The organism is Acinetobacter sp. (genome assembly GCF_045628685.1).
Classification (GTDB): Bacteria; Pseudomonadota; Gammaproteobacteria; order Pseudomonadales; family Moraxellaceae; genus Acinetobacter.
Genome location: NZ_JAZQPV010000013.1, coordinates 1 through 57,671 on the forward strand (window position 1 = coordinate 1; position 57,671 = coordinate 57,671).

Here is a 57,671-nt window from a genome sequence, read left to right on the forward strand (position 1 = left end):
AAATTTCGGAAAATAGAAAGTAACTTAGACCAGTGTTGATTATTCAGCATTGTACGAGGCATAGCGAGAGTAAAATTGGGTTTGGCGATTTAATTTTACTACCTCGCTATTTTTTTAAGCAACAAATGTCAACAGACCCTAGTTTTTTAATTACGTATCCTTTCTGTTAAAAAAATATTTGTAAGTTTTTTACCATTGATCAAAAATATGAAATGCATTTAAAATGCTAATCTTCCCCCCTTTAAGATGATGCATGGCTTATGAAATCTAGCCTAATCAAGCATTCCATAAGACTTTCACTTTATGGGCTACTTTAAGTAGAAGAAATCATCATGAATCTTAAAAATAAAAAATTTCCGGTACAAATTTTTCGTGCTTATGATATTCGCGGAAAAATATCATTTTTGACTCCTGAAATTGTAAAAGCGATTGCCTATGGATTGGTGACCCAATATCACAAGGTCGGACAGACTCAACTTGCCATTGGTTATGATGCGCGTTTAACAAGTCCGGAATATGCAGAAATCATTAGACAGGTATGTGAAGAAAAAGGCTTGAGTGCAACGATCATCGGATGCTGTTCAACGCCATTATTATATTTTATTGCGCGTCAATTTGATGGTAACGGGATCATGCTCACGGCAAGTCATAATCCAAAAACCGATAATGGAATTAAATGGATTATTCAAGGCGAACCCCCTTGTCCTGAGATGATTCAACAAGTCGGTATCACCGCATGTAGCGCTTTAGATCCATTAGAAAAAATAGTGATTGAACCTGTGCAGCATGAAGTGGTTACTCAATATTGTCTCGAATATCAGCATGCACTTTTAAAAGATATCCAGTTAAAACGTCCTTTTAAAGTGGTACTCGATGCTTTAAATGGTTCGGCAGGTCGTTGTGCTGTAGGGGTGTTGAAAAAATTAGGCTGTGAGATTACCCCTATTCGCTGTGAGGCGAATGGCGATTTTCCCGATCATGCACCAGATCCTTCACAAGAAAAACATCTTGTCGAATTACGAAAAACTGTCCTTGAACAGCAAGCCGATATCGGTATCGCACTGGATGGTGATGGTGATCGTCTGGTGTTAATAGATGAACATGGTACGACTATTTCAGCAGATCGATTACTGGCTTTATTTTCCGAGATATGTTTGAAAACGCATCCCGGCCATGAAATCGTTTACGATGTGAAATGTTCGACCATGGTGAAAAATACCGTTCATCACTTAGGTGGACAGGCGAAAATGATTCGTACAGGCAGTTCTTTTTTGCGTAGTTACATGTCGCAATCTAAAGGCAAAGCAGTCTTTGGCGGAGAATATGCAGGTCATTATGTTTTTAATGACGGACGTGGTTTTGGCTATGATGATGGTCTATATGCGGCTTTGCGTGTACTCGAATATTTGGATCAAAAACCGGATTTAACCCTATCTAAAGCATTACTTGCTTACCCTGAGCGTAGTTGTACTGAAGATCTTTACATTAGTACTCATAGTGAAGAACCGAAAGCGGTATTACATGATGTTGAAATCAAAAGTCATGCTTTGGGGGCCAAATTAAGTAAAATTGATGGGGTACGACTTGATTTTAAAGATGGATTTGGCATTATTCGAGCATCGAATACCGGTGAATATTTTACAGTACGCTTTGACGCAGACAATCCTGTAAGATTAAACGCGATTCGACACACATTTGTTTCCATGTTAAGTGACCGATATCCTAGAATCGCACAAGACATTTTAGATGCTCAATAAGGAGAGGCGAATGCCACATCAGCATACTGGCATCGACAAAGCACAAATTTTGACTGAAGCTTTGCCGTACATTCAACGTTTTGCGGGTAAGACGCTAGTAGTGAAATATGGTGGCAACGCAATGACTGATCCAGAGCTGGAAAGCTCGTTCGCACGTGACATTGTATTGTTGAAAACTGTCGGTTTAAATCCAATCGTGGTGCATGGCGGTGGTCCACAAGTGGATTCCTTCTTGAAGCAGCTTGGTCGTGAATCTGACCGTATTGATGGCATGCGTGTAACTGATCCTGCAACCATGGAAGTGGTTGAAATGGTTTTGGGCGGCAGCGTGAACAAATCTATCGTCAACCTCATCAACCAGCATGGCGGGCGTGCCATTGGTTTAACCGGCAAGGATGGCAATTTGCTGCGTGCACAAAAGTTGCTGATGGAAAAGACCGCTGAAGATGGCACAGTACAACAGATTGATCTTGGCTTGGTCGGCGAAGTTGTTGGTGTGAAGACTGACGTATTGGAAATGTTCACTAATAGCGATTTCATTCCGGTGATTGCTCCGCTTGGCGTAGATGACGAAGGTAATACTTACAACATCAATGCCGATTTAGTCGCAGGCAAAGTGGCTGAAGCTTTAGGTGCAGAAAAACTTATTCTTCTGACCAATATTTCTGGTGTTCTAGATGAAAATAAAAATTTGCTCACAGGTTTAACTACTCAAGAAGTCGACCGTTTGATTGAAACCGGTGTGATTTATGGTGGCATGATTCCTAAAGTGGGTTGTGCACTGGATGCGGTGAAAGGTGGCGTAGTCAGTGCGCATATCGTAGATGGCCGAGTTCCACATGCCACTTTACTGGAAATTTTTACAGATCATGGTGTAGGGACTCTTATTACCAACCGTGCCAAGCATTAAATCAGTCATTTTAAAAAGCCTCCTTGTGAGGCTTTTTTATTGTCTTGTTAAAATTTTTTAAACTAAATTTTTAATAAAATAAAGTATTTACCCCGAATTATTGAACTAATGCAGAAAAGAGTGAGGGGGTATTGTAAATTGAGATTTGCAACGCCTAGCCCAGTCATGCAAAATAGAAAAATCCTGTATTTTCTGTTTGATCAAGACTATGTGTCAGTTGCTCGGAATGAATTGTGCTACGCCAACGGATGTGACTTTCTCATTTCGTGGTTTTTCTCAACGCGCGGGCATTACATCCGACCATTGTGACGGTTTTGGCATTGCCTTTTTTGAAGATAAAGCCTGCCGACTGTTTGTCGATAATCAATCAGCGGTTGAGTCTCCGATTGCTGAACTGGTGCGTAATTATCCTATTAAATCACGTAATGTGATTGCCCATATTCGTAAAGCAACCCAAGGCAAGATCAATTTAGAAAACTCGCATCCATTCAGCCGTGAATTATGGGGCCGTCAGTGGATTTTTGCCCATAATGGCGATTTGCATGACTATAACCCCACTTTATCAGGTCGGTTTATCCCTGTGGGAAATACTGATAGTGAACGGGCATTTTGTTTTTTACTCGATCAGCTGGTGCATAAATTTGGTTATCATGAACCAAAGCTGAATCAAATTTTTGATCTGTTGGCTGAAGCCTCTCCCCAAATAGCCGAATATGGGACATTTAATTTTTGCCTATCGAATGGGCAGGCTCTATTCACTTATGCCATCACCAAATTGCATTGGCTGGTACGAGAATATCCATTTAAACCGGCGCAATTGATTGATCTGGATGTAGAGGTTGATTTCAGTCAGGTGACCACACCTGAAGATCGTGTTGCGGTAATTACCACCGAACCTTTAACGCAAAATGAACTGTGGACAGCCTTTGAACCTGGAGAAATGATTTTATTTCAGGAAGGGCGTCCCATTCGAACACAACAGACGTATATAGAACGCTTAGAACGTGAAAAATTAAATCCGGAATTAAAAAGAATAACCAGAGCAGATCAATATTAGTCAATAAAAAATTAAATAATATAAATCTATAAAATTATTCGAGCAAATAACTTTATAGATTTTTATCTTGTGAATGGAATATTTTAATTTTTTTGCTTTTATATTTTAATCAGCCTAAAAATTTAATAATTTTCTTAATTATAAAAATGTGTTTATCATTTTTTTTGAATCATCTCCATTCATATTATTTTTTTAGCTGGAATTTAATTTAAGTATTTTATTTTTTAAATAAATTTTTGAGAATTAAAGTTCAATTTAAGTTTTTAATAATCCAATTAATAGATTATTTTGGTTAAAAAATACTTTATTCTTTTGGTTGGTGTTTTATTAAAAAACATTATATATCAATTGTTTATGTTTTTTTTATGGTTTTTTATTTAAAACCAACCATTTTGGTTGATTTTTATTTGTTAAAAATCAATATATTATGAATTTATGTGATGAATCGTATATATTTTATAGGTGGTCGTAATGAAAATGAAATGGGTTCCAGAATATAATACTGGTATCGATGTGATTGACGATCAACACAAACGAATTCTTGATTATATCAATGAAATTGATGATGTCTCAGAACATACGGATCGTTCCCGTATTAAACAAATTCTTGAAAATATTATTGATTATACACAATCGCATTTTACCTTTGAAGAGTCCTTGCAAGAAGAAGCGGGTTATAAATACCGTGTACCGCATAAACGTGTTCACGATTTATTTATTAAAAAGATTGAATCTTACCGTGACCGTTTTGAAATGGGTCAAGCTATTGAAGGTGAACTCCATGAAGTGCTTTCAAAATGGTTAATTAATCATATTCAGCACGATGATGCGGATTATGTAGGGGCCGTGAAAGAAAATATGATGGGGATTATTAAGGAAAAAGAAAAGAAAACAGGTAAAAATTGGTTTGCTCGTTTCTTTTCATAAAGAAAAATAAGCCAGATAACAACTAATAAAAGTCATAATAATCTTGCGCAGCAAATCATCAATCGTGGTGGTTTGCTTTTTCTTTTTGATTTTCCCCTATGACAAAGGCAAAATAGCGAAAGACTTTTTTAAGGAACGCATCATGCAGGACAATGCTATGTCACGATGGCTATCACCGCTGATAGCATTTTGTTTATCTTTTATCATCATTGCCACATTAGCACCGATAGTCGGGATTCAAGTTGAGCGTCAACTTGATTTTTGGTTGTTATGGTTAGGTACTATGCTTATTTTGGCATTACCGATCTGTTATTTAGAAATTGCCTTGGCGAAGCGCTCAAAAACCACAGCGTTAAATGCATTGTCTAGCTTGACGCGTGATGCAGATGCATCGCAGAAATGGCGTCTGGTGGGTTGGTTAGCGGTTGTCTTTATTCCTTTCCTGACAGGCGGTATGCTGTCTAATGCAAGCCATTTATTGGGGCACTTTGCCTTTAATGACATTGCGCCAAATCTGTTGTTTGTTGGCTTGGCGATTGTTGCAATTGCACTTTCATTTGCGCCGCGAAAGATTATTGTTATCTTAAGTGTGGTGGGTGTTTTAGCGTCCTTAATTTTAGCGAATGTGATGGGCACGGCTTTGCCTGCTTGGCAAGTGACGCCTGTTGAATTTAGCGAATGGGGCAGTGCGACTGTATTGGCACTCGTGGCTAGCGGTTTAGGCATGGGCTTATACTGGCAAAGTAGTTTAGCTGCAGTAAAACAACAAGATGTTGCAACCAAAACAGCCTTGCCAATCTGGATTGCGCAATTGTTGGCAGTAGTTGCTTTTGGCTTTTTTGCCGCTGATGCTCAAATTCCAGCGTTTGTAGTTGCTGTAGTCAGTGCATCGGCACTTTTAATCAATATGGCACGTGAACAATTGATACAGCGTCAGTTGAATATCGCGGTTCAATGGCTTGTGATTTTGGTGGCTGTATTGATTTGGGTCATTCCTGCAATGAACCTAATTTTTAATACGGTACTCATGCTTTGGGGCCTAATCATTTGCTTGATCTATGCAATTTTTGCCGGATGGATTATGAAAATTAGCCATTTACGTAAATCCATGAATTTTAATAATGAGCTGTTTTATAACTTGTGGCGTATTGCAGTGCGTGTCGTGCTTCCTGTATCGATCATTGTGGCAATGATTGCAATTATTGGACAATTGGTCTAATGAGTGAGATACAACAGGTTTGGGTAGCGTATGCGGCTCAGGATCAACAGTTTTATCTGGCTGTCCCTTTTCAACCCGGCATGACGGCTTTAGATGCAATTGAACAAAGTGGTATTCGGGGACAAATTACTTTACCCGAATCACTTGCATTGGGGATCTTTGGGATGCGATTACAAGATCCAAATCAAATATTACAAGCAGGTGATCGTGTCGAGATTTATCGTGCATTAACGGTCAATCCGAAGGATATTCGCCGAAAACGTGCTGCAGAAAATCCGGTTGGACTTTATTGCCGCGGAAATCGCTTTAAACAATTGAAGTGATAAGAAAAACCCCTCATTGAGGGGTTTATTTTTATTTTAAAGCGGCTATAGTGGTGGCGCATTGAGAATCGCTTCTTTTGATCCTGGTAAGCCGGGTTGAGATTCTGGAATGGTTTCCAAACCTTCAATCTTGATGACAGTCCCTGTTTGATCGAAGTAAATTCTTAAATGTTGACCGTGAGCAGCCGGGATTTTGGCTTTTTTAGCATAGGTTCCTGGTGTATAGTTGTAGATGTAGTCCCAACGTAAAGGATTCATTGGATCTGAAACAGTAGGGCTACCTAACAAAAAGCGAACTTGTTGGTGACTCATACCGACCTGAATTTTTGAAGCTTGTGCTTGAGTTAATGGCGTCCCTTGCGGAATATCAACTTTATAAACGCCCAAGGTCGAACAGCCTGCGAGCAGTGAAGTGACGAACAACGTCAACATGATTTTTTGCATTTTGCTACACTATCCCAAATTAATTATGATGCATTTGATCCACGGATAGATCATACTGCATCTAAACTTTGTTGCATATTCCAACTTTAAATTTGTTGAGAGACCTTTTTACATGCCTATTTCAAATCAAGATTTACGCAAAGCTGGACTTAAAGTTACGCTTCCACGAATAAAAATATTGGAATTACTAGAAAATTCAAGACAACACCATTTAAGCGCAGAAGACATTTATAAAACTTTACTGGAACAAGGTGAAGATGTCGGTTTAGCAACTGTGTACCGCGTGTTAACACAGTTTGAAGCTGCGGGGATTATTCAACGTCATCATTTTGAAAATAATCATTCCGTTTTCGAAATTATGCAAGAAGATCACCATGATCATATTGTTTGCCTGAATTGCAACAAAGTCGTTGAATTTACAAATGATGTGATTGAAACTCAGCAACATGAAGTGGCTGAAAAATATGGCTTTACTTTGACGGGTCACTCTTTAAATCTTTATGGTTATTGTGATGCATCTGAATGCCAGGATGCTTTACGTAAAAAATAATACTGACTTAGAATTAGTTAAAAAAACAGGCTTCTTTTGAAGCCTGTTTTTTTTGCATTTAACGTTGAACGTTAAGCCTGACCATCGAAGGTGATATTGGAACTTGCATGCAATAAGCGATCGCCTCCTTCTTCGGATAACTTGATTTGCAGACGCAGGTCGTTGGGTGAGTCTGCGTGCTTCAAGGCATCTTTATAGGTAATCTGTTTGGCTTTATACAAGTCAAACAAGGCCTGGTCAAAGGTTTGCATCCCGAGTTCACGTGAACGCTTCATTAATTCTTTAATTTCATGAACATCCCCCTTACGGATCATGTCTGCAATTAAAGGTGAATTGATCAGAATTTCGATCGCTGCGCGACGAGACTGGCCATCTACAGAGGGAATGAGTTGTTGCGCAACCACGGCCTTTAAATTGAGTGACAAGTCCATAAATAATTGATTATGACGGTCCGCATCAAAGAAGTGAATAATCCGGTCAATGGCCTGGTTGGCATTGTTGGCATGCAGCGTGGCAAATACCAAGTGCCCTGTTTCGGCAAAAGCAATCGCATAATCCATAGTTTCGCGTGAACGGATCTCCCCAATCAAAATAACATCCGGTGCCTGACGCAGGGTATTTTTCAAGGCAATTTCAAAAGAGTCGGTATCAATCCCGACTTCACGCTGGGTAATAATACAGCCCGCATGTTCATGAATAAATTCAATCGGGTCTTCAATGGTAATGATATGGCCTTTTGAATTCTGGTTACGATAGCCAATAATGGAAGCCAAAGAGGTCGATTTACCGGTACCTGTTGCGCCCACAAACATAATGATGCCGCGCTTGGTCATGGCCAATTCTTTTAAAATAGGCGGTAACTTCAGCTCATCCATGGTTGGAATAATGGTTTCGATACGACGCAATACCATACCGGGTTCATCGCGCTGTTGAAATGCACTGACACGGAAACGGGCAGTCTTGTCGCGGTTACTGATGGCAAAGTTACATTCGCGCGTTTCAGCAAATTCTTTACGCTGCTTTTCACTCATAATCGAGTTTAAAAGTTGCCCGACAATTTCGCCAGTCAGCTTGGTCTTTGCGATTGGAACAATCTGACCATTAATTTTCATGGACGGTTCAACATCAGCAGTAATAAACAAGTCGGATGCCTGCTGTTGAATCATCAAATTCAGTAAGTCGTTAAAATCCATAATAAGATCCTAAATCCGTTTAAACTTATAAGAATGATTCTGGTTGTTTTGCCATGGTACGCGCAGTTTGTGGGCTGATAATGCCTTTAGCGACCAGAGTTTTCAGGCTTTGATCCAGCGTAGTCATACCGTAGTTGGCACCGGTTTGAATGGCAGAATACATTTGAGCTACTTTGTTTTCACGGATTAGGTTACGGATGGCAGGAATACCAATCATGATTTCATGTGCTGCGACACGACCGCCCCCATTTTTCTTCAATAAAGTCTGAGAAATTACGGCTTGCAATGATTCAGACAACATGGCACGAACCATGTCTTTTTCTTCTGCCGGGAATACGTCAATCACACGGTCAATGGTTTTTGCCGCAGAGGTGGTATGTAGTGTACCAAAGACCAAGTGGCCCGTTTCAGCGGCAGTCAATGCCAAACGGATGGTTTCAAGGTCACGCATCTCACCGACCAGAATGATGTCAGGGTCTTCACGCAGAGCAGAACGTAAGGCTTCGTTAAAGCCATGCGTATCGCGGTGGACTTCACGCTGGTTGACCAGACATTTTTTTGATTCGTGTACAAACTCAATCGGGTCTTCTACAGTCAAAATATGATCATAACGGTTGTCATTAATGTAATCGACCATCGCAGCCAAGGTGGTTGATTTGCCCGAACCTGTTGGGCCTGTAACCAGTACAATTCCACGCGGGAAATTACAAATATCTTTAAAGATTTGGCCCATGCCCAGATCTTCAATGGTCAGAACTTTTGAGGGAATGGTACGGAATACTGCACCTGCACCGCGGTTCTGGTTGAATGCGTTAACACGGAAACGCGCTACCCCTGGTACTTCAAAAGAGAAGTCAGTTTCAAGTTTTTCTTCGAAATCACGACGCTGTTTATCGTTCATGATGTCATACACAAGTTTGTGTACTTCTTTATGTTCTAAAGCCGGTAAATTAATACGGCGAACTTCGCCATCGACACGGATGAGTGGTGGCATACCTGCTGATAAGTGTAAGTCCGACGCCCCATTTTTAGCAGAAAAGGCTAAAAGTTCAGTGATGTCCATAATTTCCCCGAGATCATTTAAATGTTATTTATTTTGTTAGAATAATAAGGCTTTCCCAGAGCTTAACCAACAGTTAGTTTAAAGGAAAAGTAAAAAAGATGAATGAAAATGAGAACCTTGTCAATGAATAGTCTTCAAGCGTCACGAAATCAAGTTTTACAGCAAATAGAAGATGCCTGTAAACAGGCCCAGCGTGAGCCGGAAACCGTACAGTTACTGGCTGTTTCGAAGACTCAGCCAAGTGAGTCCTTACGTGAAATGTACCAGGCCGGGCAGCGCGCCTTTGGTGAAAATTATTTGCAAGAGGCTTTGGATAAAATTGAAAATTTAAATGATTTAGACATCGAATGGCATTTCATTGGCCATGTGCAGCGCAATAAAACCAAACATCTGGCATCAAGCTTTGCCTGGGTGCATGGGGTGGATCGTTTGATTATTGCCGAGCGTTTATCCAGTCAGCGTGAAGTATCTCAGCCACCGCTGAATATCTGTTTACAGGTCAATATTGATGCCCAAGACACCAAAGACGGCTGTCAGCCAAATGAAGTGGCGGAACTGGTTAAAAAGATTAGTCAACTTCCACACTTAAAATTGCGTGGCTTGATGGTAATTCCTGCACCGAATAATACCCAGGCTTTTAGCGATGCCAAGCAGTTGTTTGAACAAGTAAAATCTGAACATGCACATCCTGAAGACTGGGATACCTTAAGTATGGGCATGTCAGGGGATATGACTGAGGCGATTGCCGCAGGTTCAACCATGGTTCGGGTGGGAACGGCATTATTCGGAGCGCGGGATTATTCCAAGTAAACCATACTCACATTCATTTTGACCGTTTTGAAAACTGAACTTTAGGGTTCAGTTTTTGTTTTAGAAATTGAACTTTCCACTAAAGTTGAGTACAAGAAGAACCAGCTAAAGGAATAATCTGTATAAAAACCATTGATTCGACCAAGGAAATAGGCAAGTTTATGGCGGCATATTATCAACTCATCGGGCGAGATACGGATACCACCGGAAAAGTCACGGCGCATTACCGCTCAACGCTACTGGCCCAAGGCGCATGGAATGAACATGAACAGCATATGGCACCCGCGACCGGAATTATCTGTGCGGAATTGGACCAATTTTCACCGCGTAGTGATATGCGCATTGGCCGGGTCAGTTTGGATATTTTAGGTCTGATTCCTGCGGGTGAGTTTAGTATCACCACCCAAGTGATTCGCCCGGGCAAGACCATTGAGCTGATTGAGTCAGAAATGATAGCCGGGGGTAAAACCTGTGTGGTCGCAAGAACCTGGCGCATGATCACCCAAAATAGCCAGTTGATAAAAGGTCTGGAAGATGCAGATGCGGCTGGCCCTGAAAATGCCCCGATCTGGGAAGGGATTCGTCAGTGGCCGGGTGGATATATTCAGTCCATCGAAGCAAGAAGTCATGAGCGTTGTGCAGGCAAGGGCATTGTCTGGTTGCGAACGCCGCATGATATGGTTGAAGGTGAACCGACCAGCGATTTTGTTCGCTTAATGGGCATGGTGGATACAGCCAATGGTATTGTGCCACGTCAAGAAGTACCCTTTAGTTGGGGCTTTCCTAATCTGGATTTACAGATCCATATGCACCGTTTACCGCAAGGTCAGTGGCTGGGCTTGGAAACTGTGCAGCAGTATGGGGAAGATGGCATTGGCCTGACCAGCTCTGTGTTGCATGATCTTTCTGGATCATTCGGGCGCAGTGAACAGATTCTGACCCTGCGTCCTATGACATAAATCATAGATTGTTTGCTAATAAAAAAGCCTAGGGGCATTTTTCTAGGCTTTTTTATTAAGTCTGGATTTTTAATTAACCCACCACCTGAATGGTACTGGCACCTGCACCCAACGGTTTCACCTGAATTTGTACCGGAATACGTTCGTGCATTTCCTGAATATGAGAGATCAGCACTACTTTGCGCCCTTGGCTTTGTAATTGATCCAAGGCATTCATCACCATATATAAAGAAGATGCATCTAAAGTTCCAAAACCTTCATCAATAAATAGCGATTCGATTTTCATTGAACCTGACGCCATATTGGCAATGGCCAAAGACAAGGCCAGGGCAGTCAGGAAGGATTCACCGCCAGAAAGAGAGGAGACTGAACGGGTTTCACCATCCATGTCATGATCAACAATCGCGAGGCTTAACGAGTGATCCAGACGCTTGAGGGTATAACGCTGCGACAACAGGGTAAGTTGCTGATTGGCATGTTCAACCAGAATATCGAGATTATATTGCTGTGCATAATCACGAAAATCTTTGCCTTTTGCATCCCCGATCAGGCCTGAAATTTTGCCCCAGCGGTGTTCCTGTTGCTGAATATTTTTAATCTGATCGGCATATTTTTGCAGTTTGTGCACATTTTGCTGATGCACTTCGAGTTTTAAATTGAGTTGGTCATAAACATCTCGTTGGGCTTTTAATATCGTGAGATGCTGCTCTAATCGCTGTTGTAATGCGGTGAAATCGCAGTCAGGCTGTAATTTTAAATGTTCAGCAAGTTGTCCATGCATGGTTTTTAAAGCCGACGATGCTTCATTCAGCATTCGTTCGGCTTGCTGGAGTTGCTGACGAATCTGTTGCTCTTGAGTGCTATCAATGAGCAGTAATTGGGTTAACTGATCCGCTTCAAAATCAGGATGCAGCGTTAACCATTGCTGAATTCCAGTATCCGATTTTTCTTGAGCCTCTATATACTGTTGTTGTTGAACTTTAAGCTGGTTTAACAGGTTCTTTTGCGTTTCAAAATTTTGACGTAATTGTTCAAAATGTTGTTTCAATTGAGCATAAGTGGCTTGCTGTTGCTGACGTTTTTGATCATGCGCTTTGAGCCATTCATTCGGCTTGTCTTGCTGTGTGCCTGTCATATCAAAAATAAGCGAACAGGCAATTTTACTGTTTTGTTGTCCTTTTTCAGAAAGTTCATTTACGACTTGTTGAGTCTCCTCAAGCTGTTTTAACAGATAGCCAAGATCGGACTGTGCTTTTTGCAGTCCCTGTTGTTGTGCGCTTAAATCTGTATCGAGCTGTTGTAACTGTTGCAGCTGTTTAAAGCGCTGCTGCAAATCCTGTTGAATTTGCTGCGCCGTATGAATGGTGTTCTGTTGCCATGCTTGTTGTTGGACTGGACTTAGGCAAGAAAAAACATCATTCACTTGAGTTTGCAAGGTCTGAGCAGATTCAAGCAAATGCTGTTGCTCCTGAATCTGAGTAGATAATGACTGTTGATCTTTAGAGGCTTGAAGCAAGTTTGAAATCTGTTGTTCAGCCTGCTTTAAAGTCAGTTTGATTTGGGTTTGAGCTGCCAAAAATCCTTCATTCAGACGTGGCTGCGACTGTTCTAAATCAAGCTGTAATGCAGCAAGTTTAAACAGCTGTTCTAATGCGACTTTTGTCGCTTCAAGTTTTGTTGTTAATTGCGTGATTGTAGTTTCAGTCTGGGTATGTTCAGTCTGTAATTGAGTTAAACGGAGTTGCTGCTCTTGCCATATTTTAAATGTCGCTTGCTCAAGTTCAATCGCGGGTTGTTCTTGTTGCTGTTGTAGATTAAACAGCGTTTTAGAAATAATGCTTTGATCTTCTTTATAAGGATGATGGGTACTGCCACAGACCAGACACGCTTCCCCAGATTGCAAGTCGTTGCGCAGCTGTTCAATATTTTCTGTATGCAGCAAACGTTGTTGTTGTAAAAACTGCTGCAGTTTTTCACGTTCTAATTTTGCTGCTAGATAATTCTGTTCTGCCTGCTGGGTCTGATGTTGCAGTTGTTGCACGCTGACGGTTAAAGTGTCTAATTGTGATTGAGCGGCGGTTTTTTCATGATGATCTGAAAACCACTGAGCGAGTTTTTGCTCAATCAAACTGAACTGATTCTGTTGAGCCAGTTTTTGTTCACGCTGTTGACGTATTTCTGCTAATTGGTGTTCTAGTGCTGCCATATTTCCAAACTGTGAAATATGTTGTTCAAGCTGCTGTTGTTGCAGTACAAAATTTTGTTGGGCAGTCGCAAGATTACCTAAACTATTTTCAATATTTTGATAGTGTTGAATAAAACGTTGTAATTGCCCAAGATGAACATCTAAACCGTGGTCTAAAGCTGAAAACTGTTGGCTGTGTTGCAGTTGTTGCGTGATAGCAGCTTGGTTGTGTTCAAGCTGTTGAGCCTGTTGCAAGGTTACGTTGAGTTGCTGTTCTAAAGGCAGCTTTTGAAGTTTCAGCTCATCCAGTTTGGCATAGGCTTTACGAAATTCCTGCCCAATAAATTCACGTTCCAGAATACAGTGACGAACCTGCTGTAAGGCATGGTCATGTTGCTGTTCAAATTCTTGGGTATTTTTGAGGGCAGTTTCAGCCTCTAGATAAATCTTTTTTTGGGCTTCGAATTGGTTTTCCAGCACTAAAAACTGCTGTTCAGACTGTGAGATTTGCGGGGCAAGTTGCTGTTGTGCCTGAATGCTCTGCTGCTGTTGGAATACTACAGGACGAATACTGGAAAATATTTCTAAGCGCTGTAACTGCTCACGTTCTTTTGATAGCTGCTGATGGCTAAACTGCTGTACATCAAAATACTGTTGTTTAACGATAATCTCTTGCTCAAGTTTATGTTTATGTTCAAACCATTGCTGTTGTAATTCAAGTCGGGTTTTTTTCTGTTCAAGTTGAGTGAGCTGTTGTTTTATTTGCAGATGTTGCTGTTGTATATCAGTGAGTTCTTGCTCCGAAATAAGATCAATATGCCCTAACATTTCTTCGAGTTTTTTACGTTCTTTTTCGATATCTGCCGTTTTACGAAAAGCAATTTCACCAATTTTGGCAAAAATATTGGAGTTGGTTAAATATTCAAGTAAAGCACCACGTTCATTGTCACGTGCTTTTAAAAATGCAGTCACTTCAGATTGAGCCAGTAAAACTGCCCGAGTAAACTGCTCAAAACTGAGTTGAGTAATTTTGAGCATATTGGCATCCACTGCCTTGGCTTTATCCGCAATCACCACACCATCGGTTAAGCATTTTAAATGGCGTTGCACACTTTGTAATTTACCTGTGGCACTTTCACGCGCACGTTTAATCTCCCAACGCGCGAGATAATGTTTCTGATCTTGTGCCACAAAGACCAGTTCGGCAAAACCATGCCCTGTACCGCGGCGAAGCACGGTTAAAGGGGAGTTTGTCAGTAATTCTGAACCATCCACATCCACCAGTTTGCCATCGCTGCCTTTTAGACGAGGCACCTGGTTAAACAGTGCCAGACACATGGCATCAAGAATCGTTGATTTGCCTGCACCGGTTTTGCCAATAATGGCAATTAAACCGGCATTGGCTAAAGGTTCACTTTCGAAATCAATAAAGTGTTCACCAGCAAGAGATGCCAGATTTTTTATACGTATAGATAAAATTTTCACGGCAGATCCTTAAAGCGTGTTTTTATTTTCAAGTGAATGATGAGCTTCTTGAACCAGGCTTTGAAAATCTTTTAACACGGCATCATCTTGCACATAACCTTTATTCTTCCAAATTTGTTCAAACAGTTTTTCTGGTGTTGGCGGTTCAAGCTGAATTTTTGCAGTGCTATTTTGTATTTCAAGATTTTTGTATTGACGTGAAATTTTCACCAGACGATAGCGGTTTTTAGGCAAGGCATCTTCAAACTGTTGTCTTAAATTGGGCAATGGAGGTGTATCGGTATGATATTCAATATCGATATATTCACGTTGATCAATATTGGTAATTTCGCCACTCACCATGGCTTTAAGCTGGGCAAACACCTCATTCAGTTCACCTCGAATCCGGTGCAGTTGAATACTGCGTGGAATGGGCAATGCTTCAAATTGAAAAGTAGTTTCATCCGCTTTGGATGGCTCAATTTTGACTTCAACCACTTGGTGCTTGTAGTTGATTTCACTGAATGAAAGTGGAATGGGTGAGCCACTATAGCGAATATGCGGATGCTGAACTTTTTGTGGTTTATGCAAATGCCCAAGCGCCACATAATCAATCACATCATCAAATAATGCGGTAGACAGCGCTTCTTCATTGCCAATAATAATCGGACGTTCAGAGTCGGAAGTTTCACCGCCTTGCATATGCGCATGTGACATTAAAATCAGCGCTTGATCATATGTTTTTCTTTTTTTGGCTTCACTAATCAGTTGCTGGTGCAAATAGGCAATCGCATTTTGGCTATTGGTGGTGTGCTCATTAAAACCGGTAATTTCCGCAGCACGTAAAAAGGGCAGGCTTAAACACCACGCCACAATATTTTTATCCAAGTCATAAATCGGCAGCAGTAAACGATCGAGATCTAAAGTCTTGTCTTCCTTCCAGCGCACCACACCAACCGTTCTGGCATTATATTTTTCCAGTAAGGGTTCGACCTGTTCAATGCGATAACCTGAATCATGATTACCTGCGATCATCAGCGTTTGCATATATGGGGCAAGTTCATGTGCATCGGCTAAAAATTGGTAGAGCTGTTTTTGTGCGGCAGATGCAGGATTGATCACATCAAAAATATCGCCTGCAATGAGTAGGGCATTCGGTTGTTTTTGTTTGATTTGTTCAAGCAACCAATTTAAAAACTGTTCATGTTCATACTGGCGTGAATGGTTATAAAAGAATTGCCCCAAATGCCAATCTGATGTATGAAAAAAATGAACCGCCATATCGATGTACAATCCCTAAAATTTGCCTCGCATATACTATAGGCAAAACAGCAGTTTAATTACAGGGGAGTTTGCAAAACTTCTTTTTCATATTCTGCTATTTAACCCCAAATATACTGCAAGTAATTTATCTGTTATCAGTTGGATAAACTGAAAATCAATATCCATAACAAAGCCCCGCTGAACTCGGACAGGGCTGTTAGGTGTTTACTTTTACATCAATCTTTAAAATGTACAGGAATCCATTGATAGCTTTTTCCATCTTTAGAATAAATATGTCCAATGCCCGGGAATGGTAAATGCGGCGCAGCTACCGTCTGTCCATTTCTAGCCAATCGTGCAAACTGGGCTAAACGTGTTTCTACAGCTTTTTTCGGATCTACATCAAAATCAATGGCAGTTTCAGGGTGGTCAAACTGAATGGTATGCGAGTGGACAATATCACCGACAAATACGATTTTTTCATCACTAGAATTGAATGCAAAACTAAAATGTCCCGGTGTATGACCCGCCGTACTTATCACATCAAAACCTTTAATGTTGTCACCTAATTTAAAGGTTTTAAAACGTTTTGTGGCTTGGTAGGGTTGAACAGCTTGCTGAATCTTCTCTACAGTTTGTTTGAATCTGGCTTGTTTCTCTTGGGGTAGCTTTGATACTTGCTTTGGATTGAGCCAATAATTTGCTTCAGTATCGGCAACATAAACTGTGGCATTCGGAAAGCTGGCAGTTCCTTTCTCACTGATGCCGCAGACATGATCCGGATGTAAATGAGTCAGTAAAATAGTATCCACTTGCTCTGGCTTGTAACCTGCCGCGATAAGATTTTTGTGTACCGAGCCAAAATCTGGACCGTTACAGCGTGATGCGCCACTATCCACTAAAATCAGCGATGAACCGGTATTGACCAGAAAAGCATTCACCGAGGTTTGCACACCTTTGGCCTGGTCGGCATAGTATTTATTTAAAATATTAGTTTTTTCTGTGTCGCTTAAGCCTTTAAACATGGCAGGGTTTAGGTAGTTTGTGCCATCGAGTAGGGCAGTGATTTGGGTATTGCCCAATTGATGTTGATAGTAACCTGCTACCTGTTTTTGTGGTTGGATGGTTTGTGGTTCAGCAGCTTGAATAGTGGTGAGGGTTGCTGTGCTAAAGGTAAGAGCGAGGAAAAGTGGTTTTAAAGTTTTCATGGGATATTTATAAGTTTTAGGAAGATAAATATTTTTAACACATTGTCTAAATTTTTTCTTGTTTATAAAATATACAATTATTAAATAAGAGCAGTGTATGATCGAACCAAAGTATTCAGGAAAACCTTTAGCTTATTTAGATCAGAATATTCTAGATGGACTCATTGATTGTATTGATAACGATTCTCTTTTTGTTGAAGGCTTTGTTGATCGTTACCAAGAGGTCTATTCAGATATTTCATTTCAGGAAATCTATAAAGCGGGGAAAAAAGATAAAAAATATTCTGATGCATTCCTAAGTTTATTAAATCGCTTACATGCTATTTATCTTAAACCAGTCATGGATGAACAGTTTAGATTTACGGGACAGATGAGGCTTTTGTCAGATTCAACCATTGAACTTTATGAAGAATATATTAGTGAAAGTTTGAAATATGATGAATTTATAAATCCACTTCAGAAAAATATTTTTGCAATGTATGGTGGTATTCAAGATTATAAAAGTATGGCAGATTCACAAATTGAGACACAATATAAATTATTAGAATTTCTTGATCATCAAATAAATATTTTAAAAAATGAAAAAATTGAACATCCACTATTTAATTTATTCATTAAGCAAAAAGAAGATGAATTGGATGATTTAAAAAAACATATGCCCGCATTTGAAGAAACTGTGCGAAAAAATGCTGATTGTATGAAGCACGCTAACAGTGAAAAAGATGCTCATTTAGCTTACAGAAAAGAACTAAAACTCAATATTGATGAAATTAATCAACATCAGTTCCCAAATATTCTAATGAAAATTTGGGAAACTCTTAAAGCAAATAATTCCTCATTAGATGGATTAGAGTTAGATGCTTTTTTAGGAATTAAAAATGTAGAGCACAACTTTGAAAAGATACATGCAATTTATAGCAATTTAAATTTAAGTGGGTACAGACCTGAAAAGAAAGTTAAAAACGAAAAAAAGTTTATCAGTGCACAGGCTGATATTTCACATGTAGCCTATGCAAGTTATTGTCACTACTTCATTACAAATGATGGACGTTTAGCAGATAAAAGTTTGGTTATTTATGAATATTTAAAAATTAATACTGAGATATTGAGTATTCCAAAGTTTTTAACAAAGTAGAAATTAGATTGATGTTCTGGCGACAGGGATGTCGCCGTTGGCTTGTGATACATGGAAGTATCATCAAGCGAACAAAAGATTTTTGTTACTTTTGATCTTTCAAAAGTAAAGCAATAATTTATTAACCTCTCCCTAACCCTCTCCTTTAAAAAAGGAGAGGGAATTTAAAGGCATAAAAAAGCCCCTACAATGTAGAGGCTTGTTCTTATCTTTCGATCTAAATCTTAAGAAACTTTATCACCCGGTTTAGCACCAGATTCAGGTGAAATCACCCAAACCCCGTCGCCATTCCCCGCCGCAAGTACCATCCCGTTAGAAATACCAAAACGCATCTTACGTGGCGCAAGGTTAGCAACCATCACCACCAGTTTACCTTTCAGGTCTTCTGGTTGGTAGAACTCGCGGATACCGCTGAACACATTACGTGGCTCAGCTTCACCTACATTTAAAGTCAATTGAAGAAGCTTGTCAGAACCTTCCACATGTGCAGCATCTAAAACTTCAGCAACACGAAGGTCAATCTTCATGAAATCTTCGATACCGATGATTTCAGCTTCACCGACTTTAGGTTCAGGCTTTTTCTCAGCTTTCTTCTCTTTTTTCTTTTCGGCTTTTGCAGGTTCAGCAGCAGGTGCAGCCAAAGAGTCTTTAGATGCATCCACCATGGCAGCAACAGCTTTCGGGTCTACACGTTGCATAAGTGGTTGGAACAATGCAATTTCATGACCTACCAGGATTTCTGTACGCGAAGTGAAATCGAAAGATTCCAATTGCAAGAAATCTTGAACTTGTTTTGCCAAAGTAGGCAACACAGGCGCTAAATAAACTGCCAATTGACGGAACAAGTTGATACCGACTGAACACACGTCATGAACTTGCTGTTCTTGACCTTCCTGCTTTGCAAGCGCCCAAGGTTTTTTCTCATCAATGTATTGATTCGCACGGTCAGCAAGCGCCATGATTTCACGAATCGCAGCAGAGAATTCACGTGCTTCATAGTTTTGTGCAATTGAAGCGCCCGCATCGATAAAACTTTGCACCAGTTCAGGCTCAGCACAAGTTGCTGATAATTTATTGTCAAACTTGGTGTTGATGAATTTTGCACAACGACTGGCAATGTTGACTACTTTACCAACCAAGTCAGAATTCACTTTTTGCACGAAGTCATCCAGATTCAAGTCCGAATCTTCAACTTTGTCAGAAAGTTTAGAAGCAAAGTAATAACGTAAATATTCTGGGTTTAAATGCTCTAAATAGGTTTCAGCTTTAATGAAGGTACCACGAGATTTCGACATCTTCTGACCATTTACAGTCAAGAAACCATTTACGAACAAGCCAGATGGCGTACGGTAGTTTGCACCTTCAAGCATTGCAGGCCAGAACAATGCATGGAAATACACGATGTCTTTACCAATGAAGTGATACACCTCATTTTTAGAATCTTTTTTCCAGTAATCATCAAAGCTAAGCTCAGGACGTTTGGTTTTAATGTAGTTCTCAAAACTAGACATATAACCAATTGGCGCATCTACCCAAACGTAGAAATATTTGTTTGGCGCATCTGGAATTTCAAAACCGAAATACGGTGCATCACGAGAGATATCCCAGTCATTTAAGCCGGCTTCAAACCATTCATCTAACTTGTTGGCAATAGATACAGGCAGACGACCTTCATCACGTGTCCATTTTTGCAGGTATTCAGCAAAATTTGGAAGTTTGAAGAAGTAGTGATCTGATGATTTCTCAACAGGTGCAGCACCACTTAAAGTCGATTTTGGATTCAACAATTCTGTTGCATTATAGGTCGCGCCGCAAACTTCACATGAGTCGCCGTATTGATCTTCAGCTTTACATTTCGGGCATGTACCTTTGATGAAACGATCTGACAAGAACATGCCTTTTTCAGGATCAAATAACTGTTTTACAGGACGAACTGCGATGTTGTCTGCTTCACGGTTTTTGATGTAAATCTCAGACGAGCGATTTTTGTTTTCTTCGCTGTTGGTCGAATCATAATGGTCAAAATGAACACCGAAACCATCAAAGTCACGGATATGTTCTTTTTGCACATTGGCAATCTGTTGTTCCGGTGCAATACCATTGGCTTCAGCACGCAGCATGATGGCTGTGCCGTGAGCATCATCCGCACAGACATACGTCACGTCATGACCCATTGCACGCATGGCACGAACCCAGATATCTGCCTGGATATAACCGAGTAAATGACCCATATGGATGGGGCCATTGGCGTAAGGAAGGGCATTGGTGACTAGGATTTTACGCACGGATTCACTCTCTCATTCGTATTCATTATGCAATGGGCCATAATTTTACATGATGCAGAGGGGATTACAAAGAAATGCTTTAGCTGAAGCACACCCAATAAAGCGACCGGAATATTCAAATACAAAATTCGATATCATCCGATGAGCGACTATTAAACAATTGATCAAGTTACCTTCATGCAATTTCCTGCAAGCAATAGCAACAACATGTACAGCCTTTGTTTCAGTTTGCTTAATTCGCCCACTTCTTTACATGCTTTGTGCTAAAAAATTGTCTGATAAGTTTTATACACCTCAGGGAGGGTACTCATGACTCAGATCAGAATAACCAGACAAGGTATTTCAAAGCAGAACCAAGATAAAGAACAACAGGCACGTGAACTGCATGACAAGATTGAAAAAGAGCAAAAGCAGAACGAAATCGATAAACAGCACAAGCAAGAATATCAGGAAATACTAGAAGCCCAGAAGAACCATACTGATGAAAAGTCTGACGCTAAGCAAAGCGCTCAGCCAAATGGCGAACATGCAGACCAGCAAGACAATTCTGATCATACTCAAGAAGCTCAGTCAGGCAAGTCAGATCAAAAAACTGAAACCATCAAGATGGATGACTTAAAGGCGAAGGCAATCGCCATTGGTGAAGAACTACTGAAAAAAGGCGAAAAGATTCTGAATGAGCTAAAAAATAGCAACTCAAACAGTCAGCAGAATAATGCGCAGGGTTCAGATTTGAAAAATGCTAAATCTGATCAAGATAAGTCGGTACAGTCAGATAAACAGAATTCTAAAGAGGGTCAGGATGGCCAGCAGGACCTTATGGCAAATTTAAAAGATGAGGCGCTGCATAAGTTTGAAGATACCAAACAGAAGATTACTGAGTTAGTGAGTGAAGCCAGTGTCAAATTCGGTGAACTCAGACAGATGGCGGCTGACACAATGAGCAAAATGAAGAAAGATGATCAAGCTCAGTCAGATGAATCAAAAAAGCAGGATCAGGATTCTTCATCGAAGGACAAGAACTCAGATCAAACTCATCTGAAAGATGATTCCAACAAGGATCATGATAAAAATGCTCAGTCTGGGCAACACAAATCTGACCACAAAAATCATAAATAATGGTTTCAACTAAAAAGCCCCTTCAATCAGGGCATGATTGAAGGGGCTAGAAAGTCCGAAAAGTTCAAGATCGTTCCGATACCATCAAAACATGGCCCATCTGCATATCAGGCAATATCTAAATCAAGCGAACTGTTATTTAGTGGGTATGTCGTTGATTGAATCTCGCTTGGGATTCAATCGTTTGTTCTGGTATTTATTTTATAGCGCTATGTGCTGTATTGAATACCTGTGATAATAGCCGCTTAAAGCAATGTGCCAAGAGTGAAACCATGATTGATGAAGACGATTTTGATTACGACCAGCCGGTGACCCGAATTCCACAAAATCAGAATGCTCAGAACAAACTCGGGAAAGGCATTTTGCAAAACGCCGAGCAATATCTTCAGGAAATGTCTGCCGGTGAACATACCCATTTAATGCAAGCATTACGTCAATATGCTCAAGTAGAAGCTTATTTTGATGTCCTTGCCGATGATCTGGATCAACCGGCCGATGCAAAATTTGCCAATGATGCTTTAAACCTGATTCATGTCTGGAGCTTGATCAATCAACATCAAGATGATGTGGCAAGCTTCGATCTTTTAGATGTGATCAATACCGGTTATTTCCAGACTGAAGTGCTTGAAGCCTTTGATGCTTTAGAGATTGATGCCGGAAATAAAGCGCAGCGCCGTTTAGTGATTCAAGAAGCGTTTAAACTGTATGATATGCAGTGTTTTGCAGGCTGCATCCCGCTTTTGTATGCTCAACTGGAAGGTTTATTGACCGATGTCCTGATTGAACGTGGTTTCTTAAAACAGAATCAGACCAAATTTGTCGATGTCTACAAAATTGTTCCGGGTTTAAAAGGGCATGAGATAAAGAGCTTGTGGCATAAATCTAAAATTGCCTGTGAAATGAATGTTTATTTTGCAGAATTGGCAGCCTATAAGATGGACAGTAGCTCAACCGTGACCATGACTCGCCATAATATTTTGCATGGCACTGATGTCAGTCATTTCAGCAAAGAACGCAGTTTTGTCTTATTTGTTTGGCTGTTTTCGGTGGTGAGTTTTATGAGGACGCTTAGAAAATAATAAAATAAATATCATTAAGTTGAATTCTGTGGCTTTGAAACAAACTTATTTAAATACAGCTCTGAAATAATCCCAGTAACTACGCCATCCAAACACAGGATGGTGTATTTATTTAGAGATAAGCTTTGTTAAAGTCATGTTTAATCTGCTCTATTTTTAGGTATAAAAGACATGAAAAGAACAATAAATATTGAATGAATGATTAAGCGGATCTTTATTTCTTGAACGAGCGGTGGGATCTATAAACAAGGCTGATAAATTCAAATTTTTCGTCGAATGAATGAGAAATAGAGAACTCTGTCAGCTTGGCAGTTTTGAATCACCGCGAGATAGAAACTTAAAAATAAAAGAGTTGATTAAGCAGAGAAAACTGTTCTGGTGCTATTAAGAATAACCACACTAAAACTTGGTGGATTTATTTTAACAAATTGAAACTGTATGATCTTAATATCGAGACTGGGGAATTGCATTCAAATATAGATCATACAATACAGGCTTTTATACGTGAAAAATTTTGGATCAAATTTTATAGTTCGCGCCATACTTCATTTCTATCATTTAAAGAAACGGTAAAATTAAAGTTTGAATCATCCGATACAAGCAGACCGGTAGGCGTATGCATTACCACTTTTAAAATAGTCCCTTGTTCAAAAACTAAAGGATTACAATTTTCTTTTTTTAGAACGACTGGTTTTAATAATTCGATGACTGAATTGTCCATTTTTCTTCCCCGAGCTTTTTCAATAATCTAATGAAATAATAGCATAATTCGATAGATGTTTAACCAATTTTATCAGCATTGTGAATTAAATCAAAAAAAATCAGACAGAATTTTTATGTGATATGCACATTAAATAAAAAATCATGAATATTTTAAAAATTATTCGCTGAGCAATAACGTAAAACTCATGAGTTGATTGAATAGTTTTTCTCATATTGTTTTAAGATGGATTTAATGAAGGGAGGCTAGTCTAGGAAGTTATCAAGAGGATCGGTCATGGTTCAGGTTGGAAACCCGTTCTGGTATCTTAAAATAGATCAGAGCAGATCGCTTAACATGCTTGGGCTTAACCTTCACCAACTTCATGCAGATCGCATAAAGCTGATCTTCTTTTGAGATTAGTATTCTTAATGAAGGGAAATAATGAAAATATCATCGATAGGTGGATTTAAAAATACATATTGTTTATGGAAGTGTCGGGCTATCGAAGTCGACTCACGCGAAAAAACATTTCACAAACAGTGAATAAGTTGTTACAAAGATGAAAATACTAGAATAATGGCGGATTCATCCATAGAGACTAAAAATATATTTAGTTTGATTGGATGGCTTAGGTTGTACATTAAAAAATAAAGGAATACCCATACGCAATGTTTAGATCTTTTTTTCCGAACCCCAAGTGGTTCTTTTTGTCATTGTTGCTTTGGTTTTTAATCAATGTAGCTTTGTGGTATTCAGGTGGAAGTAGTTGGGGAACATTTTTAGGTTTTGCACCCGGATATCATGAGGCGGAATTGCCTATTGGTGTGAGCCGTTTCTGGACTCCTTCATTTTTATGGTTTTATCTGTGGTTCCTGGTTTCAACGGTTATTTTTGCCCTGTTCTGGCGGTTTAAATCCAGTAACCCATGGCAAGGATGGTCGGTCTGGGGTTCTGCCTTTATTCTGTTTAATATCTGGTTTTCAGTGCAGGTCAATGTCGTCGTGAATGCGTGGTATAGCCCGTTTTATGACCTGATTCAGAAAATGCTTGGCAGTGGCGGTGGAAATGTCAATTTACTCTACAGTGAAACCATGACTTTCCTATATGTCGCAATGGTTTATGTCACTATTGCGGTATTTAACCTGTTCTTTGTCAGTCATTATATTTTCCGCTGGCGTACAGCGATGAATGACTATTATACCGCTCATTGGGAACAGTTACGGCATATTGAAGGAGCTTCGCAGCGTATTCAGGAAGATACCATGCGATTTGCCAAAACCACGGAAAGTCTGGGGGTGAGTTTCATTCAAGCATTGATGACTTTAATGGCATTTTTACCCGTGCTATTGCAGTTGTCATCGCATGTGAAACAATTACCAGTGATTGGTGAAATTCCGTATGCACTGGTTTGGGCAGCCATTAGCTGGGCGGTTTTTGGTACAGTGGTGCTGATGGTAGTGGGTTATAAGTTACCGGGTTTAGAGTTTAATAACCAAAAGGTGGAAGCCGCGTACCGTAAAGAACTGGTTTATGGTGAAGATTATGCAGAACGTGCCGACCCACTGACTTTAAAAGAGTTATTTAGCAGGGTTCGTTTTAATTATTTCCGTTTATATTTCCATTATGCTTATTTCAACTTGGTACGGATTTGGTATATGCAACTGGATAATCTGTACGGTTTATTTGTGTTATTCCCAAGCATTGCTGCAGGAACGATTACCTTAGGTCTAATGATGCAGATTGCCAATGTATTCGGTAAGGTGCGTGAGTCATTTCAGTATTTGATTGAGTCATGGCCAACGATTATTGAACTACTTTCAATTTATAAGCGTTTAAAAGCGTTTGAGTCGACTTTGCATAAATAGTCTGAATTGAAATAAAAGACGGCATAGTGCCAGTCAGTCAAGAAATTTACTGATTTTTTATTTTAAATTGATTAGGTTATTTGATAGATGGAAGTCTTATTCACAACCGTTTGAGGTCGGGTTAAGTTAAAAAGTTACGGCTTCTGCGATAGATTTACTACTCCATGGTAGTGAATGAGTTTTGCCGCCCAAAGACTTTAAATAAAGTATTTAAAGTCTTTGCAAGAGGCTTCTCTTGCGAAGCTTCGCTTCTCATGGGAGAAAAATCAAATCTAAATATCTGCTTTAAAAATAAGATTTCAGTGTGACCCGCCCAACAGCTAAGGAATTTATTATAAAGTCCTTGCACTCATCAGTATTTCGTATCATGTGGGTTTTTTGATTTTAATTTTTAAATTGGCCCCCAAAGAGCAGCCAGATGAGTCAGTTGATCTGGGCACTTGAAGGAATGAATAAAAGCATTTTGAAATGATTCAGCAACACTGATTGTCCTCATTAGAAGGTATATTGATAAAAAAGGCTGGGATAAGAAAAGATGAAATTTTTCTACAGTTTGATGTCTCTTATTTGTTTAAGTACGTTGAGTCCATTTACTGTGGCCCAAGATATTCAAGGTCAGTCTTTTTCTTATCGGGACTGGGAGGTCCATTGTAGCAATACCGGCACATGCCGTGCAGCAGGTTATCAGCCAGATAATGTTCAGGTGATGCCGGCTTCAATATTGCTAACGCGCCAAGCGGGGGCAAAACAGCCAGTTCAGGTAAAATTTGCCTTATCTAGTGATGGTCAGACTTTAGAGCGTAAAAAACTTAAAAATATTCGCCTTTATCTGAATGGCAGAGATTTTGGTGCAGTTAATTTAAATACTTCAGCTCAGCCTTTCATTGGAATTTTGAATGCCCAGCAAATCAATGGATTATTACAGTACAGCCAGAAAAACGTGAAAATTGTGTTTAAAAATAAATATTATAGCTGGCAGGTTTCAGATTCAGGCATGACAGCGACCTTATTGAAAATGGATGATTTCCAGAGGCGTACAGGTACAGTGGGGGCATTGGTAAAAAAAGGATCGGCGAATGAATCAAAAGTGCTGGCTGCACAGCCAAAACTGATGGTTAATAAAGTCAACACAGTAGCAAAACCTTATTTGACACTGCAGCCAAATACTGAACAGTACCGAACCGTACATACGCTTCTTATGGCTGCCCAGCCAGCGCTTCAGGATGCACATGCATTTTGTGAAGGCATTCCTGAGGACACTATGGCAAAACCACAAGCCATAGAACTCTATAAACTCACCAATCATAAAGTCCTGGCAACCACACTCTGTTGGCGGGGTGCCTATAATGAAGGCTATGGGGCTTGGGTGCTGGATGAATCTTTAAAAGACAAGGCCAGCTTTGTGACTGAATTTGCCTCAGATTTTACATCTGGTGAAATTCGCAGTGCGCAAAAAGGTCGTGGTCTTGGAGACTGCTGGGCAATGAGTCAATGGGTCTGGAATGGTCAAGTCTTTGTGAAAACGCTGGATCGCTGGACAGGCATGTGTAAAGGTTTCCCGGGGGGAGCCTGGGATTTGTATCTGATTGAAGCTGTTGTGAAGTGATTCATTTTATAAATAGAAAAGAGGGAATGAATATCCGGTTGGAGCAGCTGTTGCTTGATGCAATTATTGAAAAACACTGTGTCAATGATATAGCCAATAAGATAAAAAAATCTTGGGATTAAAAAGATAAAAACTGCTCAGCTCATTATTAAAATTGTCGAATAGTTGCGGAGATGAGTTTTCCTCAACCCATGATAAAAATCTTAAAAACGCGATTGAACTGTTATGTAGTTCAAATTTTAAGCATAAAACATTTAAGGATTGGCAGTTTTTAGCCGGTTTTGAATAAGAAATTCGAAAAACAGTTCAGTAAAATCAATAATAAAATCAAAGTTATGAGTTTGTTATTTTTTGTATTTTCCTATATTTTCATTCATACGGCATAATTGAGAATTGATACGTGAATTTCAGAACATTCATCTTGATGGGTGGAGTGGGCATCGCTTTACATGGCTGTACCAGTATTGACAGTTTTAGCTCGGATTCAGTTAAAAATTTTACCTCACCTCAGGAACTCATTGTTCAGAAAAATATTAATGCTGCAAATGGTCGGGCTAAAGAATATGTCTATTCTTGGGGACCCAAGCAAAGCAATAAAGATCCCCAATCTTTATATCCAAGAAAAAATTTAAATAGTTATTGTTCTGCCAAGGGTGGAAAGTTCTCTCTCTTACATAAAAGTTCAATGAATTTGGTCAAAAATCAATGGGATAAAAAACTGCTCTCTAGCTATAGCAGCGTCAAGCAAGGCATAGGCGCATATAAGTGTGCGCAAAGTGATGGACAAAGTTGGATTGTGTCTATTGAGCCTATTGCTGAACGCAAGTTGGATGATGCTAGTGGAACCCGTATGGTCGCGCTTCAAACTAAAATAATGACGGCTTCGGATGCCCAAAAAATTTATTCCAGTGCCAATTCTTCAAATAACGCTGGGATAAAAAAAGCCGTTGTAAGTAATCAAAGCACTAAAAATTCAAAAAATAAAGGGATTACACTAAAAGAAGTTGAAGTTAAAAAAGAGGTTGAAACTAAGAAAGAAACCAAACCTGCACCAGAATTACCGGTAAAACGGTCTGCACCAGTTGCGGAAACAACTCAGCAGCAACAGCTTAAATTTTATGTTGCGGCACGCCGCGATTTAAATAGTGGCAAAAATCAGGGTACTGCCTGTAATAATGCACAACGTGCTTATAACTACGGCAAGTTGCAAGGAACGGACGGTACCAAAGTTTATACAGAATCTGGAATGCTGGTCGCGCGCTGTTTAATGAACGTGCCAAGCTACCGTAGTCGCTTTGCCAATTCAAAAGAGCAGGCAATTAAGATATTACAGAATTTGGCCAATAATTATAATCATGCGGGTGCGAAGAACATGTTGAGACAGTTGAAATAAGCGCTAGATCAAGAGCACTTAACCCATAATCTGTCGGATCATTTTGATCAACCAGACTATAGGATAGAAAATCAGATCCGATAGAGAAGATGAGGGCTGACTTCGTCTGGTCGGTACATCACGTGATTCCAGGATTGCCTTTCGTGAAGTTGGATGTATCAATAAAAATACGATCACGAAGAAGAGAAGGGTGAGTCCCCAGAAAATAAGATAAAATAGTGTATGGGCGAGCATAATTATTATTTTTGTCGTTTTAACCTATATATTAACGCTAATTTTGACTCATCAAAATCCTCATCTGATGAATAGTAATATGGCGAGCAGAAGTATAGCCCGATTGGTATTAAACTACTTCAAGTTTTACAGAGTTCTATCAGTATATTTGCCTGTTCCATGCTACAAAGAAGCTGTTTTTAGTACTTAACATGCTGATGTCAGACTATAAGGAAGTTGTTATGGATCTTAAAAATTTGTCTCGTATCCGTTCATTATTTTTAGGTGCGATATTACTTGGTGCTGCTCAAGTCTCTATAGCTGGTCCAACAGTCGAGCAGCTGAGTGATTGTCTAGTGAAATCGACAACTGCGACGGATAAGAAAACTGTACTGCAATGGACCTTTGTGGCTTTATCGACCCATCCTGATTTAAAAAGTTTTAGTCAGGTGACCGATGTTCAGAAAGAGCAACTGGATAAAAGCCTGGCGACCGTTTTACAGCACATCTTGGTGGAGCAGTGTTCTGCACAAACCAAAGCCGTGATTCAAGCTGAAGGTTTGCAAGCTGTAGGTGATAGTTTTCAGGAATTAGGTCGTACTACGGGTGAAGCCATTGTGAAAAATCCTGAGGTGAATCAGCAGCTGAAAGGTGTGCTGCGTTATGTTGACCTGAATAAGATGGTAATGACGTTTTTAACGCCTGATGTGTGGAATAAGTTGGGTGTTATACGTTAAATGTGAGCCTATTTTAGAATGGCTGCAATGATTCTAAAAAGCCAAACAATGGGATAAGCGATCATTTCACCAATATGCAACAGTTGTGAGCCTTTTGAGTCTTTAGTTTCTTCAGGATGCATGGAGAATAAGTATCTTCTCGACTTGGGGTGGATGAGGAGCACAACAATCGTGATGGTAAATATTCCAATGGCAGTTTGAATCATGAGGAGTAACAGTTCAGGCGTCATTTTTATTTTTCTTTGATATTTATTTAATTATATAACACATAAAATAATCCTCTCCCTAGCCCTCTCCTTTAAAATGAGAGGGAACTTTCAATATTAATTTTAAAACAGCATTTGATTTTTAATGAAAGCTCCTTCTCCCACTGGGAGAAGGCGGGGGATGAGGGTATTAGTTACGCATAAAAAGGGCTTGGAAAGTTGAACGCGTTCTAAGTCATCGAGTTTAATGATGGAGAATATTGTTTAATACTAAAAAGAATAAATTTTTTGAATATTTTAGACTTTTAATATAGTTCAAGTTATTGTAAAAGAATAATAAATTGAGATTAAAATTAATGAATCATAATCATGTGTTGCTTTCTAATTTTCCTTCACTTTTAGGAACTTTGCGAAGTATTGATAAGAATGGAAAAGATGTTCAGCAGGAAGAATACAGATATTCTGGTTTCGTAAAAGGCGATGAATATAGAATTTTGATCGAAAATAGTATCGAAAAACTCTTTTTAAGTTTAATGTTATACGATGATATTTATATAAATGACGAAGATTTTTTAAAAGTCGTTAGTTTCATAGGTGTTGAAAACTCAACAAAGTTACTCGAACGAAAGTTAATTAAAATAATTCCAAGATTTCAAAATCCTAATGTTATTGTTCATAGAAGTAAAAATTTATTACTCAATAAGACTAGGTATGAAGTTGAACCACTTATGTATTTAGGTGGATTGCATGATTTGGATAGAAATTATAAGAAATACTCTGTTAATGAAAGTCATAGATCGAAAATAGTTCAATATTTTGACAATGCACTTATTAATAAAGATGAGCGTGATGATTCTATATTCCTTAAAAATATAGAAATTATAAAAAATGAAGAAAAAATCGACTTTAATAATCTAGATTATAAGACTACCTTCGAAATTCTGAGACTGTATGAAATTGTAGATAGTTTGCAGATGCAAAATAGGCATAATTTATCAAATAGTATTATGGATGATTATGCAAAAGATTATTTAGCATCAAAGTTTATTTCAACTATTGGGAAAATTAACAAAGGTAATGAAAAGGTAGAATTATTTGAAATGGTTAGTGAAAATAAAAGGATTCCTAACTTCTATCAAATGTTTAAGAAAGGAAGTATTGAAATAGATCAAATTTTAGATATAAGAGAAAGTTTTAACTCTAAACTTTTTAGAAATTGGTTTGCAAATCCTGATGTATCCGAACAAGATATTTATTATGAATTATTAAAAGAGCATGGTTTAAGTTCAAAAATAAACTTACTCAAATGGATTGTGCCGACAATCATTGGGATTCTTAATACTCCTCTAGGGGTTGCGGCTTCAATAGTAGAAAATTTCTTTATTTCTAAAATTCTTCAAGGTTGGAATCCAAACTTATTTCTTGATGACGTACTAGGGAAAAAGTTAACGCAATTGGAAAATAATTTTAAAGTCCAAGAGGAAAGGAAAATAATTTTAGAGCGTTACAAGGGTATCCAAAGAAATGAACTATGCCCTTGCCAAAGCGGTAAGAAATTTAAAAAATGTCATGGAATTAATTAAAAGAAAACCCGCTCTAAAGCGGGTTTTCTTTTTCAAAACTGATCAGATTAACCAATCAATTTCTTCATCAATTCATTTACTTGAGCAGGGTTAGCCTTACCACGTGATGCTTTCATCACTTGACCAACAAGACCGTTAAAGGCTTTCTCTTTACCAGACTTGTATTCTTCAACCATCTTCTCGTTTGCAGCAAGCACTTCTTTAATGATCGCTTCAATCGCGCCAGTATCAGTTTCTTGCTTTAAGCCTTTTTCCGCAATAATGGCATCTGCAGATTGACCATTGGATTCCCACATAAAGCCGAAGACTTGTTTCGCAATTTTACCGCTGATTGTATTGTCTACAATACGTGCAATCATGCCGCCAAGCTGTTCAGCGGAAATTGGAGAATCGGTAATTTCCAGGTTGGCTTTGTTTAAAGCAGCAGAGAATTCACCCATCACCCAGTTAGCCGCTAATTTAGCTTGTTTCGCGCCACCTGCAGCAACCACTACAGCTTCGTAGAAATCAGCCAACTCACGTGAACCAGTGAGCACGTGGGCATCATATTCAGACAATTGATGCTCAGATACAAAACGCTCACGACGTGCTTTCGGTAACTCAGGCAATTCCGCACGAATCGCTTCAATTTGCTCATCAGAAATAATCACAGGCAACAAGTCTGGATCAGGGAAGTAACGGTAATCGTTGGCTTCTTCTTTAGAACGCATTGAACGCGTTTCCATTTTGTTCGGATCGAACAAACGGGTTTCTTGGGTGATTCTGCCGCCACTTTCCAAAATGTCCATTTGACGTTCAATTTCAACATTGATCGCTTTTTCAATGAAACGGAAAGAGTTGATGTTTTTCAATTCACAACGTGTACCGAATTCATTGCCTGGACGACGTAACGACACGTTACAGTCACAACGGAACGAACCTTCCGCCATGTTACCGTCAGAAATACCGAGCCAGCGTACAAGGGTGTGAATGGTTTTCACATAAGCCACAGCTTCTTCAACCGAACGCATATCCGGTTCAGATACGATTTCAAGCAGCGGAGTACCGGCACGGTTCAAGTCGATACCAGTCATGCCTGCGAAATCTTCATGCAAAGATTTACCAGCATCTTCTTCCAAATGCGCACGGGTTACGCCAATGCGTTTTACAGTACCATCTTCAAGCTGAATATCAACATGACCCAAGCCCACAATCGGGTTGTCCATCTGGCTAATTTGGTAGCCTTTTGGCGAGTCAGGGTAGAAGTAGTTTTTACGTGCAAATACAGATGCTTTGTCGATATACGCGTCGATCCCTAAACCGAAACGCACCGCCAAATCGACCACTGCTTTGTTGAGTACGGGCAATACACCCGGCATCGCCAAATCAACCAGGCTGGCTTGGGTATTTGGGTCTTGACCAAAAGTCGTCGAAGAACCAGAGAAAATTTTAGAGTTCGTGTTGAGCTGTGTATGGATTTCTAAACCAATAACAACTTCCCAACCATCAATCAGCTTCGCCATTACACTGTCTCCTCTGCAATTGCCGCACGTTTGGTATGCCAATCGGTTGCTTGTTGATATTGATGCACAACAGACAACAATTGAGATTCTGACCAGTAGTTACCAATCAACTGTAAGCCAACGGGCAATTGATCTTTATCAAAACCAACAGGCGCATTGATGGCTGGCAAACCTGCCAGGTTCACTGCGATGGTGTAAATGTCGCCCAAGTACATTTCAACCGGGTCTAAAGACGCACCGATTTTATAAGCTGTGGTTGGTGCAGAAGGTGCAGCAATCACGTCAACAGATTCAAAGGCTTTCAAGAAATCTTGCTGGATTAAACGACGTACTTTTTGTGCTTTCACATAGTAAGCATCGTAATAGCCGGCAGAAAGCGCGTATGTACCAATCAGGATACGACGTTGAACTTCTGGACCAAAACCTTCTGAACGTGAACGCTTGTACAAGTCTGTTAAATCCACCGGATTTTCACAGCGGTAGCCGTAACGAACACCATCAAAGCGTTGTAAGTTGGACGATGCTTCAGCAGGTGCAATCAGGTAATAGGTTGGAACATAAGCATCAGTCATGTTGAGATCAATCTCAACCAGAGTCGCACCCATATCTTCCAGTTTTTTCAACGATTCTTCAACGCGTGCTTTCACGTCAGCATCTAAGCCTGCAACATTGAAGTACTGTTTTGGAATACCAATGCGTAAACCTTTAACCGAAGTACCGTTCAAGTTCGCAATGTAATCATCAGCATCAACGTTTACCGAAGTTGAGTCACGGTCATCATGACCCGCCATCACGTTCATGAGATAGGCACAGTCTTCAGCCGAACGCGCCATCGGGCCGCCTTGGTCCAAAGATGATGCATAGGCGATCATACCGAAACGAGACACACGGCCATAAGTCGGTTTAAGCCCTGTAAGGCCACAGAAAGAGGCGGGTTGGCGAATTGAACCACCTGTATCAGTACCGGTTGCAAACGGTGCAAGGTCAGCCGCTACAGCCGCAGCAGAACCACCTGAAGAGCCACCAGGAACATGATCCAGTGCCCACGGGTTTTTGGTCGCGCCAAAGTAAGATGACTCCGAGGTCGAACCCATGGCGAATTCGTCCATGTTCACTTTACCTAAAGTCACCAAACCTGCAACTTTACCTTTTGCTACAACGGTTGCGTCGTAAGGAGAGATAAAGTTATCCAGCATTTTAGAACCGGCAGTAGTTTTAATGCCGTGGGTGCAAAAAATATCTTTATGCGCGATTGGAACCCCAGTCAACACATTGGCCATTCCAGATTGGCGCAAGGCATCGGCAGCGTCCGCTTGAGCCAATGCTTGTTCAGGGGTAACCGTGACATAGCTTTGTACTTGAGCATCGATTTTTCCAATGCGTTTTAAATAATGTTCGGTGAGTTCGCGAGAGGAGAATTTGGCTGCCGCTAAACCCTCAGAAAGTTCACGAATCGATAAGCGATGTAAATCTGTCATGAGAAATAATTCTTTACGTTTAATTTAACAAAAATGGTTTGACTGATTGGAAATTATTCAATAACACGTGGAACAAGGTACAAGCCATCTTGCGTTGCAGGTGCAACAGCTTGATATTCTTCACGATGATTTTCTTCAGAAACCACGTCTTCACGTAAGGGTTGTGGATGGTCAAATGGGCTTTTAAGCGGCTCGACACCTTCTGTGTCAATGCCTTTTAAGGTTTCCATCATGCCTAAAATTTTATTTAGACTTTGAGCATATTCAGCAGATTGCGTATCATCTAGCGACAATCGTGCAAGATTGGCGATTGCTGAAACTGTTTGTGCATTTAAATCTGCAGAATGCTGTGCATCCGTTGTAGACATAACATCACCTGATCAGTATTAAAAAAATTCAAAATATCGTGCGTTATAATAAGCGATTGACTTGTTCAAATCATCACATTTAGTTAAAGTTGCCACCTTGCGTCCACATAAAGTTTAATCGAGAACGTCTCCGTGATTCTAAAAAGACTAATTGGCTTGTTTTCGCCCGATCTAGCCATTGATTTAGGTACAGCAAATACACTTATTTATGCACCAGGACGAGGCATTATATTAAATGAACCGACGGTTGTGGCAATTCGTCACAGTGGTTCACAAAAAATTGTTGCCGCGGTAGGTCTTGATGCAAAGCAAATGCTTGGTCGTACTCCGGCGAATATTACTGCAATCCGTCCCATGAAAGATGGGGTGATTGCCGATTTTGAAGTGACTGAAACCATGCTGAACCAATTTATCAGCAAGGTGCATGAAAAACGTCTATTTCCACCTGCACCACGTGTCGTGGTGTGTGTCCCTTGCAAGTCGACGCTGGTCGAACGCCGTGCCATTCGTGAAGCGGTGTTCAATGCCGGTGCACGTGATGTTCGCTTGATTGAAGAGCCAATGGCTGCTGCAATTGGTGCGGGTATGCCGGTTGAGCAAGCATGTGGTTCAATGGTGGTAGATGTCGGTGGTGGTACCACTGAAATTGCCATTATTTCATTACAAGGCTGTGTCTATGCTGACTCGCTACGTATTGGTGGTGATGTATTTGATGAACAGATCATTAACTATGTACGTAAAGCACATGGTTGCGTGATTGGTGAAACCACTGCTGAAGTGATTAAAAAAGAAGTGGGGATGGCATTGCCAGATGAAGGCGCTAAACCGCTTGAAATCGAAGTTCGTGGTCGTAACCTGGCAGAAGGTGTGCCGCGTGCCATTACTGTGACTTCTGATGAAATCATGCAAGCCATTTCTGATCCATTACAAAATATTGTCTCTGCGGTTAAATCTGCACTTGAACAAACACCGCCTGAATTGTCATCTGACATTGCAGAACGTGGCATTGTCTTGACAGGTGGTGGTGCATTACTTCGTAATCTCGATAAGCTGCTTGCTAAAGAAACCGGCTTACCTGTGGTTGTAGCAGAAGATCCTTTAACATGTGTGACGCGTGGTGGTGGTAAAGTCTTAGAATTCTTTGATAATCCAAATCATGACATGCTATTTGTAGGCTAAGTTAAGGACAAGGCGGGTGCAAACAAATCTGTTTTCTAGACAACCGCCATCTTTTCGCTCATTTATCATTGCGGTCATCACATGCTGGGTCGTGTTATTTTTTAACTGGCGCATGCCGCATGTGATTCAGCCCGCACGTGATGTCTTGTATGCGGCATATAATCCTATTTATGCCTTGGCAAGTTATCCAGTGTTATCGCGAGAATGGCTAAATCAACAAACCAAGTCTGAAGCCCAGTTGCGTCGTGAAAATACTGCGATGCAAGCCGAGCTTTTACAGGCGCAAGTTCGTCTGCAAAAATTATCTGAACTTTCTGCTGAAAATACCCGCCTAAGAGGTTTGCTCGATACACCATTGATTATCGATGGGCGTATGGAGATTGCAGAGGTGATTGGTACAGATGCAGATCCACTCAGACACATTATTGTAATTAACCGTGGTGCAAACAGTCAGCTTAAAGTCGGTCAAACGGTTTTGGATGATAAAGGCATTATGGGACAAATTATCAATGTCTATCCGCATAGTAGCCGGATCATGTTGTTATCCGATAAAGAGCATTCGCTGTCGGTACGTTTAGAACATACCGGAATGCGTGCCATTGTCACGGGTACAGGTGATTTAGGTCATTTGAAAATGGAATATGTTCCAACCAGTGCCAACATCAAAGTCGGTGAAAAAGTGTATAGCTCAGGTTTGGGTGCACATTTTCCTGCGGGTTATTTAGTGGGAACAGTGTCTAAAGTGAATCGACATAATTCGGGTGAATTTGCCAAAATTGAGGTGATTCCAGCCGCTCTATTAGCAGGTGGACATCATGTGGTGGTTCTTTTTTCTGATTCTTTAGCGATGGAGCAACCGTATGCTGATCGCTAAATTACGTTCTGAAAATAACCGTGATCCTCTCATTGCCATTATTGTTTCAGTCATTATCTGTTCAGTACTGCTTGTTTATCCATTGTCCTATGCTGTTTCAGGTGCACGTCCATTATTCATGTTGCTGGTCATGCTCTTTTGGATCATGTGCCAGCCAACATGGTGTGGAATCTGGTTTGCCTTTGCGACCGGTATTTTCACCGATCTTTTGGTGGATGCCCCTTTGGGAATGAATGCTTTAAACTTTGTGATCATCACCTTCGTCGCTAGATTTTTAACCCGGGAACGACGCATTTTGACCTTTGCAAATTTATGGGTGATTAGCTTCTTTGCGGTGTTGGCACATTTGTTTATGACTGGGGCGGCTCAAATTATGGGGGGTATGCAATTTTCGATTGCAAGACACTGGCAGCCTTTATTGAGTAGTATTTTAGTTTTTCCTGTTATTTATTTCTTCTTAAGAAAATGGCGCGTTTAATTCTCGCTTCGAGTTCTCCGCGCCGTCGGGAACTGCTTCAGCAACTCGGAATAAAATTTGAAATATATAGTCCCGAGATTGATGAATCCGTTTTAGCAGGCGAGAGCGCTGCCGTCTATGTGGAACGTCTCGCATGCAGTAAGGCTCAAGTGGTCTTGGAGCAATTCCCCGATGCTGTGGTTATCGCAGCGGATACCAGTTTAAGTGTCGATCATCAAATTTTAGGCAAACCTGAATCTAAACAACATGCTTTTGAAATGTGGCAACGTATTTCGGGTCGTAAACATGATGTGTTTTCAGGTGTTTGCGTACGTACAATGACAGAAAAATCAAGTATAGTGGTAAGAACGCAGGTGGAGTTTCAACAATTAAGTCTCAATGATATGGAAAGTTATTGGGCAACAGGCGAACCTGTAGGTAAAGCGGGAGCTTATGCCATTCAGGGGATTGCAGCACGTTATATTCCTCGTATCGAAGGAAGTTATAGTAACGTTGTAGGCTTGCCTTTATATGAAACGGTACAGTTATTACAGTCGGTTAAGGCACTAAATTAACGGCTGAAAAAAGAATTTTTATAATGTTTTGAGTCTTATTATGTCTGACGAGTTGTTGATTAACGTCACACCTATGGAATGCCGGGTGGCCTTAATCCAAAATGGTACGGTCAATGAAATATTTGTAGAGCGCACGGCTAAGCGTGGTCTGGTTGGAAATATTTATAAAGGCAAAGTTGTCCGCGTTCTGCCGGGTATGCAGGCTGCATTTGTAGATATTGGTTTATCTCGCACCGCATTTTTGCATATTAATGATATGGTTTGGCCGCGTAACCAACCGACCCCGAATGTTTTTGAATTGCTCCAACCGGGTCAGATTCTCACTGTTCAAGTGATGAAAGATATGCTCGGAACCAAAGGTGCACGTTTAAGTACCGACCTTTCTATTCCTTCGCGTTATCTTGTCCTCATGCCCTATGGTCATCATATTGGTGTTTCACAGCGGATTGAGTCTGAGCAGGAACGTGATCGCTTACGTTCAATGATTGAAGGCATTCAAACTGAACATAATCTGCCGGGTAGTGTAATTGTACGTACTGCGGCTGAAGGCATTGCAGAATCAGAAATTGCCCAGGATATGGCTTATCTGGCCAAGCTATGGGAGTTTATACAGCGCAAGCAGACCAGTATTTCTGCACCTTCACTGATTTTTGAAGAGCTGCCACTTCCGCAACGGGTCATCCGGGATTTAGCCAATGAAGATACTGCGAAGATTTTAGTCGATTCGCGTGAAGTTCATGCCAAGTTGCAAGAGTTTGTTGAAGAATTTGTACCGAGTATGCAAACCAGACTGATGCATTACCCCGGCGAACGACCTATTTTTGACTTGTACAATGTCGAAGAAGATATCCAAAAAGCATTACAAACGCGTGTGGCACTCAAGTCTGGCGGCTATTTAATGCTGGACCAGACTGAAGCGATGACCACGATTGATGTCAATACAGGTTCATATGTCGGTGGTCGGACACTGGAAGACACTGTGTTCAAAACCAATATGGAAGCGACGCAAGTGATTGCTCGTCAGCTACGTTTGCGTAATTTGGGCGGCATTATTATTATCGACTTCATTGATATGCAGGAAGTACAGCATCGTGACGAAGTGATGAGTCAGTTCGAGCGCATGCTTGAACGTGATCATGCCAAAACCAAAATCACGCAAGTATCAGAACTTGGCTTGGTCGAAATGACACGGAAACGTACTCGTGAATCTTTAGAACACTTGTTATGTGAATCATGTTCCACCTGTCAGGGAAGGGGTTATGTGAAAACTGCAGAGACGGTGTGTTACGAAATTTTTCGAGAAATTTTAAGATATGCGCGTGCTTTTGAATCAAAAAGTGAATTTACTGTTATTGCACACCCTTTAGTGATTGACCGATTATTAACAGCTGAAGCACCGGCAGTGGCCGATTTAGAACACTTTATCGGGCGTATGATCAAGTTTCAGGTGGAAAATCTATATACGCAAGAGCAATACGATATCATTCTGAGTTGAAATTGTAACAGAATATCGTTAAACACTTGTTACATCTGAAATTTTACTTTCTTGGTGTAATTTTCAATACTAGTCATACACAGTAGCCAAAGCCAAATTCTCCCTTTTTTGGCTTAGCAAAAAAGAGGTATGACATGAGTACGAGCCAAGTTGTTATTAAAAAAAGTTTCAACGCATTAGATAATAAACCAACACGTGATGGTTATATTGTCGATGAACAGGGTAAAGAAGTTCAGATTACTGCTGCGATGATTCGTTCAGTATGCCATCAATTATTAAATCAATGTCGTAGTATTAAAAATTAAGGGGCGAATAAACGCTCCTTAATTGCTTTACATTTATTCTTTAGAAACTGCGTTTAACCCACCGCCTGTAACTTTGGGATTTCTTGACCCACAATCTCTTCAAATTGCTGAATTTCGTCTTCCAGATGAGTAAGCAGGTTTTGCATTTTAGGTAATGCATTGCGACAGCCTGTTAAGCCCACTTCCAGTTTGTCTAAATAACTGGTCATCGTGATATTGAGAGCTTGCCCATCTAGAATAATAGAAGCCGGGTAGAGTGCATCTAATTTGGCACCATTCCAATACAACGGTTCACGCGGTCCTGGAACATTTGAAATCACAATATTGAATGCTTGATATTTAGGCAGCATACCTGAAACGATATTTAACCCCGCTGCACTATAAACAAGAGCGCTATAATTTAAAATTTGATTTGAATTCATGCGTTTAAAACGCTGTTTTGCATTTAACACACTACGACGAATAATTTGCAGACGTTCTAATGGTGATTCTTTATGGGTGCCCAGATTGGCTAGAATCATCGTGATACGATTTGAAACTTCGGAATCATCATCACGAATTGATGCAGGCACCATGGCAATGAGAGGTTTTTTCGGCAAAGCCTTTTGGCGGATCAGATACTCGCGTAACGCACCCGAACAAATCGCAAGCACCACATCATTAATGGTTACACCCAGTGCTTTGGCAATCTTGCTTAAACGACCCAGATCAAAGGATTGTGCTGCAAAACGACGAGAAGAACTTACGCGTTGATTTAAAATACTACTTGGTGCCTGGAAACTTGAAACATAGTCAGGATTACGCCCCATATCTTTAAATATGGTTTGAGATAATTCATACATGACTTTAGGGGCGGCTTCAAATTGTGATTTTACAGCCCCCATAATTTTTTTGATATGACTAATCTTTGGTGGTGCTTTTAGGCGTTTAGCGCGAGGACCTTCAACACACCACAGCGGTACAATGCTTTTAGCATTTGGGTCTTGAGACAGTGATTTTTCAACTAAACGCATGCCTGCAATGCCATCCACCATCGCATGGTGAATTTTAAAATACATCGCAAAACGGTTGCCTTCGATGCCTTCAATAATATTGCAAGTCCAAAGTGGTTTAGCACGGTCAAGCAGAGCGCTGTGTTCTTGAGAAATATAAGTCAGTAATTCACGAATTCGACCTGGGTGAGGAAGTGCAATGTGACGGAAATGATGATCTAAATCAAATTCTTGATCTTCATCCCAAAATAGGCCATTCAGTTTATTATTAAAAGGGGCAACAGGAAGACACTTGGATTTACGAATATCGGCAACGAGGTCTTGAATAAATGTATCGGGTGCATTGTCAGGAATCTGAAAAAGAAAAAGTCCACCGACATGCATGGGTTGCTGACGTTTTTCTAGCGACAAAAAAATAAAATCAATCGGGTGTAATGGACGCATAGCGTGGAATGCCTCACTGCAATTTCATTGGCTGTTCTTATTTGAACAGGCTTGTTAGAATTATAAAAACCGTTTTTTCAGTATATCTTTTTTCAAAAATAAAAGAACCGCTTTCTATGTAAGGAAAAGTGAACAAAAAGCCACTAAAAACAGTGGCTTTTTTTGAAAAAATTATTTTTTTAAATTTCCAGCATGTAAACCACATTCTTTATGGGTAGCTTCTTCCCACCACCAACGACCTTCACGTTCATGTTGATTTGGGAGGACTGCGCGTGTACACGGTTCACAACCAATAGAAATAAAACCACGTTCATGTAACGGATTATAAGGAATTTCCATCATGCGGATATAATTCCATACCTCGGCGCTAGACCAGTTGGCTAGCGGATTATATTTGATCAGTTGTTTGCCTGGTCCGGAAAAACCTGCATCGGCCTGAACCACAGGAATCTCATCACGTGTGCCTGGGCTCTGGTCTTTACGCTGACCGGTAATCCAGCCATCCAGAGTTGCCAGCTTTTTATGTAACGGTTTAACTTTGCGAAGACCACAACACTCTTGGTGACCATCACGATAGAAACTAAATAAACCTTTTTCAGTTGTAAGCTGCTGAATTGCTTCAGTCTCTGGGAAACAAATTTCGATATCAATTTTATAGTGGTTACGCACGGTTTCTATAAATTGATAGGTTTCAGCATGTAAACGCCCAGTATCTAAACTAAAGACACGAAATGGTTTTCCCAGATGAGCGGCCATATCAATCAAAACGACATCTTCAGCACCTGAAAATGAAATTGCAATTTCACCTTCCTGACTTAAAGCAAGTTCCAGAATTTCGCTGGGTGATTTATTGATATATTCAAATGCAAGTGCATCAACAAGGTCAATGGTGGGGATTGTAGTCATGACAGTTCCTGGCGTATAAGCTTGGACACTTAAACACCTATATTAATTTAATTCACAACGATTTTAATAGAATTGAAATAGTGTGCTTATCACTAAAAAATAAATACTTATGAAGAAAATAGATTTAAAAAACACCACCTGAAATATCAATTTTTAAGCTATGATGATGCAAATTTTTTTCACTAACATTGGGAGAACCCATGGAAATCGTATGTCTTGATCTTGAGGGTGTATTGGTTCCAGAAATTTGGATTAACTTCGCCAAAAAAACTGGAATTAAAGCCTTGGAAGCCACTACACGTGATATCCCAGACTACGATGTGTTAATGACACAGCGCCTGAACATTTTAAAAGAGCACGGTTTAGGCTTAAATGATATTCAGGACGTGATTGCAGATATGGGACCATTCCCGGGTGCAAAAGAATTTGTGAAATGGGTCAGTACTCATTTCCAGCTGATTATTCTTTCAGATACTTTCTATGAATTTGCTCATCCACTTATGAAGCAATTAGATTGGCCAACGATTTTCTGTCATAAGCTGGAAACGGATGAGGCAGGCATGATCTCAGCTTATAAACTTCGTCAGCCGGATCAAAAACGTCAGGCGGTGAAAGCATTACATGGTTTGAACTTCCGTGTAATTGCAGCGGGTGATTCTTATAACGATACTACAATGCTAGGTGAAGCAGACCACGGCTTCTTGTTTGATGCACCAGAAAATGTGATTGCTGAATTCCCGCAATTCCCACCTATTCACGGTTATGAAGCATTAAAAGAAGCGATTCGTAATGCATCAGTACGTGATATTCCAGCTTAATATTTAAAATCTATGCAATAAGAGAAGGGCGCTTATAGCGCCCTTTTTGTTTAATCCTAATTTTTAAAACAATTAGAAGCGGTAACCAATTTTCATGCCGTAACCAATCGCATGATTATCTTCGAAGTCAGCTTTTGCTTTACCACCGGTTTGTGCAGTTGCATCACCTAACCAGAAGTATTTTACACCGGCCTGAATGAAGTAGTCTTCAGCAGGGCTGTATTGGCCACCTAGGCCAACACTCCAGTAGCCTTCTGTTGGACCAAGTGTTGTTACAGGGTTACCTGCACCAGAGTCATAACCGACGGCAGCAGTACCAGCCCATTTGCTATTGAATTTATGAGATAAGCCTACAGTAGCTGAATATTGGTCATCAGAATAGTCGATTAAGTTCTGATTAATTAATGGATGTGATAGTAGTTTTGGACTAACTACGAAGTTATCCCAATGTACCCAACGCAGGTTGGCAAATGCTAACGTATTTTGTGTAATACCTGATTGAAGATCAATATTGACAGATTGAGGAGTGATTGCTTCAACATCACTATTGATGTTTCTAAGATCAATAGTTACAGGAAGTAATGTGCCTGCTGGGGCATATAAATTTGATGTTTCTTTACTTTTAGCATCATGTTTAATTTCAGAACGATAAGTAACGGCTGCTTTGAGTGCAATTTCAGGAATTTGATATGCGAAACCAGCTAGCCAACCATACGCATCTTTTTGATCAACTTTAATGTTATAACCGCTTAATGTAGCTATATCTTTACTATATGCTTTGCCACGTAAAGAAATATCAGCTTCTACGGTTTGCCATACTGGACCAGCATAGAAATTCCAGTTTTCAGTGGGCTGATAGCCGATGAGTGCTGTTAAATTATTAGTTTTAACTTCAACAGAAGTACCTTTAATTCCATCTCCAAACGAACCTGCAGTTGATGCATATTGAGAATTAGCACCAAATGGTTGATCGTAAATTAAACCAAGTGAAATTTTATCAGTTGCTTGAACTTTAATAGCTGCAGAAGGGAAATAATAATCTTCAGCCATGTCACTGATTTTTTCACCTTCTAAACCTGGTACAGTAGAAGAACCTTTAACAGTCGGATCAAGAACAGAAATACCTGCTTCAGCATAGTTCCCCGGTTGTAAAAAAGCTGAAATTGACTGTCCAGAACGGTCTAAACCACCAGCAAAAGTTGCTGTAGCTGGAATTAAACTGAGTAAAATAGCTGAATGAATTACAGTAAGCTTCATAGATTCTTTTCCCTGAGTCGCTTCATCTTTCTAAAAGTTACGGGAAAGTAACATAAATAAAAAAAGAGTAAACGTTGAGGAATGAGCGCAAAATGAACTGACTAATTCAAAAAATGAACTTAAATAGAGTAAAAGTACTAACAATACTTTTGTATATTAATGATTTATAAGTAAAAAATTAGAGTAATAAACTTAAAAAAATAGGGTGATATAGCTAGTTCTTTTTGATCAAATTTAAAACATATAGATTGAGTGGTTCAGAAAATACGTAATGGAATGTAAAAAGACCATTGCGAACAATGGTCTTTTTTATCTTTCAGTCAAATAATATTAGAATCTGTAACCAATTTTAAGGCCGTATGCCCATGCATCATTATCTTCAAAAGATGCTACATATGCATCACCACCTGCTTGAGCACCTGTTTGTGCTTTTGCATCACCAAGCATGAAGTATTTAACACCACCAGCGATGAAGTAGTTTGGAGCGGGGCTAAATTGCATACCCAGACCCACATTCCAGTAGCCTTCTGTTGGACCAAGGGTGGATACAGGATTACCTGCACCAGAATCCCAACCTACTGATAGATTACCAGCCCATTGTTCGCTTAGTTTACGACCAACACCGACAGTTGCTGAAATTTGGTCATCAGCATATTCAACTAAATTAAAACCATTAGGACGATTAACCGCAGGCAAAGGACCAACTGCTTCTGAAACTAGACCAAATTTATAAGGACGAATTGAGAAACTAGACCAGTCTACCCAACGTACATTTGCAAATGCAACTGTATCTGCCATGATGCCAGTTTGAAAATCGAGATTAACCGACTGTGGAGTCGTAATATTTGTTTGACCTTTTGAACTTAATAATTCGACGGGATCAACACCAATCAGTGCTAAACCGCTAGCAGCAGATAAGGTTTCTACTGCATCCACACTGTGCTCGATTTCTGAGCGGTACGTGAGCGACGCCTTTAATGCAATATCGGGAATTTGGAATGCTACACCTGCTAGCCAACCTATATCACCTGTTTCTTTAATGGAGGCATCATAACCATTGTAAAGACTATATGCTTGACCACGAAGACTAAGATTGCCTTTTACAGTTTGGTAAACTGGACCACCATAAATATTCCAGTTTTCATTTGGCTGGAAACCCAATAATAAAGTTAAATTTTGAGTGTCTACATCAACTTTAGTTTGACCTTTACCTAATGATGCATTTACTGCATTTATACCTGCAGTAACTTGTTGTGTTACTGCATTTGTAACATTCGTGGTAATTGCTTGTGTAACACCAGCTTCGATTCGAGCCATAGCTTCTCCATTACCACGTACTGCAGCTTCTGCAATTTGTTGGTTAGGAGCTTGGCCATCAGCAACGAGTTGTTGTGCTTGAAGTGACACTTGACCATCAATTCCTGGTTGTAAGTTTGCGGCTAATGCAGTTGGCAAATTCGCAGCAACTGCTTCTCCAATACGCTGCTGACCTAAAGCATTTAAAATTGCTTGGGGAAGAACAGTTTCTCCACCATTTGAAACAAAAATATTATTGCCAGAATATTCTGCTGCTGCACCGAAAGGTTGGTCGTATAAAATACCAACTGAGAACTTGTCTGTTGGCTGAAATTTTAAAGCAGCACTTGGGAAATAGTAATCTTCCGCCATATCAGGAACAGAGCGTCCTAGAGCTTGGTAATCACCAGCTTCTTTACCTGATACATTCGGATCTAAAATAGAAATACCAGCTTCAAAGTAATTACCCGGTTGTAAAAACGCTGCAATAGATTGTCCTGAACGATCCATTGCGGCTGCGAATACGCCAGTCATTGGTACTGTTGCAAGAAGAATCGCTGTACTAAGAGTTTTTAATTTCATTCTTTGTCTTTCCTTGAGGTACAATTTTTTACTGCGGTTTTATGTTATTTATGCTCAGTATTCATTTTTGGTAACATCGGTTTTTTAACCGAATATCATTTGTTACTCCATGTGACAAAAATAACACAATAAAAAAAAGAGTAAATGCTCTAGAAAAACTAATTGGAATAAAAATGCAATTTATTAGAGTTTTTAATCTAAAATTAATTAATATTAGATGTTTAAGATATTGAAAAATAAAAAATAAATATTAATTAATTAGGAGTTTATTTATATTATCATTTGACTAAAAAATAACCATTTATCGTGAAGAGTGTAGTAATGATTTGTTAATTAATTCTCAGGTTTCACCTCTTTGTTAGCTCTAGTTCAAGCTGTATACCTGAAATTCTGTTACAGGAAAATTACATTTAATTATTCCTAAAGTGCAATAAAAGTATATTCAAGAAATATTTAAGAAATTCCAGAGGGAACAGAAACTTCAAATCATATTGATTAAAATCAAAGCAATATTGAATAATCCTAAATCCTGTTGGTTGGAGATACAGTTCGTAGGAGCATCGTAAATCTACTTCTGAGTTTTCATTTACAATTTGTTGCTAACGTAGAGGAGTGAGTAAAGAAGGGATATGTGCATGTCAGACTGAACCGTGTATTGTGTAGAAATATACGATAGATAGAAGATAGGCGAATGTACTTGCTAGAAGGCTTTTCCCAGATAACGATGGAAGAGTAGTGTGTTGCTTAAACCTTGAAATGAGGAGACTGAATGGCCTGATCGGGAAGCTATGCTATGAGCCGCGAACAGGTTAAAAAGAAGAATATAAAAGTTAAAAAAATAAATACTTGGAATATAAATTTGGATAATTTTTGATATCAGATCATGATGCCGATTAAAAACTAAATAGAATGCAAAGCTATGTGATCGGGCAGGCTTAATGATACGGCTTTTTTCTAATGACTTAAGCAGTCATTTATCTCAGGCAGTTGAGCATATTTTGTAGTGAAGGCTCAGCTGACAGGAGGGACAATTGTTGAAACTGAATATTTTTCGCAGATTTTACTTAGGCAGCAGTCTGGTGGCACTCCCCATTTTAGTTCCACTGACCGGCTGTCAGAATACAGTACCGTTGACCAAACCAGAGCCTGCCTTGCCAGCCCACTATCCATTTCAGCAGAGCGGGGCATACCATGCTTTACCATGGTCTGATTATGTCAGTGACCCCACTTTAGTCAGAATTGCTCGTCTTGCCCTGACCTACAATCATGACCTGAAAATTGCAGCATTACGGATTCGTGAAGCACAGGCTGCTTATGGTATTCAGCGTTCAGAATTGTGGCCCGGCATATCTGGAAGCAGTAGCTATGAACGCAGTAGGGTACCGGCAGATTTATCTCCCGTTGGCCGTGCTGTAACCACTGAACAGTATACGGTCGGTGTGGGAACCAGCCAGTGGGAACTGGATCTCTGGGGACGTATACGCAGTCTGAATGAAGCAGCATTGCAGCAGTTTTTTGCTTCTGAATATAATCAGCTGGCGGTACGGAACAGTATTATCCAGCAATCAATCCAGACCTATCTGACCTTGTCAGAACTGGAAAAACGTATTTATTTTGCTGAACGCTCTGTGGAAAGTTATGAAAGGTCTGTGCATATCTTTAAACGGCGTTATGAAGTGGGTGCAGGTTCGAAAGTTGAATATATGCAGGCACAAACCCTGCTCAGTAATGGTCGGGCATTGTTGACCCAACTGCAAAATGTGCAGGATACGACCGCCAACTATTTGATACAGTTGATAGGCCAGCCTGTGGAAGTCCCAAGATTAGGACTGGATCAGCTGAATTTTAAACCGGTAGTATTGCAGACCGGACTTCCGTCGGAGTTACTGCTGAACCGGCCAGATATTCGGGCTGCTGAAGCCTTACTGTATTCCCAGCATGCCAATATCCAGGCTGCCCGTGCTGCCTTTTTTCCACGTATTGCGCTCACGGGTAGTTTCGGAACGGCCAGTACAGAACTGGATGGCCTGTTCAAATCCGGTAGTTCGGTATGGTCGATTGCTCCCAGCATCAGTCTACCGATCTTTACTGCAGGAAGGTTAAAGAACAATGTCATCTTGGCGGAAGTACGACAGGATATTACTGTGGCTGACTATGAAAAAACTGTACAGAATGCCTTTCGGGAAGTGGCTGATGCTTTGGTTGATCAGCGGTATTTAAGCCAGCAACTGCAAATACAGAATCAGGGACTGGCTGCTTTTCGGGAAACCGCACGACTGGCACAGTTGCGTTATGATAACGGTGCTGTGGGCTATCTGGATGTACTGGATGCACAGCGGAGTTTGCTGTCTGCAGAACAGCAGTCGATTGAAACCCAAAGTGCCTTAATGCAGTCCTATATTTCCCTGTATTTTGCACTGGGCGGTGATAGCAGACTGGCACAGCCTGGCTAAACCTGCTTTTTGAAAACACTCATTATAAATTAAGCAAAATAAAAGAAGTAATCTGCAGATTTTATTAAAAATAAAAAAGGGGTTGGTAGCGACCCATTGAATATGTTGAGTAATCAGACCCATGAATATAAAAAAATTATCCATTGTGGGAGCAGTTGTTGTAGCAATCCTGGTGGGTTACCTGATCTGGAAAAACATGAACCAGCCTGATACCGAGGGGCTGGTCAGCGGGAATGGACGAATTGAGGCGACTGAAGTCAATATCTCCAGTAAGTTCGCTGGCCAGCTGGAAGAAATTCTGGTGCGGGAAGGAGATTTTGTCGAGCCTGGTCAGATTTTGGCCCGAATTAAAGTGTCTACACTTGAAGCTCAGCTGCGCGAGATCCAAGCCCAGCAGCGTCAGGCCGAGGATGGTATTGCTACTGCAGAAGCTCAACTGGCGATGCGTAACAGTGAAAAATCAGCAGCCGAAGCGATGGTGCTGCAGCGTGAAACAGAACTCATTGCCGCAAAAAACCGTCTGGCACGTACAGAAATTCTGGCCAAGGAAGGTGCATCTTCCAGGCAGCAACTGGATGATGAGAGGGCAGATGCCAAGCGTGTGGCGGCAGTACTGAGTGCAGCCAAGGCACAAGTGGACAGCGCTGAAGGAGCTATCGTTGCGGCACGCAGCCAAGTGTCGAGCGCAAGATCCCAGGTAGATGCCATCAAAGCAACTATCGAGCGGATCAATTTTGATATTGAGGATGCCCAGCTTAAGGCGCCTTTAAAAGCGCGGGTGCAGTTTCTGGTCGCACAACCAGGCGAAATGATTGCTGCCGGGGGGCGGGTCATGAACCTGATTGATCTCTCAGATGTCTATATGACGTTTTTCCTGCCGGAAACTGTGGCTGGCCGTATCGCAATCGGCACCGAAGTCCGTATTGTGCTGGATGTGGCCAAAAATGTGGTCATTCCTGCCCGGGTATCTTTTGTTGCAGATACGGCCCAGTTCACTCCAAAAACCGTTGAGACTGAAAGTGAACGCCAGAAATTAATGTTCCGTATCAAGGCAAAAATTGATCCTGACTTGCTGAAAAAACATATCCAGCAGGTCAAAACCGGTCTTCCGGGCGTGGCCTATATCAAACTTGATCCTAATATGCCTTGGCCCGAGTTCTTAAGAAATCAGGTTAAATCATGACACCGCAATCCGTTGCAGGAGCGGCAGTTGCCGACATCCACCAGGTCAGCCTGAAATATGGAAAGACACAGGCTTTACAGGATATCTCCCTGTCACTTCCTGCGGGCTGCATGATTGGACTGATCGGGCCGGATGGTGTGGGGAAATCCAGTTTGCTGGCCTTGCTGGCCGGTGCCAAGGTCGTTCAGGAGGGCCGTCTGATTGTACTTGGCGGGGATATTGCTGACCCGAAGCATCGCAGGAAAGTCTGTCCGTATATTGCTTACATGCCCCAAGGTCTGGGCACAAATCTGTCCAAAACCCTGTCAGTGGAGGAAAATCTGCAGTTTGTCGGTCGCTTGTTTGGGCATAGTGCTGCAGAAATCCGTAAACGGATTGATGATCTGACCAAAAGTACAGGACTTTATGAATTTCTCGATCGTCCGGCAGGAAAATTATCCGGAGGTATGAAACAGAAACTCGGCTTGTGCTGCTCCCTGATTCATGATCCGGATTTTCTGATTCTGGATGAACCCACCACGGGAGTCGATCCCTTGGCACGGGCACAGTTCTGGGAACTGATTAAACGCATCCGTCAGGTTCGTCCCCAGATGAGTGTGATTGTCGCCACTGCCTACATGGATGAAGCGCAAGGCTTTGACTGGCTGGCGATGATGGATGAAGGCAAAATTCTGAAAACAGGAACTCCGCAAGAACTCTTGACACAGACGGAGAGTGACAACCTGGAAGATGCTTACATCAAGCTGTTACCGGAAGAAAAGAAACAGGGTTATACACCTGTGGTGATTCCTCCTTTACCAGATTACGATTCGGACGGCTATGCTCTGGAAGCGAAGGATCTGACTGTCAGGTTTGGTGATTTTACCGCAGTAGATCATGTCAATTTCCAGATCCGGCAGGGTGAAATCTTCGGTTTTCTGGGATCGAATGGCTGTGGCAAAACCACCACTATGAAAGTACTGACAGGATTGCTCGAAGCTTCAGAAGGGCAGGCCTGGTTATTTGGACAGTCAGTGGAAGGCAGTAATATTGAGACCCGCCGCCGTGTTGGTTATATGTCACAGTCGTTCTCTCTTTATAGTGAACTGACCATTACCCAGAACCTGGTACTTCACGCTAAATTATTTCATGTACCGGCTGAACAGATTGAGACTCGTGTACAGCAGATGCTGCAGCGTTTTGACCTGAGCGAAGTTAAAAACAAGCTGCCTGATGACTTGCCACTGGGGATCCGTCAGCGCCTGTCACTAGCAGTGGCACTGGTGCACAATCCGGAAATTCTGATTCTGGATGAACCGACTTCGGGGGTAGACCCGATTGCCCGGGACAATTTCTGGCGCTTTTTGATCTCCTTATCCCGCAAGGACGGGGTCACCATCTTTATTTCAACACACTTTATGAATGAAGCACAGCGCTGTGACCGGATTTCCCTGATGCATGCTGGCCGGGTTCTGGACAGTGCTGCACCCGCACAGCTGATCAAAAATAGGCAGGCTGCCACCTTGGAAGAAGCATTTATTGGCTATCTGGTGGATGCCGGAGCAGCCAGCCAGACGCCGCCTGAACAAGAGATAGAAGGCAGTATTCCCAATGACCAGACGGGGAAAGAAGAAACCAGGATATCCAGCCGATTTAGCTTGCAACGTATGCTCAGCTATGCGTGGCGTGAATCGCTGGAGCTGGCACGTGATCCGATACGTGCCACCATGGCGCTGGTCGGATCGATTATCCTGCTGTTTGTGATGGGTTTTGGGATCACCATGGACGTAGATGACCTGACCTTTGCTGTACTGGATCGTGACCAGAGTGGTCTTAGCCAGAATTACAGCATGAGCATTGCAGGTTCACGTTATTTTGTTGAAAAGCCGCCGCTGCAAAACTATGAGGATCTGGATCAACGCATGCGAAGTGGCGATATTTCTTTGGCCATCGAGATTCCACCTGATTTTGCCCGGGATGTTTACCGCGGAGAAGACGTTAAAATTGGTGCCTGGATTGATGGTGCCATGCCACAACGTGCTGAAACAGTGAAAGGCTATGTACAGGGAATTCATACTCACTGGTTGATGCAGCAGGCATTAGAGCGAAGTGGATATAAAACCTCGAGTACCGTAAATATAGAAACCCGATTCCGCTACAATCCCGACATCAAGAGCCTGCCTGCAATCGCACCGGCTGTATTCCCCCTATTAATTTTACTAATCCCTGCCATGCTGACAGCACTATCTGTAGTGCGGGAAAAAGAACTCGGTTCGATTGTTAATCTGTATGTTACTCCGGTGACCCGCAGTGAATTTCTGATTGGCAAGCAAATTCCTTATGTGGTTTTGGCCATGCTGAATTATTTTCTGATGTGCCTGATCATTGTGGTGATCTTTGATGTGCCGATCAAGGGCAGCTTCCTGACGCTGACCTTGGCATCCTTCCTGTTTATTATTTTTTCAACCGGTATGGGACTGCTGGCATCTTCATTGACCAAAAGCCAGATTGCCTCGATGTTTCTGGTGATGATCGGTACGCTTATTCCTGCGGTGCAGTTCGCCGGCATTGTCAATCCGGTTTCCTCTCTGGAGGGTTTTGGTCGCTGGTTTGGTGAAATCTATCCGACTACGCATATGGTGAATATCAGCCGGGGGGTGTTTAACAAGGCGTTGAGCTTTGATGCACTGCATCAGGATTTTTGGGTGATTCTGCTGTCGGTGCCTGTGATTATGGGTGCAGCAATTCTTGCCCTGAAAAAACAGGAGCCCTAGGATGGTCAGCCAGAAAATAAAGAATATCTATCTGCTCGGTTGCAAGGAACTGTGGAGTCTATGGCGTGATCCGGTCATGCTGATCCTGATTGTCTATACCTTTACCGTCGCCGTCTATACGGCTGCAACCGCTATGACCGACAGTCTAAATATGGCACCGATCGCGATTGTAGATGAAGACCATTCAACCTTGTCGGAACGGATAAGCTCGGCCTTTTATCCTCCCTATTTTCTGCCCCAGACCACTGAACTGAATTATATGGATGCCGGAATGGATGCCGGAGAATTTACCTTTGCCCTGAATATTCCGGTAAATTTTCAGGAAGATATACTGGAGGGAAGAGAGGCAACCATCCAGGTGAATGTCGATGCCACCCGGATGTCTCAGGCAATGGTCGGGGCGGGTTATATTCAGCAGATTATCCTGTCCGAAGTCAATGAATACGTTCTGCGTCACCGTGAAATAAGCACCATGCCAGTAGAGCTGGAGATGCGGGCGCGTTTTAACCCTGCGCTTGACCAGAAATGGTTCGGCAGTGTGATGCAAATCATCAATAACGTGGCAATGCTGTCCATTATTCTGACTGGAGCAGCATTAATCCGTGAACGTGAACACGGTACGATAGAACATCTGATGGTCATGCCGGTCACAGTGTTTGAAATTATGATGTCCAAAGTCTGGTCCATGAGTCTGGTAGTTTTGCTGGCAGCATTTTTAGGTTTGAAACTGGTGGTACAGATCGCCTTAAAGGTACCGATAGAAGGGAATCTGTGGCTGTTCTTCTTTGGGGCATTATTGACGTTGTTTGCCACTACTTCGATGGGCATTTATTTGGCGACCATGTCCAAGTCGATGCCCCAGTTTGGCCTTCTGATGATGCTGACTTTGATTCCGATGCAGATGCTATCTGGCGGGATGACACCACGTGAAAGTATGCCTGAAGTGCTGCAAAATGTGATGCTGATTGCACCAACCACACATTTTGTCCAGCTTGCTCAGGCCATTTTGTATAGAAATGCAGGACTGGACGTTGTCTGGCCGGCATTTCTCTGGCTCATTGGCATTGCCGTGGTGTTTTTCTATGTGGCATGGAAGCGATTTAAGGACACCATTCATACCATGACTTAGCCACACATCGAGTTTACCCTATGCTGAAAATGATCTGCGAGGACAGGGCAAGCTGATGTTTACAGGGACGGCTGCTTCCCTTAGCCATCCATTCCCACCCTGAATGAACGACTTCAAGCTAGGTAGGGCTTGAGAGAGTCGTGTAGGGGGGAACTGTCATTTTATAGAAAATAACGGATGAATCTAAAAAAACAGCAATAAATATAGAATGGTGCGCCCTGCGGGAGTCGAACCCACGTCGGTCGCTTAGGAGGCAACTGCTCTATCCAGTTAAGCTAAGGGCGCAAAATGAACCTTAATCTACTCTAAAAAACTCAGAAAAAAAAGTTATTGTCGAAACAATAACTTTTTTAAATACTGATCTTTATGGTTTTGGCTTAAGATTTATTCATCTTGAGAGCTTTAAATAAACCAAACATCACCACAATCCATATTGGAATCATGAGTACAGATTCTTTAAAGCCTTGCGTCCACATAATATAAAGTACTGTCACAATGAAAATGAGTACTAAATAGTTGCTCAGTGGAGACCAAAGTGCAGGAAATTTAGTTTGGATTGATGCTTGCTTAATGGCTTGTTTAAATTTCAAGTGTGTCAAGGTAATCATGGCCCAGTTTAGAACTAATGCCCCTACAACCACATACATCAAATGGCTTAAGGCATCTTCTGGAACAAAGTAGTTTAAAAGTACGCAACCAAAAATTAACAGTGCTGAAAATAAAACAGCAGGAATAGGAACACCTTGTTTATTGACACTTTGGAATATTTTTGGCGCATTTCCTTGCTTTGCTAGACCATAAAGCATACGGCTATTGGCATACATACCGCTGTTATAAACCGACAGCGCTGCAGTCAGGATAATGAAATTCAGTAAGTTAGCTGCCCAGCCAATCCCAAGTTGACTGAAAATCATCACAAATGGACTTTTATCAAGCCCTCCTAAATCAAGCTGATTCCATGGCACCAATGATAAAAGAATCGTCAATGAACCGATATAGAACAGCAGAATACGGAAAACAACCTGGTTAATGGCTTTAGGAATGGTTTTTTCAGGATCTTTGGCTTCTGCGGCAGCCATACCAATCAGCTCAATACCCCCAAAGGCGAACATCAGGAAGGCAAGCATATAGAATAAACCTTCAAATCCATTCGGGAAGAATCCGCCATGAGTCCAAAGATTGCTAAATGAAGAGGTTGAGCCAGCATCTGCGGTGAGTAATAAATACAAACCGAACACGATCATGGATACAATCGCAGTGACCTTGATGATGGAAAGCCAGAATTCGGATTCACCATAAAATTTCACATTGCCGAGATTGACCAAAGTAATCACAACGAAAAAGAACAGCACCGATGCCCATGCAGGAATAAAAGGCCACCAGTAATTAATATATTTAGCGACAGCAGTTAGCTCTGTCATGGCCACTAAAATATATAAAATCCAGTAATTCCAACCCGCTAGAAAGCCGGGAAATTTCCCCCAATATTTAAAGGCAAAATGACTAAATGATCCTGCTACAGGCTCATGTACAATCATTTCCCCCAGTTGACGCATGATTAAAAATGCAATCAAACCACCAATGGCATAACCCAAAATGATGGAAGGACCTGCAGATTGAATCACCTGTGCGGAACCTAAGAATAAGCCTGTACCAATTGCTCCGCCCATGGCGATGAGTTGGATATGACGGTTCTTTAAGCCACGCTGAAGTGTAGAAGACTCGCTATTCAAAGTAATCAGCCCGACAATGGATAAGTAAAATGATTGTAATGGATTGATTTGTATTAGCCTAGTACAACCCTAGTAGGCTCATGACCATGTGAATAACTGAAAAATATGATTTGATGAGAATTTATATATGAATCAATAGATTAATTTTATTAATACAATGACTTGTGAGTTATAAAGGGCTTTTATCAATTTTATTGAGCGTTTCTTTTTTATACTTAAGTCCTGTGGCGAGTGTTTTTGCTGAAAAAAGCATTATGATAAAAGTGATCAATATTTTCCAAATGTTGTTTAAAACAATGATAAGTATTAAGGATTAATGAAATGAGTTTCGCTCCACAAATCAAGATTCCAGCAACTTATATGCGCGGTGGTACCAGTAAGGGGGTTTTCTTTAAACTCGATGACTTGCCAGAGGCCGCACAACAGCCTGGAACAATTCGCGATCAATTGTTATTACGTGTGATTGGCAGTCCCGATCCATATGGCAAGCAAATTGATGGTATGGGTGGAGCAAGCTCAAGTACCAGTAAAACCGTGATCTTGACCAAAAGTTCACAACCCGATCATGATGTGGATTATTTATTTGGGCAGGTGGCGATTGATCAGCCTTTTGTCGACTGGAGTGGGAACTGTGGCAACTTGACTGCTGCAGTGGGATCATTTGCGATTTCCAACGGTTTGGTCAGTCCAGAACGTATTCCTGAAAATGGCCTGTGCACGGTACGAATCTGGCAGGTAAATATTCAAAAAACCATTATTGCGCAGGTACCGATTACGAATGGTCAAGTGCAGGAAACCGGGGATTTTGAACTCGATGGCGTGACTTTTCCTGCTGCAGAAGTTCAGATTGAATTTCTAGACCCTGCAGATGATGGGGAAGAGGGCGGTGCTATGTTCCCGACTGGGAATGTGGTCGATACTTTTGAAGTTCCCAATATCGGCACTTTCCAAGCGACTTTTATTAATGCTGGAATTCCGACCATCTTCTTAAATGCCGAAGATATTGGCTATGTAGGAACTGAATTACAAGACGCGATTAATGGAGATGCTCAGGCACTGGCACGTTTTGAAACCATTCGTGCTTACGGTGCAAAACATATGGGCTTGATCCAGGATATTTCCGAAGCTGAAAAACGTCAACATACGCCAAAAATTGCCTTTGTATCAAAACCTAAAGCTTATACATCATCGAGCGGTAAAGTTATTCAAACCACAGATGTGGATTTACTGGTACGTGCCTTGTCGATGGGAAAACTGCATCATGCCATGATGGGAACAGCTGCAGTGGCGATTGGTACAGCTGCTGCAATTCCGGGAACATTGGTGAATTTGGCGGCAGGCGGTGGAGCGCGTGAAGCAGTACGTTTTGGTCATCCTTCAGGGACCTTACGTGTCGGTGCAGAAGCGGTTCAGGAAAATGGACAATGGCAGGTGAAGAAGGCGGTGATGAGCCGTAGTGCACGCGTGCTGATGGAAGGCTGGGTTCGAATTCCGGAAGATAGCCTGAAGTAGTAAACAAGATAGAGAATCTTGCGAGAAAGCAGTATGATGAGTCGCAAGTTCTCTGTCGATGATGACAAGAGCGTTGTATATTAGATCAATCATTGATTTCTGATGTTTAGATCTACGAACCAAAGCAAAGTATTCGAGGCGAATGTGTCATCTTTAACTGACGTACATGCAAATGTATTACCCCCAGCACAGCAACGTATTCAACAAGACTTATTGACGGCATTAGACGCATTTTCCATTCCAGAACCGCTGAAAGGCGCTGTGCATCATGTTGTTATGCTCGGTGGGAAACGTGTACGTCCAGCGCTTTGTTATGCAACAGCAGCCATTAAGCCCAATGCTAATGCTGCTGCGGTACGTCGTGCAGCAGTGGCGATTGAAATGATCCATTGCTATTCACTGGCGCATGATGATTTGCCCTGTATGGACAATGATTTGCTGCGCCGTGGCCAGCCGACTTGTCATGTGGCTTTTGGTGAAGATACTGCACTACTTGCTGGTGATATTTTGCAGTCAATGGCATTTGAAATATTAGGCAGCCGCTTGTTTGATCAAGGCCCTGCTGTTGATCCAGCTATTGTGTTAAAACAGATGCAGATTCTGGCAACTGCCAGTTCAAAAATGGTCTGTGGTCAGGTGCTGGATTTGCAGGCTGAAGGCAAGCATGTTGATCAGGTAGCTTTGGAAAATATTCACCGTAATAAAACCGGCGCACTCATTTCTGCTGCGGTAATGATGGCTGCAGTCACTGTGTTTGAAGGCACTGATCAAGCCATTCCTCGGCTACGTGAATATGCGCAAGCGATTGGACTGGCTTTCCAAGTGCAAGATGACATTCTGGATATTATTTCCGATACAGAAGTGTTGGGGAAAACCGCAGGGAAAGACCAGCAAGTGGATAAATCGACTTATCCAGCATTGATGGGACTGGACAAAGCTCAGGCTTATGCCAAGGAATTACATGATCAGGCCTTTAGCGCTTTAGCAATGTTTGGTGACAATGCAGCTGAACTCAATCAGATTTCACAGTTTTTGTTGTCGCGTAAAAGCTGAATACTGAGTTTGAAAGTGTGATCTAGAAAAATTGAGTTAAAAAAAGAGGACTTAGAAGTCCTCTTTTTATA

General features: G+C 41.0%; 47 protein-coding genes and 1 tRNA gene. 30 read left to right on the forward strand and 18 right to left on the reverse strand.

The window, feature by feature from the left end:
• The first annotated feature begins 332 nt into the window (after positions 1 to 332).
• From ACKI4H_RS02100 to ACKI4H_RS02125, 6 genes are all read left to right on the forward strand, one after another.
• The gene (locus ACKI4H_RS02100; protein WP_407303528.1) at positions 333 to 1,757 is read left to right on the forward strand and encodes a phosphomannomutase/phosphoglucomutase; all 1,425 of its coding nucleotides are present in this window, start codon (positions 333 to 335) and stop codon (positions 1,755 to 1,757) included.
• A gap of 10 nt (positions 1,758 to 1,767) precedes the next feature.
• Positions 1,768 to 2,667, forward strand: coding sequence for an acetylglutamate kinase (argB, locus tag ACKI4H_RS02105; RefSeq protein WP_407303529.1), 900 nt, complete (start codon positions 1,768 to 1,770; stop codon positions 2,665 to 2,667).
• A gap of 208 nt (positions 2,668 to 2,875) precedes the next feature.
• Positions 2,876 to 3,724, forward strand: coding sequence for a class II glutamine amidotransferase (locus ACKI4H_RS02110; protein ID WP_407303530.1), 849 nt, complete (start codon positions 2,876 to 2,878; stop codon positions 3,722 to 3,724).
• Between the two features lie 471 nt (positions 3,725 to 4,195).
• Positions 4,196 to 4,651, forward strand: coding sequence for a bacteriohemerythrin (locus ACKI4H_RS02115; RefSeq protein WP_407303531.1), 456 nt, complete (start codon positions 4,196 to 4,198; stop codon positions 4,649 to 4,651).
• 142 nt (positions 4,652 to 4,793) lie between these two features.
• Positions 4,794 to 5,870 carry a hypothetical protein gene (locus tag ACKI4H_RS02120; RefSeq protein WP_407303532.1) on the forward strand — a complete coding sequence of 359 codons (1,077 nt, stop codon included), beginning with the start codon at positions 4,794 to 4,796 and terminating at the stop codon, positions 5,868 to 5,870.
• The gene (locus ACKI4H_RS02125) at positions 5,870 to 6,193 is read left to right on the forward strand and encodes an RnfH family protein (protein WP_407303534.1); all 324 of its coding nucleotides are present in this window, start codon (positions 5,870 to 5,872) and stop codon (positions 6,191 to 6,193) included. Before ACKI4H_RS02120 ends, ACKI4H_RS02125 begins: the two co-directional genes overlap by 1 nt.
• A gap of 45 nt (positions 6,194 to 6,238) precedes the next feature.
• Here the strand turns inward: ACKI4H_RS02125 and ACKI4H_RS02130 are convergent, their stop codons facing one another.
• Positions 6,239 to 6,637, reverse strand: a complete 399-nt coding sequence (locus tag ACKI4H_RS02130; RefSeq protein ID WP_131319161.1) for an outer membrane protein assembly factor BamE — start codon at positions 6,635 to 6,637, stop codon at positions 6,239 to 6,241.
• A 112-nt stretch (positions 6,638 to 6,749) separates the two neighbouring features.
• Between ACKI4H_RS02130 and fur the strand changes: the two genes are divergently transcribed.
• Positions 6,750 to 7,187 carry a ferric iron uptake transcriptional regulator gene (gene fur / locus ACKI4H_RS02135; RefSeq protein ID WP_407303535.1) on the forward strand — a complete coding sequence of 146 codons (438 nt, stop codon included), beginning with the start codon at positions 6,750 to 6,752 and terminating at the stop codon, positions 7,185 to 7,187.
• A gap of 71 nt (positions 7,188 to 7,258) precedes the next feature.
• Here fur and ACKI4H_RS02140 read toward each other — a convergent pair whose 3' ends face one another.
• Together ACKI4H_RS02140 and ACKI4H_RS02145 are read right to left on the reverse strand one after the other, a co-directional pair.
• Positions 7,259 to 8,380, reverse strand: coding sequence for a PilT/PilU family type 4a pilus ATPase (locus tag ACKI4H_RS02140; protein WP_407303536.1), 1,122 nt, complete (start codon positions 8,378 to 8,380; stop codon positions 7,259 to 7,261).
• Positions 8,381 to 8,405: 25 nt separating this feature from the next.
• Positions 8,406 to 9,443, reverse strand: coding sequence for a type IV pilus twitching motility protein PilT (locus ACKI4H_RS02145; RefSeq protein WP_171528083.1), 1,038 nt, complete (start codon positions 9,441 to 9,443; stop codon positions 8,406 to 8,408).
• Between the two features lie 123 nt (positions 9,444 to 9,566).
• Between ACKI4H_RS02145 and ACKI4H_RS02150 the strand changes: the two genes are divergently transcribed.
• Positions 9,567 to 10,253: a YggS family pyridoxal phosphate-dependent enzyme gene (locus tag ACKI4H_RS02150; RefSeq protein ID WP_407303537.1), complete on the forward strand. Its 687-nt coding sequence runs from the start codon at positions 9,567 to 9,569 to the stop codon at positions 10,251 to 10,253.
• Between the two features lie 161 nt (positions 10,254 to 10,414).
• Positions 10,415 to 11,212 carry a thioesterase family protein gene (locus tag ACKI4H_RS02155; protein WP_407303538.1) on the forward strand — a complete coding sequence of 266 codons (798 nt, stop codon included), beginning with the start codon at positions 10,415 to 10,417 and terminating at the stop codon, positions 11,210 to 11,212.
• 73 nt (positions 11,213 to 11,285) lie between these two features.
• Here the strand turns inward: ACKI4H_RS02155 and ACKI4H_RS02160 are convergent, their stop codons facing one another.
• The 3 genes from ACKI4H_RS02160 to ACKI4H_RS02170 form a co-directional block, all read right to left on the reverse strand.
• On the reverse strand, positions 11,286 to 14,882 hold the full coding sequence (locus tag ACKI4H_RS02160) for an AAA family ATPase (protein ID WP_407303540.1): 3,597 nt from the start codon (positions 14,880 to 14,882) through the stop codon (positions 11,286 to 11,288).
• A 9-nt stretch (positions 14,883 to 14,891) separates the two neighbouring features.
• On the reverse strand, positions 14,892 to 16,142 hold the full coding sequence (locus ACKI4H_RS02165; protein WP_407303541.1) for an exonuclease SbcCD subunit D C-terminal domain-containing protein: 1,251 nt from the start codon (positions 16,140 to 16,142) through the stop codon (positions 14,892 to 14,894).
• Positions 16,143 to 16,360: 218 nt separating this feature from the next.
• Entirely contained in the window at positions 16,361 to 17,332 is a 972-nt protein-coding gene (locus ACKI4H_RS02170) for an MBL fold metallo-hydrolase (protein ID WP_407303542.1), read from the reverse strand.
• Positions 17,333 to 17,429: 97 nt separating this feature from the next.
• Between ACKI4H_RS02170 and ACKI4H_RS02175 the strand changes: the two genes are divergently transcribed.
• Positions 17,430 to 18,467 (forward strand): hypothetical protein, encoded by a 1,038-nt coding sequence (locus tag ACKI4H_RS02175; RefSeq protein ID WP_407303543.1) that lies wholly within the window; start codon positions 17,430 to 17,432, stop codon positions 18,465 to 18,467.
• A gap of 224 nt (positions 18,468 to 18,691) precedes the next feature.
• On the opposite strand, the gene metG is transcribed toward ACKI4H_RS02175, so the two are convergent.
• Positions 18,692 to 20,752, reverse strand: coding sequence for a methionine--tRNA ligase (gene metG, locus ACKI4H_RS02180; protein WP_407303545.1), 2,061 nt, complete (start codon positions 20,750 to 20,752; stop codon positions 18,692 to 18,694).
• 309 nt (positions 20,753 to 21,061) lie between these two features.
• On the opposite strand from metG, the gene ACKI4H_RS02185 reads away from it, so the two are divergent.
• Together ACKI4H_RS02185 and ACKI4H_RS02190 are read left to right on the forward strand one after the other, a co-directional pair.
• Positions 21,062 to 21,871, forward strand: coding sequence for a hypothetical protein (locus tag ACKI4H_RS02185; RefSeq protein WP_407303547.1), 810 nt, complete (start codon positions 21,062 to 21,064; stop codon positions 21,869 to 21,871).
• A gap of 272 nt (positions 21,872 to 22,143) precedes the next feature.
• Positions 22,144 to 22,950 carry a hypothetical protein gene (locus ACKI4H_RS02190; protein ID WP_407303634.1) on the forward strand — a complete coding sequence of 269 codons (807 nt, stop codon included), beginning with the start codon at positions 22,144 to 22,146 and terminating at the stop codon, positions 22,948 to 22,950.
• Positions 22,951 to 23,476: 526 nt separating this feature from the next.
• Here ACKI4H_RS02190 and ACKI4H_RS02195 read toward each other — a convergent pair.
• A complete protein-coding gene (locus ACKI4H_RS02195) occupies positions 23,477 to 23,671 on the reverse strand; it encodes a hypothetical protein (protein ID WP_407303548.1) in 195 nt (64 codons plus the stop codon).
• A 650-nt stretch (positions 23,672 to 24,321) separates the two neighbouring features.
• On the opposite strand from ACKI4H_RS02195, the gene sbmA reads away from it, so the two are divergent.
• The 4 genes from sbmA (at position 24,322) to ACKI4H_RS02215 (ending at position 29,467) form a co-directional block, all read left to right on the forward strand.
• Positions 24,322 to 25,518, forward strand: a complete 1,197-nt coding sequence (sbmA, locus tag ACKI4H_RS02200; protein WP_407303551.1) for a peptide antibiotic transporter SbmA — start codon at positions 24,322 to 24,324, stop codon at positions 25,516 to 25,518.
• Positions 25,519 to 26,053: 535 nt separating this feature from the next.
• Positions 26,054 to 27,124, forward strand: a complete 1,071-nt coding sequence (locus ACKI4H_RS02205) for a DUF1176 domain-containing protein (protein ID WP_407303553.1) — start codon at positions 26,054 to 26,056, stop codon at positions 27,122 to 27,124.
• A 400-nt stretch (positions 27,125 to 27,524) separates the two neighbouring features.
• Positions 27,525 to 28,517, forward strand: coding sequence for a hypothetical protein (locus ACKI4H_RS02210; protein ID WP_407303556.1), 993 nt, complete (start codon positions 27,525 to 27,527; stop codon positions 28,515 to 28,517).
• 455 nt (positions 28,518 to 28,972) lie between these two features.
• The gene (locus ACKI4H_RS02215) at positions 28,973 to 29,467 is read left to right on the forward strand and encodes a hypothetical protein (protein ID WP_407303557.1); all 495 of its coding nucleotides are present in this window, start codon (positions 28,973 to 28,975) and stop codon (positions 29,465 to 29,467) included.
• An 8-nt stretch (positions 29,468 to 29,475) separates the two neighbouring features.
• On the opposite strand, the gene ACKI4H_RS02220 is transcribed toward ACKI4H_RS02215, so the two are convergent.
• Positions 29,476 to 29,697 carry a hypothetical protein gene (locus ACKI4H_RS02220; RefSeq protein WP_131383959.1) on the reverse strand — a complete coding sequence of 74 codons (222 nt, stop codon included), beginning with the start codon at positions 29,695 to 29,697 and terminating at the stop codon, positions 29,476 to 29,478.
• A gap of 332 nt (positions 29,698 to 30,029) precedes the next feature.
• Between ACKI4H_RS02220 and ACKI4H_RS02225 the strand changes: the two genes are divergently transcribed.
• Complete coding sequence (locus tag ACKI4H_RS02225) at positions 30,030 to 31,256, forward strand: SEC-C domain-containing protein (protein ID WP_407303560.1); 1,227 nt, start codon at positions 30,030 to 30,032, stop codon at positions 31,254 to 31,256.
• A gap of 47 nt (positions 31,257 to 31,303) precedes the next feature.
• On the opposite strand, the gene gatB is transcribed toward ACKI4H_RS02225, so the two are convergent.
• The 3 genes from gatB to gatC are packed head-to-tail and all read right to left on the reverse strand — an operon-like array spanning position 31,304 to position 34,604.
• Positions 31,304 to 32,758: an Asp-tRNA(Asn)/Glu-tRNA(Gln) amidotransferase subunit GatB gene (gene gatB / locus ACKI4H_RS02230; protein WP_407303563.1), complete on the reverse strand. Its 1,455-nt coding sequence runs from the start codon at positions 32,756 to 32,758 to the stop codon at positions 31,304 to 31,306.
• On the reverse strand, positions 32,758 to 34,236 hold the full coding sequence (gene gatA, locus ACKI4H_RS02235) for an Asp-tRNA(Asn)/Glu-tRNA(Gln) amidotransferase subunit GatA (RefSeq protein ID WP_407303565.1): 1,479 nt from the start codon (positions 34,234 to 34,236) through the stop codon (positions 32,758 to 32,760). Before gatA ends, gatB begins: the two co-directional genes overlap by 1 nt.
• 53 nt (positions 34,237 to 34,289) lie before the next feature.
• On the reverse strand, positions 34,290 to 34,604 hold the full coding sequence (gene gatC / locus ACKI4H_RS02240; protein ID WP_131266991.1) for an Asp-tRNA(Asn)/Glu-tRNA(Gln) amidotransferase subunit GatC: 315 nt from the start codon (positions 34,602 to 34,604) through the stop codon (positions 34,290 to 34,292).
• A gap of 132 nt (positions 34,605 to 34,736) precedes the next feature.
• On the opposite strand from gatC, the gene ACKI4H_RS02245 reads away from it, so the two are divergent.
• From ACKI4H_RS02245 to ACKI4H_RS02270, 6 genes are all read left to right on the forward strand, one after another.
• Entirely contained in the window at positions 34,737 to 35,783 is a 1,047-nt protein-coding gene (locus tag ACKI4H_RS02245) for a rod shape-determining protein (protein WP_407303567.1), read from the forward strand.
• Positions 35,784 to 35,799: 16 nt separating this feature from the next.
• Positions 35,800 to 36,657, forward strand: coding sequence for a rod shape-determining protein MreC (gene mreC, locus ACKI4H_RS02250; RefSeq protein ID WP_407303569.1), 858 nt, complete (start codon positions 35,800 to 35,802; stop codon positions 36,655 to 36,657).
• The gene (mreD, locus tag ACKI4H_RS02255; RefSeq protein ID WP_407303570.1) at positions 36,644 to 37,135 is read left to right on the forward strand and encodes a rod shape-determining protein MreD; all 492 of its coding nucleotides are present in this window, start codon (positions 36,644 to 36,646) and stop codon (positions 37,133 to 37,135) included. Before mreC ends, mreD begins: the two co-directional genes overlap by 14 nt.
• Positions 37,123 to 37,689 carry a Maf-like protein gene (locus tag ACKI4H_RS02260; RefSeq protein ID WP_407303572.1) on the forward strand — a complete coding sequence of 189 codons (567 nt, stop codon included), beginning with the start codon at positions 37,123 to 37,125 and terminating at the stop codon, positions 37,687 to 37,689. The genes mreD and ACKI4H_RS02260 overlap by 13 nt, the downstream gene beginning before the upstream one ends.
• Before the next feature lie 40 nt (positions 37,690 to 37,729).
• On the forward strand, positions 37,730 to 39,184 hold the full coding sequence (gene rng / locus ACKI4H_RS02265) for a ribonuclease G (protein ID WP_407303574.1): 1,455 nt from the start codon (positions 37,730 to 37,732) through the stop codon (positions 39,182 to 39,184).
• A 134-nt stretch (positions 39,185 to 39,318) separates the two neighbouring features.
• Positions 39,319 to 39,489 (forward strand): PA1571 family protein, encoded by a 171-nt coding sequence (locus tag ACKI4H_RS02270; RefSeq protein ID WP_407303576.1) that lies wholly within the window; start codon positions 39,319 to 39,321, stop codon positions 39,487 to 39,489.
• 53 nt (positions 39,490 to 39,542) lie between these two features.
• Here ACKI4H_RS02270 and ACKI4H_RS02275 read toward each other — a convergent pair whose 3' ends face one another.
• Together ACKI4H_RS02275 and ACKI4H_RS02280 are read right to left on the reverse strand one after the other, a co-directional pair.
• A complete protein-coding gene (locus ACKI4H_RS02275) occupies positions 39,543 to 40,925 on the reverse strand; it encodes a WS/DGAT/MGAT family O-acyltransferase (RefSeq protein WP_407303577.1) in 1,383 nt (460 codons plus the stop codon).
• Positions 40,926 to 41,096: 171 nt separating this feature from the next.
• A complete protein-coding gene (locus tag ACKI4H_RS02280) occupies positions 41,097 to 41,831 on the reverse strand; it encodes a phosphoadenylyl-sulfate reductase (protein ID WP_407303579.1) in 735 nt (244 codons plus the stop codon).
• Between the two features lie 200 nt (positions 41,832 to 42,031).
• Between ACKI4H_RS02280 and thrH the strand changes: the two genes are divergently transcribed.
• A complete protein-coding gene (thrH, locus tag ACKI4H_RS02285) occupies positions 42,032 to 42,649 on the forward strand; it encodes a bifunctional phosphoserine phosphatase/homoserine phosphotransferase ThrH (RefSeq protein WP_407303581.1) in 618 nt (205 codons plus the stop codon).
• Positions 42,650 to 42,721: 72 nt separating this feature from the next.
• Here thrH and ACKI4H_RS02290 read toward each other — a convergent pair whose 3' ends face one another.
• Both ACKI4H_RS02290 and ACKI4H_RS02295 read right to left on the reverse strand, forming a co-directional pair.
• Positions 42,722 to 43,906 carry an OmpP1/FadL family transporter gene (locus tag ACKI4H_RS02290; RefSeq protein WP_407303584.1) on the reverse strand — a complete coding sequence of 395 codons (1,185 nt, stop codon included), beginning with the start codon at positions 43,904 to 43,906 and terminating at the stop codon, positions 42,722 to 42,724.
• 330 nt (positions 43,907 to 44,236) lie between these two features.
• Positions 44,237 to 45,784: an outer membrane protein transport protein gene (locus ACKI4H_RS02295; RefSeq protein WP_407303587.1), complete on the reverse strand. Its 1,548-nt coding sequence runs from the start codon at positions 45,782 to 45,784 to the stop codon at positions 44,237 to 44,239.
• A gap of 1,031 nt (positions 45,785 to 46,815) precedes the next feature.
• Between ACKI4H_RS02295 and ACKI4H_RS02300 the strand changes: the two genes are divergently transcribed.
• The 4 genes from ACKI4H_RS02300 to ACKI4H_RS02315 all read left to right on the forward strand — a co-directional run bounded on the left by ACKI4H_RS02300 (position 46,816) and on the right by ACKI4H_RS02315 (position 53,302).
• Positions 46,816 to 48,237 carry an efflux transporter outer membrane subunit gene (locus ACKI4H_RS02300; RefSeq protein WP_407303589.1) on the forward strand — a complete coding sequence of 474 codons (1,422 nt, stop codon included), beginning with the start codon at positions 46,816 to 46,818 and terminating at the stop codon, positions 48,235 to 48,237.
• 121 nt (positions 48,238 to 48,358) lie between these two features.
• Positions 48,359 to 49,420: an HlyD family secretion protein gene (locus tag ACKI4H_RS02305; protein ID WP_407303590.1), complete on the forward strand. Its 1,062-nt coding sequence runs from the start codon at positions 48,359 to 48,361 to the stop codon at positions 49,418 to 49,420.
• Positions 49,414 to 52,173: a ribosome-associated ATPase/putative transporter RbbA gene (gene rbbA, locus ACKI4H_RS02310; RefSeq protein ID WP_407303635.1), complete on the forward strand. Its 2,760-nt coding sequence runs from the start codon at positions 49,414 to 49,416 to the stop codon at positions 52,171 to 52,173. The genes ACKI4H_RS02305 and rbbA overlap by 7 nt, the downstream gene beginning before the upstream one ends.
• Position 52,174: 1 nt before the next feature.
• The gene (locus ACKI4H_RS02315; RefSeq protein WP_407303592.1) at positions 52,175 to 53,302 is read left to right on the forward strand and encodes an ABC transporter permease; all 1,128 of its coding nucleotides are present in this window, start codon (positions 52,175 to 52,177) and stop codon (positions 53,300 to 53,302) included.
• Positions 53,303 to 53,511: 209 nt separating this feature from the next.
• Here the strand turns inward: ACKI4H_RS02315 and ACKI4H_RS02320 are convergent.
• Positions 53,512 to 53,587: transfer RNA gene (locus tag ACKI4H_RS02320), tRNA-Arg, on the reverse strand.
• A gap of 92 nt (positions 53,588 to 53,679) precedes the next feature.
• Positions 53,680 to 55,035, reverse strand: coding sequence for an amino acid permease (locus ACKI4H_RS02325; protein WP_407303594.1), 1,356 nt, complete (start codon positions 55,033 to 55,035; stop codon positions 53,680 to 53,682).
• Positions 55,036 to 55,356: 321 nt separating this feature from the next.
• On the opposite strand from ACKI4H_RS02325, the gene prpF reads away from it, so the two are divergent.
• Together prpF and ACKI4H_RS02335 are read left to right on the forward strand one after the other, a co-directional pair.
• Positions 55,357 to 56,547, forward strand: coding sequence for a 2-methylaconitate cis-trans isomerase PrpF (prpF, locus tag ACKI4H_RS02330; RefSeq protein WP_407303596.1), 1,191 nt, complete (start codon positions 55,357 to 55,359; stop codon positions 56,545 to 56,547).
• Positions 56,548 to 56,691: 144 nt separating this feature from the next.
• Entirely contained in the window at positions 56,692 to 57,600 is a 909-nt protein-coding gene (locus tag ACKI4H_RS02335; protein WP_407303597.1) for a polyprenyl synthetase family protein, read from the forward strand.
• The last annotated feature ends 71 nt before the right edge of the window (positions 57,601 to 57,671 follow it).

Excerpts from the sequence above, each read along its gene's own strand:
- gatC (WP_131266991.1), bottom strand. The coding sequence starts at position 34,604 with ATGTCTACAACGGATGCACAGCATTCTGCAGATTTAAATGCACAAACA.
- ACKI4H_RS02140 (WP_407303536.1), bottom strand. The coding sequence starts at position 8,380 with ATGGATTTTAACGACTTACTGAATTTGATGATTCAACAGCAGGCATCC.
- ACKI4H_RS02290 (WP_407303584.1), bottom strand. The coding sequence starts at position 43,906 with ATGAAGCTTACTGTAATTCATTCAGCTATTTTACTCAGTTTAATTCCA.
- ACKI4H_RS02100 (WP_407303528.1), top strand. The coding sequence starts at position 333 with ATGAATCTTAAAAATAAAAAATTTCCGGTACAAATTTTTCGTGCTTAT.
- ACKI4H_RS02170 (WP_407303542.1), bottom strand. The coding sequence starts at position 17,332 with ATGAAAACTTTAAAACCACTTTTCCTCGCTCTTACCTTTAGCACAGCA.
- ACKI4H_RS02120 (WP_407303532.1), top strand. The coding sequence starts at position 4,794 with ATGCAGGACAATGCTATGTCACGATGGCTATCACCGCTGATAGCATTT.
- ACKI4H_RS02280 (WP_407303579.1), bottom strand. The coding sequence starts at position 41,831 with ATGACTACAATCCCCACCATTGACCTTGTTGATGCACTTGCATTTGAA.
- ACKI4H_RS02110 (WP_407303530.1), top strand. The coding sequence starts at position 2,876 with ATGTGTCAGTTGCTCGGAATGAATTGTGCTACGCCAACGGATGTGACT.
- ACKI4H_RS02155 (WP_407303538.1), top strand. The coding sequence starts at position 10,415 with ATGGCGGCATATTATCAACTCATCGGGCGAGATACGGATACCACCGGA.
- ACKI4H_RS02125 (WP_407303534.1), top strand. The coding sequence starts at position 5,870 with ATGAGTGAGATACAACAGGTTTGGGTAGCGTATGCGGCTCAGGATCAA.
- mreD (WP_407303570.1), top strand. The coding sequence starts at position 36,644 with ATGCTGATCGCTAAATTACGTTCTGAAAATAACCGTGATCCTCTCATT.
- gatB (WP_407303563.1), bottom strand. The coding sequence starts at position 32,758 with ATGGCGAAGCTGATTGATGGTTGGGAAGTTGTTATTGGTTTAGAAATC.
- ACKI4H_RS02220 (WP_131383959.1), bottom strand. The coding sequence starts at position 29,697 with ATGACGCCTGAACTGTTACTCCTCATGATTCAAACTGCCATTGGAATA.
- argB (WP_407303529.1), top strand. The coding sequence starts at position 1,768 with ATGCCACATCAGCATACTGGCATCGACAAAGCACAAATTTTGACTGAA.
- ACKI4H_RS02130 (WP_131319161.1), bottom strand. The coding sequence starts at position 6,637 with ATGCAAAAAATCATGTTGACGTTGTTCGTCACTTCACTGCTCGCAGGC.
- ACKI4H_RS02175 (WP_407303543.1), top strand. The coding sequence starts at position 17,430 with ATGATCGAACCAAAGTATTCAGGAAAACCTTTAGCTTATTTAGATCAG.
- ACKI4H_RS02260 (WP_407303572.1), top strand. The coding sequence starts at position 37,123 with ATGGCGCGTTTAATTCTCGCTTCGAGTTCTCCGCGCCGTCGGGAACTG.
- fur (WP_407303535.1), top strand. The coding sequence starts at position 6,750 with ATGCCTATTTCAAATCAAGATTTACGCAAAGCTGGACTTAAAGTTACG.
- ACKI4H_RS02215 (WP_407303557.1), top strand. The coding sequence starts at position 28,973 with ATGGATCTTAAAAATTTGTCTCGTATCCGTTCATTATTTTTAGGTGCG.
- sbmA (WP_407303551.1), top strand. The coding sequence starts at position 24,322 with ATGTTTAGATCTTTTTTTCCGAACCCCAAGTGGTTCTTTTTGTCATTG.
- ACKI4H_RS02150 (WP_407303537.1), top strand. The coding sequence starts at position 9,567 with ATGAATAGTCTTCAAGCGTCACGAAATCAAGTTTTACAGCAAATAGAA.
- ACKI4H_RS02275 (WP_407303577.1), bottom strand. The coding sequence starts at position 40,925 with ATGCGTCCATTACACCCGATTGATTTTATTTTTTTGTCGCTAGAAAAA.
- ACKI4H_RS02185 (WP_407303547.1), top strand. The coding sequence starts at position 21,062 with ATGACTCAGATCAGAATAACCAGACAAGGTATTTCAAAGCAGAACCAA.
- gatA (WP_407303565.1), bottom strand. The coding sequence starts at position 34,236 with ATGACAGATTTACATCGCTTATCGATTCGTGAACTTTCTGAGGGTTTA.
- ACKI4H_RS02270 (WP_407303576.1), top strand. The coding sequence starts at position 39,319 with ATGAGTACGAGCCAAGTTGTTATTAAAAAAAGTTTCAACGCATTAGAT.
- ACKI4H_RS02205 (WP_407303553.1), top strand. The coding sequence starts at position 26,054 with ATGAAATTTTTCTACAGTTTGATGTCTCTTATTTGTTTAAGTACGTTG.
- ACKI4H_RS02165 (WP_407303541.1), bottom strand. The coding sequence starts at position 16,142 with ATGGCGGTTCATTTTTTTCATACATCAGATTGGCATTTGGGGCAATTC.
- ACKI4H_RS02145 (WP_171528083.1), bottom strand. The coding sequence starts at position 9,443 with ATGGACATCACTGAACTTTTAGCCTTTTCTGCTAAAAATGGGGCGTCG.
- ACKI4H_RS02295 (WP_407303587.1), bottom strand. The coding sequence starts at position 45,784 with ATGAAATTAAAAACTCTTAGTACAGCGATTCTTCTTGCAACAGTACCA.
- ACKI4H_RS02195 (WP_407303548.1), bottom strand. The coding sequence starts at position 23,671 with ATGGACAATTCAGTCATCGAATTATTAAAACCAGTCGTTCTAAAAAAA.
- thrH (WP_407303581.1), top strand. The coding sequence starts at position 42,032 with ATGGAAATCGTATGTCTTGATCTTGAGGGTGTATTGGTTCCAGAAATT.
- ACKI4H_RS02315 (WP_407303592.1), top strand. The coding sequence starts at position 52,175 with ATGGTCAGCCAGAAAATAAAGAATATCTATCTGCTCGGTTGCAAGGAA.
- prpF (WP_407303596.1), top strand. The coding sequence starts at position 55,357 with ATGAGTTTCGCTCCACAAATCAAGATTCCAGCAACTTATATGCGCGGT.
- ACKI4H_RS02225 (WP_407303560.1), top strand. The coding sequence starts at position 30,030 with ATGAATCATAATCATGTGTTGCTTTCTAATTTTCCTTCACTTTTAGGA.
- rng (WP_407303574.1), top strand. The coding sequence starts at position 37,730 with ATGTCTGACGAGTTGTTGATTAACGTCACACCTATGGAATGCCGGGTG.
- ACKI4H_RS02190 (WP_407303634.1), top strand. The coding sequence starts at position 22,144 with ATGATTGATGAAGACGATTTTGATTACGACCAGCCGGTGACCCGAATT.
- ACKI4H_RS02305 (WP_407303590.1), top strand. The coding sequence starts at position 48,359 with ATGAATATAAAAAAATTATCCATTGTGGGAGCAGTTGTTGTAGCAATC.
- ACKI4H_RS02115 (WP_407303531.1), top strand. The coding sequence starts at position 4,196 with ATGAAAATGAAATGGGTTCCAGAATATAATACTGGTATCGATGTGATT.